The sequence below is a fragment of the Agrobacterium sp. 5Ca39 genome, assembly GCF_055382365.1.
The window spans coordinates 1,121,791-1,177,172 of record NZ_AP026436.1; the positions used below are offsets into that span (position 1 = coordinate 1,121,791).

General features: G+C 59.2%; 57 protein-coding genes and 3 tRNA genes (1 of these 60 running past the window's edge). 27 read left to right on the forward strand and 33 right to left on the reverse strand.

Annotation, left to right across the window (positions count from 1 at the left end):
- Positions 1-123 precede the first annotated feature (123 nt).
- Positions 124-927, forward strand: coding sequence for an endonuclease/exonuclease/phosphatase family protein (locus ACZ47E_RS05490; RefSeq protein WP_278067516.1), 804 nt, complete (start codon positions 124-126; stop codon positions 925-927).
- Between the two features lie 28 nt (positions 928-955).
- On the opposite strand, the gene ACZ47E_RS05495 is transcribed toward ACZ47E_RS05490, so the two are convergent.
- A complete protein-coding gene (locus tag ACZ47E_RS05495; protein ID WP_004441826.1) occupies positions 956-1,459 on the reverse strand; it encodes a hypothetical protein in 504 nt (167 codons plus the stop codon).
- Between the two features lie 192 nt (positions 1,460-1,651).
- Here ACZ47E_RS05495 and ACZ47E_RS05500 point away from each other — a divergent pair, with 192 nt between their 5' ends.
- A complete protein-coding gene (locus ACZ47E_RS05500) occupies positions 1,652-2,938 on the forward strand; it encodes an MFS transporter (RefSeq protein ID WP_077986329.1) in 1,287 nt (428 codons plus the stop codon).
- A 58-nt stretch (positions 2,939-2,996) separates the two neighbouring features.
- Here ACZ47E_RS05500 and ACZ47E_RS05505 read toward each other — a convergent pair whose 3' ends face one another.
- From ACZ47E_RS05505 to cysG, 5 genes are all read right to left on the reverse strand, one after another.
- Positions 2,997-3,809 (reverse strand): ferredoxin--NADP reductase, encoded by an 813-nt coding sequence (locus ACZ47E_RS05505; RefSeq protein WP_022556175.1) that lies wholly within the window; start codon positions 3,807-3,809, stop codon positions 2,997-2,999.
- Between the two features lie 126 nt (positions 3,810-3,935).
- Complete coding sequence (locus ACZ47E_RS05510) at positions 3,936-4,454, reverse strand: DUF934 domain-containing protein (protein ID WP_464016909.1); 519 nt, start codon at positions 4,452-4,454, stop codon at positions 3,936-3,938.
- Between the two features lie 10 nt (positions 4,455-4,464).
- The gene (locus ACZ47E_RS05515; RefSeq protein ID WP_006697436.1) at positions 4,465-6,135 is read right to left on the reverse strand and encodes a nitrite/sulfite reductase; all 1,671 of its coding nucleotides are present in this window, start codon (positions 6,133-6,135) and stop codon (positions 4,465-4,467) included.
- Between the two features lie 8 nt (positions 6,136-6,143).
- Positions 6,144-6,458: a DUF2849 domain-containing protein gene (locus tag ACZ47E_RS05520; protein WP_004441838.1), complete on the reverse strand. Its 315-nt coding sequence runs from the start codon at positions 6,456-6,458 to the stop codon at positions 6,144-6,146.
- Positions 6,451-7,914, reverse strand: coding sequence for a siroheme synthase CysG (cysG, locus tag ACZ47E_RS05525; RefSeq protein WP_464016910.1), 1,464 nt, complete (start codon positions 7,912-7,914; stop codon positions 6,451-6,453). Before cysG ends, ACZ47E_RS05520 begins: the two co-directional genes overlap by 8 nt.
- On the opposite strand from cysG, the gene ACZ47E_RS05530 reads away from it, so the two are divergent.
- From ACZ47E_RS05530 to mazG, 3 genes are read left to right on the forward strand one after another with little or no spacing between them, the layout of a single operon-like run.
- Positions 7,900-8,208: a hypothetical protein gene (locus ACZ47E_RS05530; RefSeq protein WP_278066765.1), complete on the forward strand. Its 309-nt coding sequence runs from the start codon at positions 7,900-7,902 to the stop codon at positions 8,206-8,208. The two genes, cysG and ACZ47E_RS05530, sit on opposite strands and share 15 nt — an antisense overlap.
- Positions 8,174-8,761 carry a deaminase gene (locus ACZ47E_RS05535; protein ID WP_006697434.1) on the forward strand — a complete coding sequence of 196 codons (588 nt, stop codon included), beginning with the start codon at positions 8,174-8,176 and terminating at the stop codon, positions 8,759-8,761. The genes ACZ47E_RS05530 and ACZ47E_RS05535 overlap by 35 nt, the downstream gene beginning before the upstream one ends.
- 52 nt (positions 8,762-8,813) lie before the next feature.
- On the forward strand, positions 8,814-9,659 hold the full coding sequence (mazG, locus tag ACZ47E_RS05540) for a nucleoside triphosphate pyrophosphohydrolase (protein WP_278066766.1): 846 nt from the start codon (positions 8,814-8,816) through the stop codon (positions 9,657-9,659).
- Positions 9,660-9,782: 123 nt separating this feature from the next.
- Here mazG and ccoP read toward each other — a convergent pair whose 3' ends face one another.
- The 5 genes from ccoP to cobU all read right to left on the reverse strand — a co-directional run bounded on the left by ccoP (position 9,783) and on the right by cobU (position 13,936).
- Positions 9,783-10,646, reverse strand: coding sequence for a cytochrome-c oxidase, cbb3-type subunit III (ccoP, locus tag ACZ47E_RS05545; RefSeq protein WP_006697432.1), 864 nt, complete (start codon positions 10,644-10,646; stop codon positions 9,783-9,785).
- 2 nt (positions 10,647-10,648) lie between these two features.
- Positions 10,649-10,801, reverse strand: coding sequence for a CcoQ/FixQ family Cbb3-type cytochrome c oxidase assembly chaperone (locus tag ACZ47E_RS05550; RefSeq protein ID WP_004441852.1), 153 nt, complete (start codon positions 10,799-10,801; stop codon positions 10,649-10,651).
- Between the two features lie 12 nt (positions 10,802-10,813).
- On the reverse strand, positions 10,814-11,545 hold the full coding sequence (gene ccoO / locus ACZ47E_RS05555) for a cytochrome-c oxidase, cbb3-type subunit II (RefSeq protein WP_003495954.1): 732 nt from the start codon (positions 11,543-11,545) through the stop codon (positions 10,814-10,816).
- Positions 11,546-11,554: 9 nt separating this feature from the next.
- Positions 11,555-13,177 (reverse strand): cytochrome-c oxidase, cbb3-type subunit I, encoded by a 1,623-nt coding sequence (gene ccoN, locus ACZ47E_RS05560; protein WP_035208797.1) that lies wholly within the window; start codon positions 13,175-13,177, stop codon positions 11,555-11,557.
- 237 nt (positions 13,178-13,414) lie between these two features.
- Positions 13,415-13,936 carry a bifunctional adenosylcobinamide kinase/adenosylcobinamide-phosphate guanylyltransferase gene (cobU, locus tag ACZ47E_RS05565; RefSeq protein WP_004441859.1) on the reverse strand — a complete coding sequence of 174 codons (522 nt, stop codon included), beginning with the start codon at positions 13,934-13,936 and terminating at the stop codon, positions 13,415-13,417.
- A 501-nt stretch (positions 13,937-14,437) separates the two neighbouring features.
- Here cobU and ACZ47E_RS05570 point away from each other — a divergent pair.
- Together ACZ47E_RS05570 and ACZ47E_RS05575 are read left to right on the forward strand one after the other, a co-directional pair.
- Entirely contained in the window at positions 14,438-15,130 is a 693-nt protein-coding gene (locus tag ACZ47E_RS05570) for a DUF599 domain-containing protein (RefSeq protein ID WP_006697428.1), read from the forward strand.
- Positions 15,131-15,198: 68 nt separating this feature from the next.
- A complete protein-coding gene (locus tag ACZ47E_RS05575; RefSeq protein WP_278066767.1) occupies positions 15,199-16,164 on the forward strand; it encodes a heparan-alpha-glucosaminide N-acetyltransferase in 966 nt (321 codons plus the stop codon).
- Positions 16,165-16,415: 251 nt separating this feature from the next.
- Here ACZ47E_RS05575 and ACZ47E_RS05580 read toward each other — a convergent pair whose 3' ends face one another.
- Together ACZ47E_RS05580 and mgtE are read right to left on the reverse strand one after the other, a co-directional pair.
- On the reverse strand, positions 16,416-16,802 hold the full coding sequence (locus ACZ47E_RS05580) for a MerR family transcriptional regulator (RefSeq protein WP_004441868.1): 387 nt from the start codon (positions 16,800-16,802) through the stop codon (positions 16,416-16,418).
- Between the two features lie 74 nt (positions 16,803-16,876).
- Positions 16,877-18,304 carry a magnesium transporter gene (gene mgtE, locus ACZ47E_RS05585; protein WP_004441871.1) on the reverse strand — a complete coding sequence of 476 codons (1,428 nt, stop codon included), beginning with the start codon at positions 18,302-18,304 and terminating at the stop codon, positions 16,877-16,879.
- A gap of 393 nt (positions 18,305-18,697) precedes the next feature.
- On the opposite strand from mgtE, the gene ACZ47E_RS05590 reads away from it, so the two are divergent.
- Genes ACZ47E_RS05590 through ACZ47E_RS05600 form a run of 3 tightly spaced genes read left to right on the forward strand, consistent with a single transcriptional unit; the run spans position 18,698 to position 21,810 of the window.
- Positions 18,698-20,998 carry an FdhF/YdeP family oxidoreductase gene (locus ACZ47E_RS05590; protein WP_464016911.1) on the forward strand — a complete coding sequence of 767 codons (2,301 nt, stop codon included), beginning with the start codon at positions 18,698-18,700 and terminating at the stop codon, positions 20,996-20,998.
- Entirely contained in the window at positions 20,998-21,297 is a 300-nt protein-coding gene (locus ACZ47E_RS05595; protein ID WP_278066769.1) for a hypothetical protein, read from the forward strand. Before ACZ47E_RS05590 ends, ACZ47E_RS05595 begins: the two co-directional genes overlap by 1 nt.
- An 18-nt stretch (positions 21,298-21,315) precedes the next feature.
- Entirely contained in the window at positions 21,316-21,810 is a 495-nt protein-coding gene (locus ACZ47E_RS05600; protein ID WP_278066770.1) for a peptide deformylase, read from the forward strand.
- A 3-nt stretch (positions 21,811-21,813) separates the two neighbouring features.
- Here ACZ47E_RS05600 and ACZ47E_RS05605 read toward each other — a convergent pair whose 3' ends face one another.
- Complete coding sequence (locus ACZ47E_RS05605; RefSeq protein ID WP_004441881.1) at positions 21,814-22,242, reverse strand: OsmC family protein; 429 nt, start codon at positions 22,240-22,242, stop codon at positions 21,814-21,816.
- Between the two features lie 124 nt (positions 22,243-22,366).
- On the opposite strand from ACZ47E_RS05605, the gene ACZ47E_RS05610 reads away from it, so the two are divergent.
- Positions 22,367-22,534: a Thivi_2564 family membrane protein gene (locus ACZ47E_RS05610; protein ID WP_003502827.1), complete on the forward strand. Its 168-nt coding sequence runs from the start codon at positions 22,367-22,369 to the stop codon at positions 22,532-22,534.
- Between the two features lie 58 nt (positions 22,535-22,592).
- On the opposite strand, the gene ACZ47E_RS05615 is transcribed toward ACZ47E_RS05610, so the two are convergent.
- Both ACZ47E_RS05615 and ACZ47E_RS05620 read right to left on the reverse strand, forming a co-directional pair.
- Positions 22,593-22,979 (reverse strand): PAS domain-containing protein, encoded by a 387-nt coding sequence (locus tag ACZ47E_RS05615; RefSeq protein WP_022556187.1) that lies wholly within the window; start codon positions 22,977-22,979, stop codon positions 22,593-22,595.
- A gap of 577 nt (positions 22,980-23,556) precedes the next feature.
- Positions 23,557-23,641: transfer RNA gene (locus ACZ47E_RS05620), tRNA-Leu, on the reverse strand.
- A gap of 189 nt (positions 23,642-23,830) precedes the next feature.
- On the opposite strand from ACZ47E_RS05620, the gene lipB reads away from it, so the two are divergent.
- From lipB to ACZ47E_RS05635, 3 genes are all read left to right on the forward strand, one after another.
- Positions 23,831-24,562: a lipoyl(octanoyl) transferase LipB gene (lipB, locus tag ACZ47E_RS05625; protein WP_022556188.1), complete on the forward strand. Its 732-nt coding sequence runs from the start codon at positions 23,831-23,833 to the stop codon at positions 24,560-24,562.
- Positions 24,563-24,626: 64 nt separating this feature from the next.
- Entirely contained in the window at positions 24,627-25,694 is a 1,068-nt protein-coding gene (locus ACZ47E_RS05630) for an NAD(P)-dependent alcohol dehydrogenase (RefSeq protein WP_278066771.1), read from the forward strand.
- A gap of 73 nt (positions 25,695-25,767) precedes the next feature.
- Positions 25,768-26,706, forward strand: a complete 939-nt coding sequence (locus ACZ47E_RS05635; protein WP_004441900.1) for a DMT family transporter — start codon at positions 25,768-25,770, stop codon at positions 26,704-26,706.
- Positions 26,707-26,724: 18 nt separating this feature from the next.
- On the opposite strand, the gene ACZ47E_RS05640 is transcribed toward ACZ47E_RS05635, so the two are convergent.
- From ACZ47E_RS05640 to yajC, 5 genes are all read right to left on the reverse strand, one after another.
- Positions 26,725-27,183, reverse strand: coding sequence for a hypothetical protein (locus ACZ47E_RS05640; protein WP_004441904.1), 459 nt, complete (start codon positions 27,181-27,183; stop codon positions 26,725-26,727).
- Positions 27,184-27,309: 126 nt separating this feature from the next.
- Entirely contained in the window at positions 27,310-28,155 is an 846-nt protein-coding gene (locus ACZ47E_RS05645; RefSeq protein WP_004441906.1) for a phytoene/squalene synthase family protein, read from the reverse strand.
- Between the two features lie 23 nt (positions 28,156-28,178).
- On the reverse strand, positions 28,179-28,571 hold the full coding sequence (locus ACZ47E_RS05650; RefSeq protein WP_004441908.1) for an Mth938-like domain-containing protein: 393 nt from the start codon (positions 28,569-28,571) through the stop codon (positions 28,179-28,181).
- Positions 28,571-31,135 carry a protein translocase subunit SecDF gene (secDF, locus tag ACZ47E_RS05655; protein WP_004441909.1) on the reverse strand — a complete coding sequence of 855 codons (2,565 nt, stop codon included), beginning with the start codon at positions 31,133-31,135 and terminating at the stop codon, positions 28,571-28,573. Before secDF ends, ACZ47E_RS05650 begins: the two co-directional genes overlap by 1 nt.
- A gap of 80 nt (positions 31,136-31,215) precedes the next feature.
- Complete coding sequence (gene yajC, locus ACZ47E_RS05660) at positions 31,216-31,563, reverse strand: preprotein translocase subunit YajC (protein ID WP_004441911.1); 348 nt, start codon at positions 31,561-31,563, stop codon at positions 31,216-31,218.
- Between the two features lie 207 nt (positions 31,564-31,770).
- On the opposite strand from yajC, the gene ACZ47E_RS05665 reads away from it, so the two are divergent.
- Positions 31,771-32,643: an ATP-binding protein gene (locus ACZ47E_RS05665; protein ID WP_006697417.1), complete on the forward strand. Its 873-nt coding sequence runs from the start codon at positions 31,771-31,773 to the stop codon at positions 32,641-32,643.
- 160 nt (positions 32,644-32,803) lie between these two features.
- On the forward strand, positions 32,804-33,994 hold the full coding sequence (gene fdhA / locus ACZ47E_RS05670) for a formaldehyde dehydrogenase, glutathione-independent (protein WP_004441915.1): 1,191 nt from the start codon (positions 32,804-32,806) through the stop codon (positions 33,992-33,994).
- 86 nt (positions 33,995-34,080) lie between these two features.
- On the opposite strand, the gene ACZ47E_RS05675 is transcribed toward fdhA, so the two are convergent.
- Positions 34,081-34,737, reverse strand: coding sequence for a TetR/AcrR family transcriptional regulator (locus tag ACZ47E_RS05675; RefSeq protein WP_278066772.1), 657 nt, complete (start codon positions 34,735-34,737; stop codon positions 34,081-34,083).
- A 111-nt stretch (positions 34,738-34,848) separates the two neighbouring features.
- Here ACZ47E_RS05675 and ACZ47E_RS05680 point away from each other — a divergent pair, with 111 nt between their 5' ends.
- On the forward strand, positions 34,849-36,243 hold the full coding sequence (locus ACZ47E_RS05680; protein ID WP_278066773.1) for a cytochrome P450: 1,395 nt from the start codon (positions 34,849-34,851) through the stop codon (positions 36,241-36,243).
- Positions 36,244-36,293: 50 nt separating this feature from the next.
- Here ACZ47E_RS05680 and ACZ47E_RS05685 read toward each other — a convergent pair whose 3' ends face one another.
- On the reverse strand, positions 36,294-36,497 hold the full coding sequence (locus ACZ47E_RS05685; protein ID WP_003524869.1) for a DUF3126 family protein: 204 nt from the start codon (positions 36,495-36,497) through the stop codon (positions 36,294-36,296).
- A gap of 140 nt (positions 36,498-36,637) precedes the next feature.
- Positions 36,638-37,462, reverse strand: a complete 825-nt coding sequence (gene cysE / locus ACZ47E_RS05690) for a serine O-acetyltransferase (protein ID WP_004441918.1) — start codon at positions 37,460-37,462, stop codon at positions 36,638-36,640.
- Positions 37,463-37,531: 69 nt separating this feature from the next.
- Between cysE and ACZ47E_RS05695 the strand changes: the two genes are divergently transcribed.
- Positions 37,532-37,678, forward strand: a complete 147-nt coding sequence (locus ACZ47E_RS05695; RefSeq protein ID WP_004441921.1) for a hypothetical protein — start codon at positions 37,532-37,534, stop codon at positions 37,676-37,678.
- Here ACZ47E_RS05695 and ACZ47E_RS05700 read toward each other — a convergent pair.
- On the reverse strand, positions 37,663-38,439 hold the full coding sequence (locus ACZ47E_RS05700; protein ID WP_004441923.1) for an alpha/beta fold hydrolase: 777 nt from the start codon (positions 38,437-38,439) through the stop codon (positions 37,663-37,665). The two genes, ACZ47E_RS05695 and ACZ47E_RS05700, sit on opposite strands and share 16 nt — an antisense overlap.
- A gap of 170 nt (positions 38,440-38,609) precedes the next feature.
- Between ACZ47E_RS05700 and ACZ47E_RS05705 the strand changes: the two genes are divergently transcribed.
- Together ACZ47E_RS05705 and ACZ47E_RS05710 are read left to right on the forward strand one after the other, a co-directional pair.
- On the forward strand, positions 38,610-38,855 hold the full coding sequence (locus ACZ47E_RS05705) for a zinc-finger domain-containing protein (protein WP_004441925.1): 246 nt from the start codon (positions 38,610-38,612) through the stop codon (positions 38,853-38,855).
- Between the two features lie 28 nt (positions 38,856-38,883).
- Entirely contained in the window at positions 38,884-40,065 is a 1,182-nt protein-coding gene (locus ACZ47E_RS05710; RefSeq protein WP_174150937.1) for an FAD-dependent monooxygenase, read from the forward strand.
- 2 nt (positions 40,066-40,067) lie between these two features.
- Here ACZ47E_RS05710 and ACZ47E_RS05715 read toward each other — a convergent pair whose 3' ends face one another.
- Positions 40,068-41,255 (reverse strand): cystathionine beta-lyase, encoded by a 1,188-nt coding sequence (locus ACZ47E_RS05715; protein ID WP_006697412.1) that lies wholly within the window; start codon positions 41,253-41,255, stop codon positions 40,068-40,070.
- Between the two features lie 376 nt (positions 41,256-41,631).
- On the opposite strand from ACZ47E_RS05715, the gene ACZ47E_RS05720 reads away from it, so the two are divergent.
- The 6 genes from ACZ47E_RS05720 (at position 41,632) to ACZ47E_RS05745 (ending at position 46,842) form a co-directional block, all read left to right on the forward strand.
- Positions 41,632-42,654, forward strand: a complete 1,023-nt coding sequence (locus tag ACZ47E_RS05720) for an amino acid ABC transporter substrate-binding protein (protein ID WP_004441929.1) — start codon at positions 41,632-41,634, stop codon at positions 42,652-42,654.
- 106 nt (positions 42,655-42,760) lie between these two features.
- The gene (locus ACZ47E_RS05725) at positions 42,761-43,957 is read left to right on the forward strand and encodes an amino acid ABC transporter permease (protein ID WP_004441931.1); all 1,197 of its coding nucleotides are present in this window, start codon (positions 42,761-42,763) and stop codon (positions 43,955-43,957) included.
- A gap of 2 nt (positions 43,958-43,959) precedes the next feature.
- On the forward strand, positions 43,960-45,117 hold the full coding sequence (locus tag ACZ47E_RS05730) for an amino acid ABC transporter permease (protein ID WP_004441933.1): 1,158 nt from the start codon (positions 43,960-43,962) through the stop codon (positions 45,115-45,117).
- A gap of 12 nt (positions 45,118-45,129) precedes the next feature.
- Positions 45,130-45,903 carry an amino acid ABC transporter ATP-binding protein gene (locus tag ACZ47E_RS05735; protein ID WP_004441935.1) on the forward strand — a complete coding sequence of 258 codons (774 nt, stop codon included), beginning with the start codon at positions 45,130-45,132 and terminating at the stop codon, positions 45,901-45,903.
- A 342-nt stretch (positions 45,904-46,245) separates the two neighbouring features.
- Positions 46,246-46,320 (forward strand) — tRNA-Glu (locus tag ACZ47E_RS05740).
- Between the two features lie 447 nt (positions 46,321-46,767).
- Positions 46,768-46,842: transfer RNA gene (locus ACZ47E_RS05745), tRNA-Glu, on the forward strand.
- A 128-nt stretch (positions 46,843-46,970) separates the two neighbouring features.
- Here ACZ47E_RS05745 and recJ read toward each other — a convergent pair.
- The 5 genes from recJ to ACZ47E_RS05770 all read right to left on the reverse strand — a co-directional run bounded on the left by recJ (position 46,971) and on the right by ACZ47E_RS05770 (position 53,148).
- On the reverse strand, positions 46,971-48,779 hold the full coding sequence (recJ, locus tag ACZ47E_RS05750; RefSeq protein WP_278067457.1) for a single-stranded-DNA-specific exonuclease RecJ: 1,809 nt from the start codon (positions 48,777-48,779) through the stop codon (positions 46,971-46,973).
- 103 nt (positions 48,780-48,882) lie between these two features.
- Entirely contained in the window at positions 48,883-49,107 is a 225-nt protein-coding gene (locus ACZ47E_RS05755; RefSeq protein WP_022556200.1) for a hypothetical protein, read from the reverse strand.
- A 187-nt stretch (positions 49,108-49,294) separates the two neighbouring features.
- Entirely contained in the window at positions 49,295-50,605 is a 1,311-nt protein-coding gene (locus ACZ47E_RS05760) for a homoserine dehydrogenase (protein ID WP_004441941.1), read from the reverse strand.
- A 60-nt stretch (positions 50,606-50,665) separates the two neighbouring features.
- Complete coding sequence (locus ACZ47E_RS05765) at positions 50,666-51,886, reverse strand: LL-diaminopimelate aminotransferase (protein ID WP_004441943.1); 1,221 nt, start codon at positions 51,884-51,886, stop codon at positions 50,666-50,668.
- Between the two features lie 302 nt (positions 51,887-52,188).
- Positions 52,189-53,148 carry a nucleoside hydrolase gene (locus tag ACZ47E_RS05770; protein ID WP_077986268.1) on the reverse strand — a complete coding sequence of 320 codons (960 nt, stop codon included), beginning with the start codon at positions 53,146-53,148 and terminating at the stop codon, positions 52,189-52,191.
- A gap of 181 nt (positions 53,149-53,329) precedes the next feature.
- Here ACZ47E_RS05770 and ACZ47E_RS05775 point away from each other — a divergent pair, with 181 nt between their 5' ends.
- On the forward strand, positions 53,330-54,133 hold the full coding sequence (locus ACZ47E_RS05775; protein ID WP_004441947.1) for a TSUP family transporter: 804 nt from the start codon (positions 53,330-53,332) through the stop codon (positions 54,131-54,133).
- A 53-nt stretch (positions 54,134-54,186) separates the two neighbouring features.
- Here ACZ47E_RS05775 and ACZ47E_RS05780 read toward each other — a convergent pair whose 3' ends face one another.
- Together ACZ47E_RS05780 and ACZ47E_RS05785 are read right to left on the reverse strand one after the other, a co-directional pair.
- Positions 54,187-54,882 carry a nitrogen regulation protein NR(II) gene (locus ACZ47E_RS05780; RefSeq protein WP_006697409.1) on the reverse strand — a complete coding sequence of 232 codons (696 nt, stop codon included), beginning with the start codon at positions 54,880-54,882 and terminating at the stop codon, positions 54,187-54,189.
- A gap of 279 nt (positions 54,883-55,161) precedes the next feature.
- A protein-coding gene (locus tag ACZ47E_RS05785) for a lipid A biosynthesis lauroyl acyltransferase (RefSeq protein WP_427832836.1) crosses the window boundary here: on the reverse strand, positions 55,162-55,382 show its end. It continues 709 nt past the right edge of the window; only the last 221 of its 930 coding nucleotides appear in the window; its start codon lies beyond the right edge, outside the window; it ends in the stop codon at positions 55,162-55,164.

Here is a 55,382-nt window from a genome sequence, read left to right on the forward strand (position 1 = left end):
GAAGCAATTCGGGCCTTCCTCATTCAGGTGGGCGTAATCCCGACCGTGAAAAAGAACGGGGTGTGATTGATCTTCATCGCTTCCATGCTAAATCGGATCACACAATCAAGCGATGGAGTGTGCATGCGCCTTATCTGCCTGAACGGTTGGGGCGGAAAGCTCCACGACGAACTCGTCCCTTATATCTCCCTGTCCGACCCGGATATCTTGTGCCTGCAGGAAGTGGTGCATACGCCCGCTGCCCTAGAGGATTGGTTGACCTATCGTGATCACGGCATCGAGCTTCCGCAGAGAGCGAATTTCCTCCGCGATGTCGCCGATGCCCTGCCAGATCATGTCGCGATATTCTGCCCCGCGGCGCAGGGTGATCTCTGGCACGGTACGACTAGATATTTTTCCCAATGGGGACTGGCCACATTCGTTCGCAAGTCCATCGCCATCGTTGCCCAGGCACAGGGCTTCGTCCATGGGACCTTTTCTGCGGACGGATATGGCGATCATCCACGGTCACGCACCGGTCACGCCATCAGGGTTTTCGACTTTGCCACCGGAAAGCCGGCTGTCATTGCCCATATGCACGGGTTACGCGACCTCGACGGCAAACACGATACCGACGCCCGCCTGGCGCAGGCAAAACGACTTGTGAACCTCGTCAAGAACATTGCCGAGAATGGCGACCGGGTGATCGTTTGCGGCGATTTTAATGTCCTGCCCGACAGCGAAACCTTTACCGTGTTGAATGAACTCAATCTTGTCGAGCTCGTCACGACCCGCGGTTTCACAGATACCAGAACCTCACATTACGCCAAGCAGAACAGATATGCCGACTACCTGCTGGTCAATCCGGCTGTGAAAGTTGATCATTTCGACGTCGTTAGGCAGCCCGAAGTCTCGGATCATTGCCCGTTGCTGCTTGAATTCAGCTGAAGAAGTGGAGATGCTATGCCTAAGCTCTTCAACGCACCAGCTGGATGTCGCTCGTCACCACTGTCTTGCCGGTCCTGCCGTCCTTATCGGTTGTGCGCAGCCGCAAGCCGTTGGCTCCGACCTTTTCGATGGTCATGGCGGCAACGCGGTCGCCGTTGATATCGCGGTTCCATCGCACCGTCAGATTGATGGCGTTTCCTTTTCTTGTGCCCGATAGTGCGGACGGCCGACCGGAAGGGCCCGTATAGGCGCCGCTATAGCGCCCGCCCTTCTCCGAGAGATCGGCTGCGATCGCGCGCCTTACCACCAGAAGACCGCGGCAAGTGCCGGACATGTTGAGTGACGATGATCCCGCGTTGGAATTCAGCGTGCAGCTGACGTTAATGGGCGGTGTGCCGATCCGGGTAATTACGGTTCCCTTTCCCGCCCACGTGCCCTTCAGCGAGGAGAGAAATGCGCCCTCGTCCGCGTAAGCAGGCTGGGTTGCGAGCAATCCGACCGAAAATAAAACTGCAAGAGCCTTGATCTTCATGGCGATTATCCGTTTTTCCACGAAGCCTAACTCACAAATGCCGTTAAACGTTCCTCCAGCTAATCCCGCAACGGGCAAAAATATCGGAACATCCCTGCTGATGTCGTGCCAATGCAATCAAATGCGGGCACAGATGTTTCCGCCAGCCTCGATCAATTTTTCGATTCCCTGCATATTTATCGGAGTATTTTCATGACGACTGTAGGCGTTGCGGCACCACACGGCCGCCTTCCTTCCGGCGGCCTGCCGCATAGCGGTGGCATCTCGGATCGCACGCTTTTTGCCCTTGCTGCACTGAATTTCTTTCTCGCCGACGCCCGCGACGGTCTCGGGCCGTTTCTGGATGCATTTCTGGCGACACGGGGCTGGTCTTCGCTCTCGCTGGGCATGATCGCCACGGTCGGCGGCCTTGTGGGTCTGCTCGCCACGCCGCTTTGTGGCGCCCTGGTAGATGGAACGACGTGGAAAAGGACGCTGATTGCCATACCCGTCGTCCTCGTGACCATCGGCGCGCTGATCACCTTGATCTTTCCCGATGTTTGGATCGTCTGGACCGGCCAGATCATGACGGCCGTCGTCGGCGCCGTGGTCGGCCCGGCGCTTGCCGGCCTCACGCTCGGCCTTGTCGGCGAGCGCCTGTTTTCCCATCAGATTTCGCGCAACGAGTTCTGGAACCACGGCGGCAATTTCGCATCGCTCTTCGCGACTTATGTCGTCGTCACTTTCTTCGGCATGGACGGCATCATCGGCCTGATGCTGCTGACCGCTGCGGGTGCTCTGGTCGCGACGGCGGCCATCGACCCCGAACGCATCGACCACAAGGTGGCGCGCGGCCTTGGCGAAGACAGGGGCGAACCCGGTCCATCCGGCATCGCGGTCTTGCTGCAGGAACGCGGACTTATCTTTCTGGCCATCATCCTGCTCGTCTTCCACTTCGGCAACGCGCCGATGGGCCGGTTGATCGCGCAGGATTTCGCCATCGAACTTCAGACACCCTTCCGCACCACTGCGATCATTACCGGCGTCGCGCAATTTGCGATGATTTTCGTCGCCGCCATGGCGCCTTGGCTGATACGACGTTTCGGTCTCTCAACCGTCTTTATCATCGCGCTCGTCGCACTGCCGATCCGCGGCGTTCTCGCTTCCGCCTTTACGGACTTCTGGGTCATTTTCCCCGTCCAGTTTCTGGACGGTGTCGGAGCGGGTCTGCTCGGCATAGTCACGCCGGTTGCGGTGGAGAGAATTTTGAAGGGCACGGGCCGCTTTAATGTCGGTCTTGCCAGCGTCATGATGGTTCAAGGCATCGGCGCGTCATTCAGCAATGTCGTCGCAGGTTGGCTGGTGACGAAGGGCGGTTATTCACTGTCGCACCTTGTCGGCGGCGGCATTGCGGCAATCGCCATCGGGCTTTTCCTGCTCTATCGCAACGAGATAGCGCCTAAACAGAATAATGATGGCCTGTCTCAAGGAAGGCAGTAACGGCGCAAACAGAAAAGGAGGCCATCTGGCCTCCTTATATGTCGTAGACCGTGTTCCGTCAGCCGACGAAAGCGCGTTCGATCACGAATTCGGCAGGCTTGTTGTTGGCGCCTTCGGTAAGACCGGCATTCTCAAGCAGTTCCTTGGTATCCTTGAGCATCGCCGAGGAACCGCAGATCATGCCGCGGTCAATGGCCGGATCGAGCGCGGGTACGCCGAGATCGGAAAACAGCTTGCCGTTTTCGATCAGCGTGGTGATGCGGCCCTTGAAGGGATAATCTTCGCGGGTCACCGTGGCATAATGCTTGAGCTTGTCGCCGACAATCTCGCTGAGGAACTCGTGGTTCTTGATTTCCTCGACCAGATCGAAACCGTATTTCAGTTCGGCCACATCGCGGCAGGTATGGGTGAGGATGACCTCTTCGAACTTCTCATAGGTCTCGGGATCGCGGATCAGGCTCGCGAAAGGCGCAATGCCGGTGCCGGTGGAGAACATGTAAAGCCGTCTGCCGGGCGTTAGCGCATCGAGAACCAGCGTGCCTGTCGGCTTCTTGCGCATCAAAACGGTATCGCCAGGCTTTATCGCCTGAAGATGGGAGGTCAGCGGGCCATCCGGGACCTTGATCGAGAAAAATTCCAACTCCTCGTCCCAGGCGGGGCTGGCGATGGAATAGGCGCGATAGATCGGCTTGTCGCCGACCATCAGGCCGATCATGGCGAATTCGCCGGAACGAAAACGGAAGCCGGCCGGACGCGTCATGCGGAAACGGAACAGATGATCCGTATAATGTTCCACCGACAAAACCGTCTCGGCATAAACACCATCGGGTATCTTGATCGCGAAATCTTCCGTCTTGGCTGGCGCGTTCATTTAGGTTCCGTCCATTCTATTCGATGAGCGACATTCTCCGACCGGGCAATTATACCATTTCTGCTCCGGTTTGAAGGCATGAGAATGTCAATACTGCCATTTGCGTAGGAAATATGTATCAGAAACTCATATTTCCGTGCACAGAGACGCACGCCGACGCCAGCTATAAGCCTCGCCGTCGCTCGCAGGCCTGGCCGTCGGCTGGTAATAGACCGGAATTTCCGGCAGGCGATTTTCGGACAGGCGGCGGATCGCCGTACCATTCGTCACCGCAAAGCTTGTGAAGCCGGTACGCAGCATGAGCGGCACCTGATCGATCAGCACGTCGCCAATCGCCCTCACCTCGCCTGTGAAACCGAGGCGGCTGCGCAGCAGCGACGCGTGGCTAAAACCACGGCCGTCATTGAAAGCCGGGAAACTCACCGCGACAAGCTCGATACGGTCGAGATAAGGTTCCAGCCGGGTCACATCATCGGCAGGCGCAATCAGCACCCCGAGACCGATATCGTTGCTTTCGGCCGCACGAACCAGAAAATCGGCAAGCGGCAGCACGGGCTTCTGCTCGGCCACCGCTTTTAATTCTTCCGTTTCGATCACCCAGGGATCGTTCTCCACGAAGCCGTCGCGGGTCCAGATTTTCGTCATGACATTCTCCTCAGGCGGCTTCGGCGGCGGAACCGTAGAGCGCATCCTTGAACGGTTGCGGCCCGACGCGGCGATAGGCTTCAAGGAAATTCTCTTCCTTTGAAAGACGAAGCCCGAGATAGGTGTCGACGATGGTCTCAACCGCGTCGGTCACCTTTTCCGGTTCGAAGCCGCGACCGATGATCTCACCGATCGAGGTGTTTTCGTCACCCGATCCGCCAAGCGTGATCTGGTAGAGTTCCGCACCCTTCTTTTCCACGCCCAGCAGCCCGATATGACCGACATGGTGGTGGCCGCAGGCATTGATACAGCCGGAAATCTTGATCTTCAGCTCACCAATTTCCGCCTGACGCTCCGGCGAACCGAAGCGGGTGGAAATTTCCTGCGCCACCGGAATGGAGCGCGCATTGGCAAGCGCGCAATAATCCAGCCCGGGACAGGCAATGATATCGGTGATGAGCCCGGCATTGGCGGTCGCAAGACCCGCGCCTGCAAGTGCACGATAGACCGGCTCGAGGTCAGCCAGCGCCACATGCGGCAGGATGATGTTCTGCTCGTGGCTGATGCGGATTTCGTCGAAGGCATATTCCGCGGCAATATCGGCGACCAGCTCCATCTGCTCATCCGTCGCGTCGCCCGGAATGCCACCGATCGGCTTCAGCGAGATCGTTACCATGCCGTAGTCCGGATGCTTGTGCGGGGCGACGTTCTGCTCGACAAAACGGGCAAAGCCCTCGTCGGCCCGCTTCCAGCGCGCCAGGCTTTCCCAGCCTTCCGGCCGGTCCTTCAGCGCCGGCGGCGCGAAATAGGCGGTGATGGCGGCGATATCGGCATCCGGCAGCTTCAATTCGGAGTTCTTGAGTTCCGCAAATTCGACCTCGACCTGACGGGCCAGTTCTTCCGCACCCGTCTCATGCACGAGGATCTTGATGCGCGCCTTGTATTTGTTGTCACGACGACCATGAAGGTTATAAACCCGCATCACGGCCGTGGTATAGGACAGGAGATCTTCTTCCGGCAGGAAGTCGCGGATCTTCTTGGCGATCATCGGCGTGCGCCCCTGTCCACCACCGACATAAACGGCAAAGCCGATCTCGCCCTTGTCGTTCTTTTTCAGATGCAGGCCGATATCGTGAACCTGAATGGCCGCACGATCGCGTTCGGCACCCGTCACTGCAATCTTGAACTTGCGCGGCAGGAACGAGAATTCCGGATGCACGGAAGACCATTGGCGCAGGATCTCGGCATAAGGACGCGGATCAGCAACCTCGTCGGCCGCAGCGCCAGCGAAATGATCCGCCGTGACGTTGCGAATGCAGTTGCCAGAGGTCTGCAGCGCGTGCATTTCCACGCTTGCCAGTTCGGAGAGGATATCCGGGGTATCAGAGAGGCGCGGCCAGTTATACTGGATGTTCTGACGGGTGGTGAAATGGCCGTAACCCCGGTCGTATTTACGGGCAATATGCGCCAGCATCCGCATCTGCTTGGAATTCAGCGTACCGTAGGGGATGGCGACGCGCAGCATATAGGCGTGCAGCTGAAGATAGACACCATTCATCAGGCGCAATGGCTTGAATGCGTCCTCGGCCAGCTCACCGGATAGCCGGCGCTCAACCTGATCGCGAAACTGCGCCACGCGGCCTTCAACAAATGCGTGATCGAACTCGTCGTAACGGTACATATTCTTCCTCAGACTGCGATAAATGCTGCATCGGCCGGCTTGTAGCCGGTCGCATAGTGCACGGTCGGGCCGGCGGCGCGAATGCGCTCGCGCAGGCGCGTCGGCCAGAGCTTGCCGTTCTCTTCCACAACGTCGACGATATTAACGTCAACGACCTTGTTGGCGGAAAAATCCCGCTTGCCGATCTCCTCGAACGAGGCGACCGCTTCCGCATGGCGGGCGACGATTGCGCCCTGCAGGTTTTCCGTCCATTCGCCGTTGGCGTCGAGCCAGACGGCAATGCCATCGCTCAGGCGGTTGGCGGTCAAAACCTTGTCAGCCATTTACATACTCCCGTTTGAGGTCCGCCGGCCTTCCGGCAAGCGCAAGCGCCTCGGACCTGTCGAAATTGGCGCCCGCCACCGCATCGCCGATGATGACCATGACAGGACCGGTCAGTTCATCGCGATGTTCAAGGTCGGGCAGATCGTTTAATGTTCCGTGCAGCAGGCGGCGATCCGCGCGGCTGGCGTTTTCGATAACGGCAACGGTGGTTTCCACACCGAGCCCCGCTTCGACAAGCCTTGTGGCCACCGAGGCAGCGACGCTGCGGCCCATATAGACGGCAATGGTCGCACCGGAAACGGCAAGCCGGGCCCAGTCGGGCAGAACATCGCCTGTCAGATCGTGACCGGTGGTGAAAATCAGCGACGAGGCGACACCACGCAGCGTCAGCGGCAGTTCGAAATCCGCAGCGGCGGCGAAGGCCGACGTGATGCCAGGCACGATCTCGTAAGCGATGCCGGCATCGCGCAGCGCTGACATCTCCTCGCCCGCACGGCCATAAACCAGGGGATCGCCGGATTTGAGGCGTACGACGCGCTTGCCGTCCTTGCCGAGACGCACCAGCAGGCGGTTGATCTCGTCCTGCGACTTGCTATGGCAGCCCTTGCGCTTGCCGACCGAGAGCCTCTCGGCGTCGCGACGACCCATATCGATGATAGCCTGCGGCACCAGCGCATCGTAAACGATGACGTCGGCTTCCATCAGAACGCGCTGCGCGCGCAGTGTCAGAAGATCTTCCGCACCGGGCCCTGCGCCGACAAGCCATACGCGGCCTTCGCTGCGTTCGGGCGACCGCAGAAGACGGTCGACAGCCTCATGGGCGGCCGGGGCGTCGCCGACGGCGACGGCATCCGCAACTGCCCCGGAGAAAAATCGCCGCCAGAAATTGCGCCGCAACGCGCCCTTCGGTACGGTTTGTTCCGCTGCACCGCGATACTGCACGGCGAGATGTGCGAGCTTGCCAAGTGAAGGCGGCAGCATCTGGTCTATGCGCGCGCGGATCATCTGCGCGAGCACCGGCCCTGCCCCTTCGGTGCCGATAGCCACCGCGACGGGTGCCCGGGACACAAGCGCCGGCGTGAAGAAATCGCAGAATTCCGGCTGGTCCACCGCATTGGCGGGGATTTTCCGGGAACGCGCGGCAGCAACGATGTCCCTGTCCAGAACAGCCTCGCCAGTTGCAGCAAAAACCAGGGTCGCACCGTCGATCAGATGGCTGGCAAAAGCAAGAGGCCGATGATCGATGCCGTGTTCGCGGAGATAAACTGCGTAATCAGCCTCCGGCTCGTCGGCATAGGCAACGATATGCGCATTGGTATTGGCAAGAAGCCTGACCTTTGCGAAGGCCTCATCGCCATTTCCGAAGACGGCAACCTGCCTGCCCTCGACCCGGAAGAATGCGGGGAAGGTTGAAAGGCGATCGCCGGCAGCGGAAAAATCATGTTCGTTGTGCATTGGACATATATCCCGCATCGCGGCGCAAGATTGAAGAAACAGAAATTCAAGCCTTTCCGGCACCTGGATTTTTATTTCTCGAACACCCCGGTTTTGGAGGAAAACAAACCGGCCTCTGTTTCCCGCACGCCTGGAGGCTTCCAAGCGCAGCGCGAATCCCTTGACAAACCCGGCCCCCGCGCCGAACAAGGGAAGACAATTTGCCATCTGTTTTCCATGCGAAGACCGCTTTATACAAGCGACAAGAAGGACCGCCCCCTTGACCAGCCAGCCACTTTCCGCCCGCCTTCTTGATGTCATCGAACACGATATCCTGCCATTGACGGCGCGCGGTGTCAGCCTTGGCAACAAGGTTTTTGGCGCGGCAATCCTGCGTAAGTCCGACCTGTCGCTGGTGGTTGCGGAAACCAACAACGAGCTGGAAAATCCGCTCTGGCACGGCGAGGTGCATACGCTGAAGCGGTTTTACGAACTGGGCGAAAAGCCGAATACGAAGGACCTGATTTTCCTCTCCACCCACGAACCCTGCACCATGTGCATGTCCGCCATCACCTGGGCCGGTTTCGACAATTTCTACTCCTTCTTCAGCCACGAGGATTCGCGCGACGCTTTCGCGATCCCGCATGATCTGAAAATTCTGAAGGAAGTCTTCGGGTTGGAGCCGGGCGGCTATCGCCGCAACAACGCTTTCTGGAACTCGTATTTCATCACCGATCTGGTGGAAGCCGAGGAGGATCCGCTGAAGAGCACGTTGAAGGCGCAGACCGCCCGCATCAAGGCGGCCTATGACGATCTGTCCACCAGCTATCAGTCGTCGAAGGGCGGCAACGATATTCCTCTGAATTAAGCGCGGAACTGGACGGCCGGACCGGCATAAACACAAGCGAAGGTTTGAGCATATGGAAGCCTCGAAGGACATTTCCCGCCTGATCGAGATCATGGAAGCCCTGCGCCAGCCGGAAACCGGTTGCCCGTGGGATGTCGTCCAGACCTTCGAGACGATCAAGCCCTATACGATTGAAGAGGCTTATGAAGTCGCCGACGCCATCGAGCGCAGGGACATGGACGATCTTTGCGAAGAACTGGGCGATCTTCTGTTGCAGGTCGTCTTTCATTCACGTATCGCCGAGGAGCGCGGTGAGTTTGCCTTCGGCGATGTGGTGCATGCCGTCACCTCGAAAATGATCCGCCGACACCCGCATGTCTTTGCCGCCTCCGAGGCCGATACGCCCGACAGCGTCAAGCTGCAGTGGGACCGGATCAAGGCCGAGGAAAAACGCGAGCGCGCAGCGCGCCGTGCGCGCCGGGGCATCACGGAGGATTTCAAGGCCGGCTTTCTCGGCGGAGTGCAACGCAGCCAGCCGGCGCTGACCGAAGCGCTCAAACTGCAGGAACAGGCGGCGCGCGTCGGTTTCGACTGGTCGGACCCCGCCCCCATTCTCGACAAGATCGAAGAAGAAATCGCCGAACTGCGCGAAGCGCTGGAGGAAGGAAGGCCTGAAAAGGTCTCAGACGAACTGGGCGACCTGATCTTCGCCCTCGTCAATATCGGCCGTCACGTCAAGGCCGATCCGGAAAACGCGCTGCGCGGCACCAACACGAAATTTCGCAGGCGCTTCAACCACATCGAAAAGTCGCTCGGCGAAAATGGCGAGACGCTGGAGGAAGCAAGCCTCGAGAGGATGGAAGACCTCTGGCAAGCGGCAAAGCGCATCGAACGCTCGCTCGATAAGGTCACGTCCTGAGCGGCAGGACGCCTCGCGGCTCGAGCGCCGGTTTTCTCCGCCCGCAGCCGAGCTGCATCATCGAAGAAGAATGGAAACAGTCGAGGGCCGCATGATGCGGCCCCTGCTTTTGCTCAGACGCTCTTATTCGCCGCCGCCCAGCGAGTGCACGAAGATCGCAAGCTGCTTGACCGTCGTGTCACCGAGGCGCTCACCCCAGGCGGGCATGACGCCATGCTTGGGAGAGCGTATCTGCGAAACGATCCCCTCTTCGCCATGAGATTTCAGCCAGATGGCGTCGGCAAGATTGGGTGCACCGAATTCGCGGTTGCCCTTGGCATCTTCCCCATGGCAAGACGCACAATTGTCGGCAAACAGCTGCCTTCCGGGTTCCACCAGCACCGGGTTGGAAGGCGTTCCCGTGAGGCTGAACACATAAGCGGCAACCTGACGAATTTCATCCGGCTGCAGTATATCGCCAAAGGCCGGCATTTCCGAAGCACGTGTGTCTGGATCATCCTGAAAGCGGATGCCGTGCTTCACCGTCGTATAGATGTCATCGACGCTGCCGCCCCACATCCAGTCGTCGTCATTGAGGTTGGGATAACCCTGCCCGCCCTCCGCGCCAGAACCGTGACACTGAATGCAATTGACCTTGAAAGCGGCAGCACCGCCCGAAAGGGCAAATTGCATCAGCGTCGGGTCCGCCTGGATGTCGGCAAGCGACGAATTGGCGATCTTGTCGACATAGATGCTCTGAGACTGTCTGGCATCCGCCAGGTCCGCGGCGATTTCGGCACGGCTGTTCCAGCCGAGGACGCCCTGGGTTGCACCTGAAATCAGCGGCCATGCCGGAAAAGCGATGGTGTAGCCGATGGCCCAGACAATCGTGGCGTAGAATGTCCACACCCACCAGCGAGGCATGGGGTTGTTCAATTCGCGAATACCGTCCCACTCGTGGCCGGTGGTTTCGACGCCACTGATTTTATCGATGTGTTTTTCGGACATGTTCAGTCCTCCCTGAGCGGAATGCTGGCCGCATCGTCCGCGGCCCTTTTCGAGCCTGGGCGAAGCGTGAAGATGACGACGCCGGCGAAGAACAGGGTCATGGCAAGCAGGCCCCAGCTATCGGCGAAGTGGCGCATGGCCGTGTAGGTTTCCATCGTTCCGCCTCCTCACCGGTAACCGGCGGCATCGTCATAGGTCGAGAAATCGACCAGCGTGCCGAGCATCTGGAGATAAGCGACCAGCGCATCCATTTCCGTGAGCTTTGCCGGATCGCCGTCGAAATCGCCGACCTTGGCCTTGGGATAGCGCGCCAGCAGTTCCGACGAATCCGCATTCGGGTCCGCCTGGGCGGCGAGATCGGCCGCGGATTTCTCGATCATCTCGTCGCTATAGGGCACACCGACAGCACGGTTGGCCTTCAGCTCCATGGAGATGTCAGTGATCTTGAGCGGCGTTGTCTTGAGGAAGGCATAGGACGGCATGATCGATTCCGGCACCACCGAGCGTGGATCAGCCAGATGCTGCACGTGCCACTCGTTCGAATAACGGTCACCCACGCGCGCCAGGTCAGGCCCGGTGCGCTTCGAACCCCACTGGAACGGATGGTCGTACATGGATTCCGCCGCCAGGCTGTAATGCCCGTAACGTTCCACCTCGTCGCGGAACGGACGGATCATCTGGCTGTGGCAGACATAACATCCCTCGCGAATGTAGATGTTGCGCCCGGCCAGTTCCAGCGGCGTGTAGGGCCGCATGCCTTCCACCTTCTCGATGGTGTTTTCGAGGTAGAAGAGCGGTGCGATTTCAACGATACCGCCGATCGAGACCACCAGCAGCGAGCCGACCAGAAGCAGGGTGGCGTTACGTTCGATGACGCCGTGTTTGTCGAGTATGGACATCGGCCCCTCCTATTCAGCGGGCTGCAGCGAAGGAGCCGCGCCTTTGCTGGCGCCCTCCTCGCGTTGATGACCGAGGATGGTCATGGTGACGTTGTAGGCCATGATCAGCGCGCCGCTGAGGAACATCAGGCCGCCCAGTGCACGCATCACATAATAGGGGAACAGCGCTGCCACCGATTCCGCGAAGGAATAGACAAGGAAGCCCTGGCTATCATATTCGCGCCACATCAGCGCCTGCTGGATGCCGGCCACCCACATGACGGCGGCGTAGATGACGATGCCGAGCGTGGCGAGCCAGAAGTGCCAGTTCACGAGTTGCAGGCTGTAAAGACGGTCCCTGCCCCACAGCTTGGGCGTCAGATAATAGATCGCGCCGAAGGTGATCATGCCGTTCCAGCCGAGCGCGCCCGAATGCACATGGCCGATGGTCCAGTCGGTATAGTGGCTGAGCGAGTTGACGGCCTTGATCGACATCATCGGGCCCTCGAAGGTGGCCATGCCATAGAAGGCAACCGCCATCACCATCATGCGCACGATGGGATCGGTACGGATCTTGTCCCAGGCGCCCGAAAGCGTCATCAGGCCGTTGATCATGCCGCCCCACGATGGCATCCACAGCATGATCGAGAACACCATGCCAAGCGTCTGCGCCCAGTCCGGAAGTGCCGTGTAATGCAGGTGGTGCGGGCCTGCCCAGATATACATGAAGATCAGCGCCCAGAAGTGGATGATCGACAGGCGGTAGGAATAAACCGGGCGGTTCACCTGCTTCGGAATGAAGTAATACATCATGCCGAGGAAGCCGGCCGTCAGGAAGAAGCCGACGGCGTTATGGCCATACCACCATTGCGTCAGCGCATCCTGCACGCCCGAAAAGGCGGAGTAGCTCTTGACGCCGAGAAAAGAGACGGGAATGGCGAGGTTGTTGACGATGTGCAGCATGGCAATCGTCACGATGAAGCTCAGGTAGAACCAGTTCGCCACATAGATATGCGGCTCCTTGCGTGTCAGGATCGTGCCGAGGAACGTGATGAGATAGGCAACCCAGACGATCGTCAGCCAGATATCGACATACCATTCCGGCTCCGCATATTCGCGTCCCTGCGTTATGCCGAGCAGATAGCCGGTGGCGGCCATGACGATGAAGAGGTTGTAGCCCCAGAACACGAACCAGCCGAGATCGCCGCCGAACAGGCGTGCCCGACAGGTTCTCTGCACCACGTAGAATGAGGTGGCGATCAGCGCATTTCCCCCGAAAGCGAAGATCACCGCCGACGTGTGCAGCGGCCTTACACGGCCGAAATTGAAATAGGGTGCGATGTTGAGATCCGGAAAAGCAAGCTGCAGCGCCACCACGACGCCGACCAGGAAGCCGACGACGCCCCAGAAGACGGTGGCGATGACACCGTATCGTACGACTCCGTCGAAATATTCCGACTTGCGCCGGGCCCGCGCGGCCGGATCGACGGGCGCAAAGGAGACACGGCGCAACAGAAGCACCGTGCTGACCAGCAGCGTAAAGAACAGCACCCACATATGGGCGGCGAAAAGACTGTCATGGGCGAATGCCGCCCCGAGCAACGCGAGAAAGGCCCCAAGGGCCACGATCGCGGTTTCCAGTGTGTAGTTCATTGTTGGTTTCCCCCAACGTGCAAGCCGACCGACGAAAGGCACTGCATGCGCCTGGGAGAGCGGACGTGCGCCTTTGCGTCGGTTGGAGCATTGCCACCGGGAATGGGAAGCGACCTTGATCCAGATCAAGAAAGCAAAGCTGCCGCAGCCTCGCCAAAATGCGGCTCGCATTTACAAGGGAAATTTGCCTCTAAGCTGGAGTGCGGCGATGTCGACCGCGCTTTCGCGGGTGCCGCTTCAGCCCTTCATTTTCAGGGGCAACCCGGCGGCGACGAAAAAGACCTCACCGGCAATGGCGGCGATTCGCTGATGCAGCCGCCCCGCATGATCCCGGAATTCCCGCGCCATGCGATTTTCCGGCACGATGCCGAGACCGACTTCATTGGAAACGAAAATCAGCTTCGCCCGAGCCGACAGGATCGCCGCCTCAAGTGCCGCGAAGGCAGCATCGAAATCCGCATTTTCCATCATCAGATTGGTAAGCCACAAAGTGAGGCAATCGACGAGAACGACATTGTCCGGCCGGTCCAGCCGCTCCAGCATGGCGGCGATATCGACGGGCGCTTCATGGGTGGTCCATTCGCCGCCACGCCGCGCCTGATGATGGGCGATCCGGTCACGCATCTCGTCATCCCAAGCCCGGCCGGTGGCCAGATAATGCAGGTTTCCGCCCGCCTTTATGGCAAGTTCTTCCGCAAAACGCGATTTGCCGGAGCGCGCGCCGCCAAGAATGAAAACGGAGCGGTTATTATCTGTCATGGGAAACCTGAAGGAAGAGAATAAACGGACCGGCATCTTCGCCGGGTCGCGAGCCAGTGACAGGCGGACATGAAGGGAACGATTCGTAGAAAAGGCGTCCCCCGGTTGCTCACGCCGGACTGCCGCTGATACCGGGCCGGAAAAAACAAGACCTGCCTGCAGGATGCGGGGCATATCAGTCTTGATGCTCCGGATACCGGAAACACCGGTCCGGAAGAAAAGCTAGGTGCGAACGTCCATCCTGTCAATCCGTCCCTGCCGTTGGTGAAAAACCAGGCGGAACCGGTACGCAAAACCTTAACCCGGAACCGGCAGACCTGTCGTCCGCGACAGGACTGATAAAGCGACTTGGTTACCGGAAAGTTAGCGTTAAACCGAATGATGAAACCGCAACGCCAAAAGAGAATATGGGAGTGACGTCAGCCGCCGCCATTGCCTTGCCATGGCCTTCAAATCAATATGGTTTCGAAGATTCGCAAACAGCAAGGTGGCCTGCCCGTAATGACCGTCATCGACTATATCGCGATTGTCGTTTTCATCCTTCTATGGGCCGCCTACACCCATGTGACGACGGGAACGAGGCTGTTTTCGCGCGCCAGCCTCAACCAGGCCATGGCCGAGCGCCGTCGCGACTGGATCATGAATTCGCTGAAGCGCGACCTGAAGATGATCGACACGCAGATCATGGCCGGCCTGCAGAACGGAACCGCCTTTTTCGCTTCCACCTCCATCTTCGCCATCGGCGGATGTTTTGCCCTTCTGGGGGCGACCGAGCAGGTCGAGTCGGTGTTTCGCGACATGCCTTTCGTGCATTATGCCGGTCGCACGGCTTTTGAACTGAAGGTCATCGGGCTCACCTGTCTCTTCGGTTACTCCTTCTTCAAATTCGGCTGGTCCTACCGGCTGTTCAACTACTGCACCATCCTCTTCGGCGCCATTCCCATGGTGCACGACGTCGGCGCCGACCGCGAGGCGGCGGAACGCGCGGCCGAGAACGTCATCAAGATGAACATCATCGCCGCCAAGAACTTCAATGACGGCCTGCGGACCATCTTTCTGTCCATCGGTTATCTCGGCTGGTTCATCAGCCCCTATGTCTTCATCGCCAGCACGGTCATCATCATTGTCGCGCTCTTGCGCCGCCAGTTCTTTTCCGAGGCGCGACGCGCCATCATGGAAGAAAACAGGCCTTGAAATAGCCGCACTTCAAGGGCCAAGCCGAGCCAGGCACCGGCCTTACCGAAAGCTGAAACACGGAAACCATGGACACAAACACAGTCGCCAACGAAAACCGCCGTAAAGGCCGCATAGGCGTCCTCGACACGCTCCGCGGGCTGGCCCTCATCGCCATGGCGTCCTACCACTTCACGTGGAATCTGGAATATTTCGGTTATCTCGAACCAGGCACGGCAACCACGGGCCTCTGGAAGCTTTACGCACGCGGCATCGCCACGTCATTTCTGTTCCTTGCGGGTTTCAGCCTGTTTCTCGCCCACGGCAAGGGCGTGAACTGGCCATCCTTCGGCAAGCGTTTCGCCATGGTGGCCGGTTCGGCGCTGCTCATCACCATCGCCACCTATTTTGCCTTTCCGGACAGCTTCATCTTCTTCGGCATACTGCATAATATTGCCGCCGCAAGCCTCGTGGGACTGTTGTTCCTCAGGGCACCCGCAGCCGTGACACTGCTTTTCGCTGTGATTGCTTTTATACTGCCGCAATATCTGCAATCCGAACTGTTCAATGCAAAATGGCTGGCCTGGATCGGCTTTTCCACCCAGCCACCCCGTTCGAATGATTATGTCCCGCTGCTGCCCTGGCTTGCGCCGTTCCTCGCCGGGCTTGCGGTCTCGCAATTCGTCACGCCGCGCGGCTGGCTCGACCGCTTTCGAAGCCCGAGTTCACCTCGCAACCTTCTTGCAAGCGCCGGCCGTCACAGCCTTGCCTTCTATCTCATCCACCAGCCAGTATTAATCGGGCTTGTTTACACCCTGTCGCTCGTCGCCCCACCCCCGCCTGTCGATCAGGTCGAACTATACAAATCAAGCTGCGAAAAAAGCTGCGTCGAACAGGCGAACGGGCTGGAGCTGTGCCAGCGCTTCTGCGGCTGCACGCTGGAGAAGCTCCAGGCGGAAAGCCTTTTTGACATCATGATGGAAGGCAAGCTGACCGCGGATCAGCAGACGAAGGTCAGCGAAGTGGCACAGCAGTGCACTGTTGAGGCGCAGTAGCGCAGGCAGCCAGAGCGTCAGCGGTCGCCGTCTTTCCTCTCCCTTTCCGGGAAGAAGGTGGCCCGAAGGGTCGGATCAGGGGGCGAACGTCGGTGATAAATCGAGATCATGTCCCACATCCCGCTGCCGCGACATTCTCGTCGGCGGGGCAAGCCGAACCCGCTCGTTTCATATGAAGTAAAGCGGAGAGTCTTGGAGCCGTTCACGACAGTTACGTCAACGGAATATCCGATACCACTAAAAAGCAGTGCTCAGGTCCCAACGCCGATTTCGGCAAGACGCGTCAGACAGGCTTCTTCGACATTGTCGAGCTCCGCCAGCGTCTCCTCGATATCCTTGCGCTTCTGCCGAAGATCGGCGCGCTTTTCATCGACCTTCTTCATCAGGAGCACAAGCTGGCCCGATTCCCCCGGCGGCTCCTTGTAGACCTGAATGATCTCGCGGATTTCGGCTATCGTGAAACCGATACGGCGACCGCGCAGGATTTCCTGAATGAGGCGGCGGTCCGCTGCACGGAAAAGCCTGGTGCGCCCGCGCCGCTCAGGATGGATCAACCCTTCATCCTCATAAAATCTGAGTGTGCGGGTGGAAACACCGAATTCTCGGGTCAGTTCGGTTATGCTATAATATTTGTTCACGGGCCTATCCGATTCCTAACCGGATCATTATTATTTGACCTTCACGTAAAAGTCAATTTTATGGCCGCCCTCGCCTATCCCGAAATTCCGTACCACCAGGTCGCTATTCCCAGGAAGGCAAAAAACCCGACAATGTCCGTTACCGCCGTTACGAAGACGGCGGATGAGACGGCAGGGTCAGCTCCGAACTTGTCAAGGACGAGCGGAATGAGAATTCCCGCCAGGGCCGCCGCGAGCATGTTGAGACACATGGCCGTGGCGATGATGCCGCCAATATGGATGTCCTGAAACCATAGCGCCGCGACAACACCGATGGCGCAGCCGAACAGCATGCCGTTCAGAATGCCCACCCCCGCCTCGCGCCGGATGATGCGGGCGGCATTGTTGATATCGAGGCTTTTGGTGGCGAGCGCGCGCACCGATACCGTCATGGTCTGCGATCCGGCGTTGCCGCCCATGCCGGCAACCGCAGGCATCAGGATCGCCAGCGCGACGATCTGCTGGATTGTCGCATCGAACAGGCTGATGACGGAAGCGGACAGAAAGGCGGTGATGAGATTAACGGCGAGCCACGGAACGCGGGAACGCGACGTGCTGGCTATGGAGTCCGACAGCTCTTCGTCACCCACACCGCCAAGACGCAGAAGGTCTTCCTCGGCCTCTTCCTGGATGACGTCGACCACGTCATCGATGGTCAGCACGCCGACCAGCCGGCCGTTATTGTCCACCACGGCGGCGGACAGAAGGTCGTATTGCTCGAAGAGCTGCGCTGCCTCTTCCTGATCCATTTCGGCTGGAATGGAATGGTTTGTCTCATGCATGATCGTTTCGATCTTCACCTGGCGCTTGGCCCGCAGCACCTTGTCGAGATCGAGCGCGCCGACCAGCTTGAAAGTGGGATCGATGACAAAAATCTGGGTGAAGGAATCCGGGAGTTCCTCCTCCTCTCGCAGATAATCAATAGTCTGCCCGACAGTCCAGAATGGCGGCACGGCGACGAATTCCGTCTGCATGCGCCGACCGGCCGAGCTCTCAGGATAGTCCAGCGCCCGCATCAACCGCACGCGTTCGGTGAAGGGCAGCTGCGAGAGAATGTCCTTACGATCCTCGTCGTCGAGGTCTTCAAGAATGTAGACGGCGTCGTCGGAATCGAGCTCGCCGATACCGGCAGCGATCTGCTCGTTCGACATCTGATCGACGATATCGAGGCGGATACCTTCATCCACCTCGGTCAGCGCCGTCATATCAAAATCGGAACCGAGCAGCCGCACAAGCGCGTGGCGCTGTTCCGGGAGAATGGATTCAAGCAGGTCTCCGAGTTCGGATTCATGCAGTCGCGCCACATTCTTGCGCAGGAACAAGAGGTCGCGATCGGCGATTGCCGCACCCACCATCGTCAGAAAATCGGAACGCACCGAGCCATCTTCGGCATAAATATCCGACGGGGCATCCAACGGCTTCAATTCATCGGGCGCGACAGCGTCGTCGTCACGGTCTGTCATCTGGCGTCCCCCTGTATTCAAATGCCGCAATGCTCGGATTCGAAGGCAGAATGGCGTTAAAAAGCATATTGTCAACAACCGGATAGCTGCAAATACCTAAGCTTCGCGCGTGTCGCGAAAATTCCATTCGTCATTCCTCTTCGCCTCTCCGGCAGGACCGGGCGGAGTGCGGCTTATAAGCATGAATAGCCGATCCGTGCCGCTTGTTTTACGACAACGCCCGCACCCTTTACGCCGTTCCGCAGCCAAGGTTGATAGCCATGACGCTGGTTTTACCGCAACGCACAACAAAGGCGTTGACAGCCGATGCGGATGGGCGCTTCTGAAGATGTTATTGACAAAGGACAAGCCGCGCCGACCGGACGCGGAAAGTCAGTTTCGGGGTGGCAAACCATGAGCAAGACGGGTTTCATCGGCAAGGCATCGTCCGCCGCAGGCGGTTGGGGCGCACTTAAAAGCGTCGGCAAGCGCCTTCTGGAATCCGGGGCACCGATCTCGGGCGTCCGCACCCTGTTGAAGACCAATCAGCCGGATGGTTTTGACTGTCCCGGTTGCGCCTGGGGCGATCCGGAACACGGCTCCTCTTTCGAGTTCTGTGAAAACGGCGTCAAGGCGGTATCCTGGGAAGCGACCGAAGCCCGCGTGCCGCAGGAGTTCTTCGCCAGCCACACCGTCTCCGAACTGCGCGGCTGGTCCGATTACGAGTTGGAAAAACAGGGGCGTCTCACCCATCCCATGCGCTATGACCGGATGAGCGACAAATACCTGCCCGTATCGTGGGACGAGGCCTTTACCGAAATCGGCAGCATCCTCAACGGTCTCGACAACCCGAACCGGGCTGAATTCTATACGTCCGGCCGCGCTTCCAACGAGGCGGCTTTCCTTTATCAGCTGATGGTGCGGCTTTACGGCACCAATAATTTCCCCGACTGCTCCAATATGTGCCACGAGGCAAGCGGTGTCGGATTGAACGCATCGATCGGTGTCGGCAAAGGAACGGTGCTGCTCGAGGACTTTGAAAAGGCCGACGCGATTTTCGTGATCGGGCAAAACCCTGGCACCAATCATCCGCGCATGCTGGGCGACCTGCGCCGCGCCGCCCTGCGCGGCGCCCGGATCGCCGTCTTCAATCCCATTCGCGAAAAGGGGCTGGAGCGCTTTGCAGACCCGCAGGACAAGATCGAGATGATCAGTGGCGGCAGCACGAAGATTGCCACCAATTATTACCAGCCGCGCCAGGGCGGCGACATGGCGGCGGTGCGCGGCATGAGCAAGGCGGTCTTCGCCGCTGACGACGCCGCAAGGGCGGCGGGCGAACCCGCCATCATCGACTACGACTTCATCGCCGAACATGCAGCGGAGTTCGAGGCCTACCGTGCCGCCGTCGAAGCGACGAGCTGGGAGACCATTCTCGACCAGTCCGGCCTCACCCGCGAGGAGATCGAAGAAGCCGCCCACATCTACATGAAGGCCGGCTCCGTCATCGCGACATGGGCCATGGGCGTCACTCAGCATCGTCACTCGGTCGTCATCGTGCGCGAGATCACGAATTTCATGTTGCTGCGCGGCAATGTCGGTCGTCCCGGTGCGGGCCTTTGCCCCGTGCGCGGTCATTCCAACGTTCAGGGCGACCGCACCGTCGGCATCGATGAAAAAGCACCGCCCGCACTTCTCGATGCGCTGGAAAAGGAACTCGGCGTTACCATGCCGCGCAAGCCCGGCCACAATACGGTGGAGGCTTTGGCGGCCATGCTTGAGGGCAAGGCGCAAGCCTTCATTGCGCTCGGGGGTAATTTCCTGCGCGCCACGCCCGATAGCCCGCTTATTATCAAGGCATTCGAAAATCAGAAGCTCACCGTCAACATCGCCACCAAGCTCAATCATTCGCATCTCGTGCCGGGCGAAACCTCGTTCGTGCTGCCTTGCCTGGGGCGAACCGAGATCGACCGCAATTCGGCAGGCCGGGCGCAGATCGTCACGGTCGAGGATTCCATGAGCATGGTGCACGGCTCCGGCGGCATCAATCCACCGGCGTCGGACGAGCTGCGCTCGGAAGTCGCCATCATCGCCGGCATCGCAGAAGCGACGCTGGGCAGCGGGCCTGTGAACTGGAAAGCGCTCGCTGATGATTACGATCTTATCCGCGACATGATCGAGCGGGTCATACCCGGATTCGAGAATTTCAACGAACGCGTTCGCGTGCCGCGCGGCTTCCGTCTGCCAAATAGGGCTGCGGAACGGCAATGGAACACACCGGCGAAAAAGGCGATCTTTTTCAGCGGCCCCCTGCCCGAACAGACCGAACACCAGCAGGCGCTCACGCGCGAGAACCTTTTCGTCCTGCAGACCTTCCGCAGCCACGATCAATACAACACCACGATCTACGGCATGGACGACCGCTATCGTGGCGTTTATGGCGAACGCCACGTCATCTTCATGAACCCGGCGGATATGCAAGCGCTCGGCGCCCATTCCCGCCAGCGTGTCGATGTCGTTGGCGAATATGGCGATGGGATCGAACGCATCGCACAGAATTTCCGGCTGGTGCCCTACAATATTCCGCGGGGCAGCATCGGCGGTTATTATCCGGAACTGAATGTGCTGGTGCCGCTGTCGAGCTATGGCAAAGACAGTTTTACACCGACGTCTAAATCCGTGCTCGTGTCCGTCCGCCTGCGCCCGGATGCCTCCTGATGAATGAGGAACAGTCCGCTGATGCCTTCATGGCTGCGGTGGCACGGGTTCAAGAGCGATCGCAGCCCTTGCTGACATCCACCGGCGCGGCGATACTGATTGCGGTCGACTTCAATATAGCCACAGACAGCCGCGGCATTGCCAACAGGCTGGGTCTTGCACATGCCCTCATTCTGCGCGAAATCGCCGGTCTGTCACCGCGCTTCGTGCAGGTAACGAGACGCGATGCCCGCACCCAGCGCAGCTTCCTGGAAGCGACAGCGGAGGGAAAGGCGCTCGCTGCCGCCGCCCGGATTTGAAACGAACGGAGCATTTCCTTGCCAATCAGGCCTATCCTGCCCTATCCGCATCCCGGCTTGTCGGAAATCTGCGAGCCGGTCACGGGGTTTGACGGGCAATTGCAGGATCTTGTCGGCGACTTGATCGACACGATGCGCGCCGCCCCGGGTGTCGGCATCACCGCCGCCCATATCGGCGTGAAGCAGCGTGTTTTTGTGCTGGAACTGACGCCGGGGACCGTCCTTACCTACGTTAATCCCGAAATCATCGGCCGCGCCACGCAGACCATGCGACATGTGGAGGGCAGCGTCTCGATGCCGGGCTTCACGGACGAAGTGGAGCGGCCATCCAAGATCGAAGTGAGGTTTCAGGACATCGACGGCACGGAGCACCGTCAGGCCGTCGAGGGATTTCACGCCATTTGCATCCAGCACGAGATTGACCAGCTTGACGGCATTTTCTGGGTGAAGCGGCTTTCGAAGCTGAAACGCGACCGGCTGGTGAAGAAATGGGAAAAGTCGAGGAAGCCGTAACCGTCAGCTGGTAATCGACAGCACAAATTCCGCATCGCCTTTCAGCGTGTTGCTGACGGTGCAGATATCCTCCGCCCTGTGCGCAAGCGCCAGTCGCTCCGCCGCGTTGAAGTTTCCGGCGATCTCCATCCGAATGTCGAAGCGGATGATGCGATAGGGCTCATCGGCCGATTTCTCGCCGGAGACATCAACACGAACACCCTCGAACAGATCGAGCAGTCCCAAGCTGCTGGCTGCGATGCGGACGCTGAGCGCCAGGCAGGCGGCCAGCGAGGAGTATAAAAGATCGATTGGGTTAAACCCTGGCTCCGAAATCCCCGTGACGATGTCCAGAGCGCCACCGGTGACCGACGACACATGAGGACGGCCAAGCCGCCCCACGCTGACGGAAGCGCCGACCGGCCTCGATTTCATCCTCACGCTCTCGGTCATTCAGAAAATCCTAATTTAATCGCGCGCAATCGACCACATGGAACAAAATACCGGCTGGCGCCTTTTTACTCACGCAACGGTGAACCATCGTTGAATATCGAATTTCAATAGGGAGCTGGGACATATGGTTACATCTACGCTCGTCAGCATTCTGATCACCTTCCTGGTGATTGTGCTTGTCTTGTGGCTCATCGCGCGACTGCCGGTCGGCGGCGGCGCCAAACAGATCGCACAGGTGATCGTCATTATTATCGGCATTATTTCGCTGTTGAAATATCTCGCCGTGTTCTGATGTCCCGGCAAGGCGCAGACGAAAAAAGGCGGCGAAAGCCGCCTCTTTTTTGTTGTCGTTACTGGCGTGGTTCAAACTGGTAAGGTTTTTTCAGCGTGATATCCCGGACGCTGCCTATACCGAGAAAAGGCGTGCCCTCCGGATCGAAGATCGCCCTGCCCTTTGCCGCGATCCATCGGCTAGAGCCGTCAGGCAGGTTGACCTTGTAACGCTGATCGAAAAAGACGCCCGTGGTGATGCTGTCGAAAATGGCCTGTGCCACCCGATCGCGCATCTCAATATCGATCCTTTCCAGAATCTCCTCGATCGTTACCCCGCGTGATGCAACCGGTTCGGAAAATCCATGGCATTCCGCGGTAATCGCATCCATGATCAGCCTGTTGTCGGAAATGCTCCACATGTAATAACCGAGCGCATTGTCTGAATCCGTCTTGTCCCCCTGCACGAAAACCCCCGGATATTATTTCCTGACAAAAGCTAACATCAGACCTCTCATATTCCACCCCTCGTTTTGTGGGGGGAGCAAACGAGCTACCAAAGCGTGCATCAATATCCACCGGAATTTTCCGGCAATCCAAATTGTTGCGCCGTTCTAAAACGGACGACAAATTCCGACGAGGTATCGCAAAAATGCGGGCGTGCGCCTACATGGCTGGGATGACATTTCGAGGAGTTCAAGATGATGCGAGCCGCCCTTACTTTCGGATTGCTGACCGCAACCGTCTTTCTGGCCGGATGCCAGACGTGGCATAGCCCATATCGTGGAAACGAGTGGCGAATGGATCAGGTAATGGATGGGGACCCCTACCGTGTCGGGGACGGACAGCGTTACCGACGCTAGTTCAGTCCGGCCATTCAATTCGGGCGGCGTCGGGTCAATGATTTGCCGCCCGTAATTTTTATAATGCTGACGGCAAGATAAAACACAGTAGCCGAATTGGCTCAGAGGCAGCCCGGCGTCTTGTGGGGTCAGGGCTAACCGATTGGCTAAAAAAGAAAAAACCCGCCGAAGCGGGTTTCTTTGGTGCGGTCGAGAAGACTCGAACTTCCACGGGTTGCCCCACAGCGACCTCAACGCTGCGCGTCTACCAATTCCGCCACGACCGCATCGTGGTAGGCGTCGACTTGCGCCGACGGGGGTGCATGTAGCAAAAGGATTTTGGGTGCACAAGAGCGTCGTGACAGTTTTTTGAAATTAAAAATCGCACTGCACCATCCTATATGCAGGAAGCCCGGAAATGCTGGGGTTGCGGCCGTGACGCCATTTTGCGAGAAGGCTGTGGAAAGGACTTTTTCATGCTCACACGCACGGATATCGAGACAAAAATGCTCCCCGCCGCCGGTTCGCCGCCCGTTCGCTGGCGAATCTCCGATGGCCTCGTGCCTTACGAGCAGGCGGTAGAGGAAATGGAGCGCGAGGTTAGCGCCATCGCATCTGGCGAGGCGGACGAACTCGTCTGGCTTCTGGAGCATCCGCCGCTTTATACGGCCGGCACCAGCGCCGATGTGGCCGATCTGATCGAACCGGATCGTTTCCCGGTCTTCGCCACGGGGCGCGGCGGCGAATATACCTATCACGGCCCCGGCCAGCGGGTCGCTTACGTCATGCTTGATCTCAAACGCCGCCGCCAGGATGTCCGCGCCTATGTGGCGGCACTCGAGGATGTCATCATCCGCACGCTTGATAAGATGAACGTGCGTGGCGAGCGGCGGGAAGATCGCGTCGGCGTCTGGGTCAGGCGCCCCGAAAAACCTCTCCTGCCGGATGGCGGCATGGCAGAAGACAAGATTGCCGCACTGGGTATCCGTCTGCGCAAATGGGTGAGTTTTCACGGGCTCGCGATCAATGTCGATCCCGATCTCTCGCACTTCACCGGCATCGTTCCCTGCGGCATCAGCGCCTATGGCGTTACCAGCCTTGTCGATCTTGGATTGCCGGTTATGATCGGTGATGTCGACGTCCTGCTGCGCGAGGCCTTCGAGGAGGTTTTTGGCCCGGCAGTCCCCGAAACCGGCGCTGGCGGCTGACCGCCGCAACCCTTGCCGCAGGCCGGTGTTTGATGCATCGATCACCACAAGAGGAGGAACGACCATGTTCACAACATCCGCTTACGCCTGCGACGACGGTTCTTCACCGATGAAGTTCGCGACCATCAAGCGTCGCGATCCCGGCCCGCGCGATGTCGAAATCGAAATAGAATTCTGTGGCGTCTGCCACTCCGATATCCACACGGCCCGCAGCGAATGGCCGGGCTCTCTTTACCCCTGCGTTCCCGGCCACGAAATCATCGGCCGTGTCGGCCGCGTGGGTTCGGATGTCACCAGGTTCAAGACGGGTGACCGCGTCGGCGTCGGCTGCATCGTGGATAGCTGCCGGCAATGCGCAAGCTGCGCCGAGGGGCTGGAGCAATATTGCGAAAACGGCATGACCGGCACCTATAATTCGCCTGACAAGGCGATGGGCGGCGGCGCCCATACGCTTGGCGGTTACTCCGCTCATGTGGTGGTCGATGACCGTTACGTTCTCAGCATACCCGAAGGTCTCGATCCGGCCGCCGCCGCACCCCTGCTCTGCGCGGGCATTACAACCTACTCCCCGCTGCGCCACTGGAATGCAGGCCCCGGCAAGCGGGTCGGCGTTGTCGGTCTCGGTGGCCTTGGTCATATGGCGGTGAAGCTCGCCAATGCCATGGGCGCGACGGTGGTGATGATCACGACGTCGCCCGGCAAGGCTGAAGATGCAAAAAAACTCGGCGCCCATGAGGTGATCGTCTCCCGCGATGCGGATCAGATGAAAAAGGCCGCTTCGAGCCTCGACCTCATCATCGATGCCGTCGCCGCCGACCATGACATCAACGCTTATCTTGCCCTGCTGAAGCGAGACGGCGCGCTGGTACAGGTGGGTGCGCCGGAAAAGCCGCTGTCGGTAATGGCGTTCAGTCTCATTCCGGGCCGCAAGACCTTTGCCGGCTCGATGATCGGCGGCATTCCCGAGACCCAGGAAATGCTGGATTTCTGCGCCGAAAAAGGCATCGCCGCCGAAATCGAGATGATCGATATCGATCAGATCAACGATGCTTATGAACGCATGATAAAAAGCGATGTGCGTTATCGTTTCGTCATTGATATGAAGAGCCTGCCGCGCCAGAAGGCCGCCTGACCTGCGAAGGGGGGGCAGCCTTTAGCGCCCCCTTCTCTCAATGGACCTTCCGGTCGAAAGCGCTATTCGAACCATGACCAGCCAGACCGGTTTCAGCGATGTCGCCAAGGGCATGACGATCATGGCGACCTGCATGTTCGTGCTGCCCGTCATGGACGCAATAGCCAAATACATGGCCGTGGTCGGCGGCATGTCACCGGCGCAGGTAACCTTCTATCGCTTCTTCTTCCAGGTGGTCTGCACCCTGCCGCTGCTGCTCATGGTCTCACCCAGCGCGCTTTTCAGCGCGAAGCGTCCGTGGATGAACTGCCTGCGCGGCGTATTGCACGCTTCCGCCAGCCTGATGTTCTTCGCCGCAGTCAAATACATGCCGCTTGCCGATGTGTTCGCGATCTATTTCGTAGAACCGTTCATGCTGACGATGATGTCGGCTCTGTTTCTCGGCGACAGGGTCGGCTGGAAGCGGTGGACGGCGATCGTGGTAGGCTTCGGCGGCGCGATGATCGTCATTCAGCCGAGCTTCGAAATCTTCGGCTGGACGTCGCTGCTGCCGGTGGCCTGCGCATTCCTCTACACGCTCTACCTCTTCCTGAACCGAGCCATCGGCGACGCCGACAGCCCGCTTGTGATGCAGACCATGTCGGGCATTGCCGGCACGGTATTCATGGGAGCGGCCCTTCTTGCCGGCGATGCGCTCGGCGACAAGGATTTCGCCGTCTCGCTGCCGCAATCGGGATTGGCCCTGGCTCTGCTCGTGCTGCTAGGATCGATATCCGGCTACATGCATCTGCTGATCGTCAGGGCTTTCAGGCTGGCCCCGCTCTCGCTGCTGGCGCCGTTCCAGTATTTCGAGATCATCTCCGCGACGATCCTCGGTTATGCGCTGTTCTCGGATTTTCCGACGCCGTCGAAATGGCTCGGTATTTTCATCATCGTCGCATCCGGCCTGTTCATCATCTGGCGCGAACGCCAGCAGGCGGGGGCCAATCGGCCGCCGCTCGACGGGCAGTGACGGGCCATGCGATAGCCATCAGGTGCCGGAAGGCAGCGGCCCTTCATCGTGATGATCCTGCGCCTCGACGAGACTGCCGAGCAGCCAGAGAGAGACTTCGGCCGCCTCTCCTGCCGATTTGAAGCGGTATGAACCGCTATATTTCGGCATGTCGAAGAAGGTAACGACGAAACCGTCTCCGCTTTCCAGGCTCTCCACCCGGATCCGCTCGGGATCGATCATCACGCAAACGTAATGAGAACCCATGTTGCGCATGAAACCGGCCTTGTTGTCGTGCAGCCGCACGAAGGCAGCGCCTCCATCTGCCGTCATGTGCAGGCTTCTGATCGCCTCATTGGGAAAGGCGCGGGCGAAATCCATGATCGCCTGCCCGACATCATGGCTGTTGTCCTCATCCGTCGCCCGCGACATGCGCCAGGCATAAACGGCAAAGACCAAAAGCAGCACGAAAACGATAATCCAGATCGCCATATTCATCCGGAACGCTCCCTCAGCAACCAAACATCATGGGTCGCGAATCGAAACGAAGCGAACCCGGTTCGCTTTGATAGGAAACGAGGCTTGCGCGAAGTATGGCTCCCGCATCGGCGCCAGGAGTGACGATCAGAAGCGCTTGAGGAAAGAGGCTTTTGCCAACAGCCATTGCCGACGAAGCTGCGATAATTGCACTTCGCCTTCAAACACGCCCGCGCCAGCCTTTCTCGCGGCCGTTATGACCGGTCCGGAAATGGCGACGGGCAAATAGGCCGCAAAGACGTTGCCCGAAATGCGAGCGCGTCTTGCCTTCTCGATATGATCCAGCGCATGGGCCGCGAACAGTTCGATAGCAATGCCGATCCGCTGTCGGTCCGTGCCTTCCAGGAACGTCTCCCGGTCAAGCCCGGCGGCCGAGAGCATGTCGGCTGGAATATACACCTGACCACGGCGACGGTGCAGTGGCATGAGCAGCATCATGCCGGCCATGGCCTGCGCCACACCCGCATGTCCGGCCGCTTCCGCGCTTGCCGCGGCCTCTTCCGGAGACAGAACGAGGCTGGCAAGCTGGATCAGCGCCGAAGCCGTTTCCCCTGCATAGCCTTCAAGCGCGTTGCGATCCTCGAAAGGATCATCATAGAGATCGAAGATGCGCGCCTCGATCATGTTGGAAAGCACCGATCGTGGCAGCCTGTAACGCTCGATCGTTTCCAGAAGCGCCGACGCGACGGGGTGCGACTGGCTGTCCCCATGGGGACTTCCCTCGAGCAGATCGCGCCACCATTGCATGCGCACCTCACCTGGCAGCGCTTCACGCACGGAATCGCGAATACGCGCAATCTCGGCGTTAAAGGCATAAAGCGCTGCAAGAGCGTTGCGCCTGTCCGCGGGAGACAGAAGACAGGCGAGATAGCGGTCACGATCCGTATCGCGCAGCGTCGCAAGGCAGACGTCGAGATTTTCTGTGGGTGCCATGGTTCCCCGCGCGGAGCGTTACGTCAGCCTTCGACGGCAATCAACGCCGCAGCCACGGCGCGCGATTCCGAAAGCATGATATTGTAGGTGCGTACGGCGGCACCCGTGCTCATCGGATCAATGGAAATGCCCGCTTCCTTGAAAGCCGCGCGCAGCTCCTTCGGCAGAACCCGCATACCATCTCCCGTGCCGATCAGCAGCACTTCGATATCCTGCGCTTCCGCCAGAACCTTTTCGAAATGCCCGACGCTCAGTTGTTTGGCGTCAACGGGCTCCCACCCGTAAATGCCCGAAGGCAGGAGCAGAAGCGAGCCTCGATGCGACATGTCGGCAAAGCGGAAGCCGCCATTGCCATAAGCATCTATGGGCGCCCGGCCGGGAAAATGGGCCGGGCGTATTTCGATCCCGCCGGCCATCAGACGGCAGGCTTGCCGCCGATGGCGTTGCCGGACTTTTCATCCTTCTCGTCTTCCGCATCCTTGCTATCAGGACGAAGCTTGAAGGCGATCAGCACCGGAGCGGCAATGTAGAGCGACGAGAACACGCCGATACCGACACCGAAGAGCATGGCGAAGGTGAAGGAGCGGATGACCTCGCCACCGAAGAGGTAGAGCGCGAGCAGCGCCAGAAGCACGGTCAAGCCGGTGAGGATGGTGCGCGACAGCGTCTGGTTCAGCGACACGTCGATAATCATCGACAGCGGCATCTTCTTATAGCGCCTCAGGTTTTCGCGGATACGGTCATAGATGACGACGGTGTCATTCAGCGAATAACCGATAATCGTCAGGATCGCCGCGATACTGGTGAGGTTGAACTCTATCCCCAGGAACACGAAGAGGCCGATTGTGAAGACCACGTCGTGCACCATCGAAATGACGGCGCCGAGCGCAAACTGCCATTCGAAGCGAACCCAGATGTAGATCATGATCGCCGTCATGGCGAGGAGGATGCCGATCGTGGAGGTGAAGGTGAGGTCACCGGAAACGGCGGGGCCGACAACTTCAACGCGGCGGAAGTCATATTTGTCCTCAAGCTCGCCGCGCACCATGGTGATGGCGGATTGCTCGGCATTTTCGCCGCCTTCCTGCGCCTGAATGCGGATGAGAACATCCTGCGGCGTACCGAAATTCTGAGCCTGGATTTCACCCAGGTTGAGCTGGTTCAGACGATCTCGGATATCGGCCAGATCGGCCTCACCCTGCTTGGCACGGACTTCGATGACGGAGCCGCCCTGGAAGTCGATACCGAGGTTCAGGCCCTTGGCGATGAAACCGCCAACGCAGGCAAGCATGATGACGCCGGTGATCATGAACACCACGCGACGGTAGCGCATGAACGGGATGTCGCGACCATCGAACATGGCGGTACGAACGCCCTTCGGCAGATGCTTCGGACGGCTGCGGCGAACCCAGTAACCGAACATCCACGCTGTCAGCGTATAGGCCGTGAAGACGGTCGTGATGATACCGACGGCCAGCGTAACCGCAAAGCCCTTGACCGGGCCCGTGCCCATGTAGAAAAGCACGCTCGCCACGATCAGCGTCGTCAGGTTGGCGTCAATGATGGTCGCAAAGGCGCGGGTAAAGCCATTATCCAGTGACTGGATCAGTGGTTTGCCGCTTTTCACCTCTTCGCGTATTCGCTCATAGATCAGAACGTTGGAATCGACAGCCATGCCGATGGTCAGGACGATACCGGCGATACCCGGTAGCGTCAGCGTCGATCCGATCACGCTGAGGACGGCCAGCAGCATGATGACGTTGACCACAAGAGCGATATTCGCCAGCAGGCCGAAGAAGCCATAGAACACGAACATGAAGATGAGGACGCCCACCGCGCCAATGGCGCTTGCCGTCAGACCCGCGGTAATGGAGTCGTTACCGAGGCTCGGACCGACGGTACGCTCTTCAACCACCGTCAGCGTCGCTGGCAGCGCACCGGCGCGCAGCAGCACAGCAAGGTCGTTCGCGCCCTGCACCGAGAAATTACCTGAAATCTGGCCCGAACCGCCAATGATCGGTTCACGGATGACAGGCGCGGAAATGACCTGGTTATCGAGGACGATGGCGAAAGGCTTGCCGACATTCTGCTGCGTCGCCTGCGCAAACCGCTGCGCGCCGCGGCTGTCGAAGCGGAAGGTGACGACGGGTTCATTGGTCTGCTGGTTGAAGCTTGCCTGCGCGTCGACGAGATTGTCGCCGGAAACGAGCGCACGGCGCTCCACAAGATAGGGAACCGGCGGATCGTCCTGCGAATAGAGAACCTCGGACGTTGCTGGCGGACGGCCGTTCATGGCTTCCTGCACCGGCATGGTGGTGTCAACCATGCGGAAGGAGAGCTTTGCCGTCTGGTTGAGAAGTGACTTCAGGCGCTGCGGATCCTGAAGACCAGGCACCTGCACGATGATGCGGTCGGAACCCTGACGCTGGATGAGCGGCTCGGTCGTGCCGACTTCGTCAACGCGGCGGCGCACGACTTCGATGGACTGCGAAACGGCTGATGACAGGCGGTAATCGATGCCCTCATCCGTGAGATTGAGACGCAGCAGATTGTCGCCACCATCATTCATCGTCACTTCGGTAATGGAGCCGCCGACCAGCGTACCGGCGGATACCGGCTGCGTCAGGTCGCGAAGTGCGTTCTTGGCGGCTTCCAGCTGCGCCGGATCGCTGATGCGGACCTGAATCTGCTGGCCGTTGCCGGTCAAGCCCGAATAACGGATGTTGGCATCGCGAAGCTGCGTTCGCACATCGCCCACGATGGTTTCGAGCCGTTCCTTGACGATGTCGGAACGCTCGATCTTGAGCATGATGTGGGAACCGCCCTGAAGGTCGAGACCGAGCGTTACCTTGTTGTCCTTGTACCAGGCAGGCATGCCCTCCAGCTGTTTGTCCGTAAACAGATTGGGAGAGGCGATGACGACGCTTGCCAGCACAAGCAGCCAGATGAAGACTGTTTTCCAACGGGAAAAATGAAGCATTTCGATCTCGGTCAGGGTTGGGGTCGCGCTCTGCGCAACCCGTCAAAATTCGCAATCGGGCATTCGGTTGTCCGGCAGGATCAGGAAGCGGCTTCCGTCTTGACCACTTCGCCCTTCACGCGCACTTCGGCAATGTAAGCACGGGCAGCGCGGATTTTCACGCCTTCGGCGATTTCGACTTCGAGTTCACTGTCATCGATGACCTTGGTCACCTTGCCGACGATGCCGCCGCCGAGAACGACCTGATCACCGCGGCGAATATTGGTCAGCGTTTCCTGGCGCTTCTTCATCTGTGCGCGCTGCGGACGGATGAGGAAAAAATACCAGACCACCATGAGCGGCGCAAACAGGAAAAGCATTTCAAGGCCGGAACCCAGCGCCGACGTGCCGCCCGCTGCGTCCTGGGCAAAAGCTTGACTAATGAACATATAAAACTCCTCAACGATTACGGCACGACCTCGTATGCCGCCCCAGCTTTCAAGCCGCCGGAATATAGTGGGGAACGCCGGGATTGCAACAGATGCAGGGCCCTCGCCGTACCGATTCCGGACCTCTTAACCTTTATGGGCGCCAAACACCATGCTAGGCCGGGCGCAAAACAGAGTTTTGAACATCAGACAAGCGGAAGAAACACCATGATTCGAGAAGAAACGGCCTCCCTGCTTCTTTCAGAACTGCGCCGGCTCACCGATGCCGTCGAACGGCTGGCGGGCCCGGCGCCCGCCGTAAACGACTGGAATGCGGCGGATTGTTTTGTCTGGGCGCCGCTGAACTCTTTCCTGCAGCCTGTTGCCCGCCCCAACCGCATCGCGTTGAAACTCATCCGCGGCGTCGATCATGTCCGCGACATTCTCCACGAAAACACGCTGCGTTTCGCGGAAGGTTTCGCCGCCAACAACGTGCTGCTGTGGGGTGCGCGCGGCATGGGCAAGTCTTCGCTGGTGAAGGCCGTTCACGAAGATGTGCGTGCGGCAAGCGGTGTTTCGCTCAAGCTGGTGGAAGTGCACCGCGAGGACATCCACACCCTGCCCGCCCTGCTCGACATCCTCAAGGCCTCCGGCCAGCGCGTCATCGTTTTCTGCGACGACCTCTCCTTCGACCATGACGACACCGCCTATAAATCGCTGAAGGCAGCGCTAGACGGCGGCATCGAGGGACGTCCTGACAATGTGCTGTTTTATGCGACCTCCAACCGTCGCCATCTTCTGCCGCGTCACATGATGGAAAACGAGCAGTCCACCGCCATCAACCCATCCGAAGCGGTTGAGGAAAAGGTGTCGCTCTCCGATCGCTTCGGCCTCTGGCTCGGTTTCCACAAATGCGGTCAGGAAGATTATCTGACGATGATCGACAGCTATGCCACGCATTTCGATCTGGGTCTCGACCGCGACACACTGCATCACGAGGCGTTGGAATGGGCAACCACCCGCGGCGGCCGCTCAGGCCGTGTCGCCTGGCAATATATTCAGGACGCCGCCGGCCGCCTCAGGAAACCGCTCGACAGATAACACCACCGTGACATCGGGCGAAACGCGGTGTCGTTACGACCACACCGCGTGTCGTATTCCCGAACGCCACATCTCCCCTCTCATGGTTTGCTGCACCCATGAAGTCATCTGCCCGCGGAGGAGCGGACAGGTACGGTATTCAACCATGGAGGAGATGGATATGAGCAGGAACAGAGGCGTCGTCTACATGCGGCCGGGTCAGGTCGAAGTCCGCGACATCGACGACCCGAAGCTTGAGGCGCCGGATGGCCGCCGCATCGAGCACGGTGTCATTCTCAAGGTGATTTCCACCAATATCTGCGGCTCCGACCAGCACATGGTGCGCGGCCGCACCACGGCGATGCCGGGCCTCGTTCTCGGTCATGAAATCACCGGCGAAGTCATCGAGAAGGGCATCGACGTTGAGATGCTGCAGGTTGGCGACATCGTTTCCGTGCCGTTCAACGTCGCCTGCGGCCGCTGCCGCTGCTGCAAGTCGCAGGATACCGGCGTGTGCCTCACGGTGAACCCGTCCCGCGCCGGCGGCGCTTATGGCTACGTTGACATGGGCGGCTGGATCGGTGGTCAGGCGAAATATGTCACCATCCCCTATGCCGATTTCAACCTGCTGAAATTCCCGGATCGTGACAAGGCGATGTCGAAGATCCGCGACCTCACCATGCTCTCCGATATTCTGCCAACCGGCTTCCACGGCGCAGTGAAGGCCGGTGTCGGCGTCGGCTCCACTGTTTATGTCGCCGGTGCCGGCCCGGTCGGCCTCGCGGCTGCCGCCTCCGCCCGCATTCTGGGTGCTGCGGTCGTCATGATCGGCGATTTCAACAAGGATCGTCTTGCCCACGCTGCGAAAGTCGGCTTCGAACCCGTCGATCTCTCGAAGGGCGACCGGCTGGGCGACATGATCGCCGAGATTGTCGGCACCAACGAGGTGGACAGCGCCATCGATGCGGTCGGCTTTGAAGCGCGCGGCCACGCAGGTGGCGAACAGCCGGCGATCGTTCTCAACCAGATGATGGAAATCACCCGCGCCGCCGGCTCGATCGGCATTCCAGGCCTTTATGTCACCGAAGATCCGGGCGCGGTGGATGATGCTGCCAAACAGGGCAGCCTGTCACTGCGTTTCGGCCTCGGTTGGGCGAAGGCGCAATCCTTCCACACCGGCCAGACACCGGTGCTGAAATATAACCGCCAGCTCATGCAGGCGATCCTGCACGACCGCCTGCCCATTGCCGACATCGTCAACGCCAGAATCATTGCGCTCGACGATGCCGTACAGGGCTATGAGAGCTTCGATCAGGGCGCAGCCACCAAGTTCGTGCTCGATCCGCATGGCGACCTGCTCAAGGCGGCCTGACGCCTGCACCGGAAAACCGGTGTAATGAAACCGCCCGCTATAAACGGGCGGTTTTCCATTGGCGCAAATGTCCCCTGTCGGAGACACTATTTCTCGCCTTCTCCCAGTGACTCCAGCTCGGCCATTGCCTCGGAAGAAAGATAAGGCCTGAACAGACTGGATACCTGCCGCAGCCCCCACTCCAGTTGCTGCGACCCGAATTCGCTGACACCTTCCTGCAGATTAAGATAGGACGCCCAATAGGTCGAGACGATCCACAAATTCGTCAAAACCGCCTCGCGCTCCGCTTCGGGAATGTCCACCAGCTCCGCATTCTGCATCCGCGTGACGATGTGGCCGACCGCCAGACGCATGGCGGCGCTTATGGTTCGGACGGGCTCCACCAGCCCCGGTGCCAACGCCACCAGACCGACAAGATCGCGAAAAAGGAAGCGGTAGTTCCAGACGAGAGAGAACCACTGCCGCAAAAAGCCGGCATAAGTCGCCGCAGCCGCCTCGTCCGCTCCGTCAACAGTCGCGACGAGCGCCAGCGCATCGTTTTCGAAGCGGGCGAACAGGGCAAGGACCAGCGATTCCTTGGTGCGGAAATGATAATAGAGATTGCCCTCGTTGATTTTCACATCGCCGGCGATTTCGGCCGTTGTCACACGGTCCGGGCCACGTTCGTTGAAGAGACCGAGCGTAACATCTAGAATTTTTTCACGTGTCAGGGATCGCCCCGGCCGTTTCGCGCCGTTCATCATAGAAATTTCACCCCACCATTGAAAATTAAGGCGTACACCTTAAATTACCGGTATAAGGTAAAAACCTTAACAGCATGTTGCCATTGTTCAACGCGCATAAAGGACCCGCAGATGACCGACACCGGCCTTCGCAACCCCTCGCCCGAGGCGATCGGGACACAAACCGTATCGAAGCTCGCCACCGCGCGTCTCGCTCTCTCCATTATCCGCAATCCGTTGAAGGCGTTGCCGCCGGAAATCTTTCATGAACCGGCGGTTTTCACTCGCCTCGGCGATACGATGCGCGTGCATCTCGCCGATCCCGTTTTGATCCACGAGGCTCTGGTCAAGAACGCCCATCTGCTCGGCAAGGGTGAAGATGTGCGGCGCGTCCTCGGCCCGGCCCTCGGTCAGGGACTTCTGACCGCCGACGGAGACCATTGGAAATGGCAACGGCAATCCGTCGCGGGCGCTTTCCGCCACGAAAAGCTGTTGGATCTGCTTCCGGTCATGATCGAGACGGCACGACGCACGGAAGCGCGCTGGCGCTCTCCTTCCATTGGTGACATCGACGTGGGCCACGAAATGATGCGAACCACGTTCGACATCATCGTCGAAACGATGATGTCCGGTGGATACGGAATTGATGTTGCGCGGGTCGAACAGAGCATTACCGATTATCTGAAACCGACAGGCTGGACCTTTGCGCTCACCATGCTGGGGGCGCCGGAATGGCTACCTCATCCCGGCCGGCGCAAGGCCCGGATCGCCGTCGGTTATCTGCGCGAAAGCCTTGCGAAGGTGATTGCCGGACGGCGGAAAAATGCATCCGAAAGGAACGACCTCGTCTCGATGCTGCTGGAGGCCAGGGATCCTGAAACCGGACGCATGATGACCGACACGGAAATCGTCGACAATCTCCTGACATTCATCACCGCCGGCCACGAAACGACGGCGCTCGGTCTCGCATGGACGTTTCACCTTCTGTCGAAGAACCGGGAGACGGAGAGAAAAATTCTCGAGGAAATCGACACCGTCACCGCCGGTGAACCGGTCGCGGCGGAACATATCGCCGGCCTGACCTACACCCGACAGGTGTTCTCGGAAGCGATGCGGCTTTACCCGCCAGCTCCGGTCATTACACGCACGGCGCTTGAAGACTTCAGGCTCGGCGGGCATGATATTCCGGCGGGCACCGTTCTTTACGTGCCCATCTATGCCGTGCACCGCCACTCCGCCTTGTGGGACGAGCCCGAGCGCTTCGATCCGTCGCGCTTCGAACCGGAAAAGGCGAAGGCGCGCCACCGCTATGCCTATATACCATTCGGGGCGGGACCCCGCATCTGCATCGGCAATGCTTTTGCGATGATGGAAGCCGTCGCGATTCTGGCCGTTCTTCTGCAAGGCCTTCATCTGGAAAACAGGTCAACGGCAACTGCGGCACCGCTGATGCGGGTAACATTGCGGCCGGAAAGTCGCCTGACGATGCGGATCGTGCAACGGAAAAACAAATCGCCCGCGGCGTGAACCACCGCGGGCGATGAATGGAGGCCCCCTGGGTCACCGAACGGTGACGATCACAGGTCGACGTCGAGGATCGCCATCGAGAAATTGTAGGAACGGTCGCCGTCTTCGTCATCGATGTAAACGACGCCGAGAAACTCTTCGCCAAGATACACTTCGGCGGAATCGTCCTTGCGCGGACGCGCCTTGACCACCATCGTCGGGTTGAAGGTACGCTTGAAGTAGGCGTCGAGTTTTTTGATTTCGTCGGCTTTCACCACTATTCTCCTGTGCGGTTCGCGTTGGCCCGCTTTTGGCATGGGACAAAGGCCAAAGTAAAGTGAAAGCGGCAGGTCATCCGTGTCTTCCACACGGACGACGGCAAAAACCCGGCCACCTGTCAACGCGACAGTGCCGCTCAGATATCGGCTCCGATGAGCTGGTCCATCAGGCGCGAGGGTTCAGAACACCCTGCTTCTCCCACCACCCGCGCCGGCACGCCGGCAACCGTGGTCTTCGGCGGAACCGGCTTCAGCACTACAGATCCTGCGGCGATGCGCGAGCAGCTGCCGATTTCGATATTGCCGAGGATTTTCGCCCCCGCGCCGATCATCACACCGTTGGCGATCTTCGGGTGACGGTCCGCCCCTTCCTTGCCGGTGCCGCCGAGGGTGACGCCATGCAGGATGGAGACGTTATCGCCGATGACTGCCGTTTCGCCGACCACCAGCCCGGTGGCGTGGTCGAGGAAGATGCCCTTGCCGATGCGTGCTGCGGGGTTGATATCGGTCTGGAAAATGCTCGAAGACCGGCTCTGCAGATAAAGCGCGAAATCCTTGCGGCCTTTCTGCAGCAGCCAGTGGGCAAGCCTATGGGTCTGGATGGCCTGGAAACCCTTGAAATAAAGCAGCGGTTCCATGAAGCGCGTGCAGGCCGGATCGCGATCGTAAACGGCCTGGATGTCGACACGGAGAACGCTTCCCCATTCCGGCCAGTCATCCAGCATGTCCTGGAAGGTCTGACGCAACAGCACGGCCTGTATGTCCGGATGGTCGAGAAGTTCGCAGATACGGTAGATCACACATTCTTCGAGAGACCGGTGGTTGAGGATCGTCGAATAAAGAAAGGCTGAAAGCAGCGGATCCTGTGCAGCGGCGCTGCGCGCTTCATGCAGCAGGCTGCCCCAGATCGGGTCGACGATCGCCAGCTGTTCAGGCTGACGGGCCTCGGTACGTGCGACCATGAACGGTCTCCTCGTTTGCAGTGGTCGTTCTTTATACAGAAAAAGACGTGCATTAGAAATGGGATTCGAATGACGACTTTAAAGGCGGCACGGCTTCAGTTTTTCTTCATGCAGCTTGAAAAACCGTTTCTTGCCGAACTGCGCTTTGCCGCGCTTCTGCGCGGAAAGCCTGCACCGTTTTTCCTCGAAAATGCGTCAACTCAGAACGAACGGTAGAAATCCAGCACCGCCGCCTTGAACACGCGGTCGCCGACGGCCAGCATGTGGTCGCGGCCGGGAATGTCGATCGCCCGCGCGTGCGGCATGATGGCAGCGAGCTCTTCACCGGAGCCGGCAATATCGTCCTTCGTTCCGACCGCGATCAGCGTCGGCGCATCTATCTTTGCCGCCTGGTCGCGTGTGACGAGAACCCGCGATGTCTCGATGCAGGCGGCAAGCGCCAGGCGGTCGCTTTTCGTCTGATCGGCAAAGGCTCGGAACATGCGGCCGCGCTCATGGGTCACGACATCGAGCGAAGGCGCGAGAAGCGCCTCTGCGATCGGGTCCCAGTCGCCCACACCTTCGACCATGCCGATACCGAGCCCGCCGAAGACCAGAGAACGCACGCGCTCGGGATGCGCCATGGCCAGGAAGGCGGAAATGCGCGCACCCATGGAGTAACCCATCACATGCGTCTCTGCGATGCCGAGATGGTTGAGCAGCGCCACCGCATCTTCGGCCATGACGGACGGATAATAGGCCTCCGTATCATGCGGCTTGTCGCTTGCGCCATGGCCGCGATTATCGATGGCGATCACCCGGTAGCCGGCATCTCCCAGCGTCTTCAGCCAGCCGGGATGGACCCAGTTGACGTTGGCGCTGGATGCAAAGCCATGGATCAGCAAAACCGGGTCGCCCGCCGGATCGCCTTCGTCAAAATAAGCGAGGCGAAGGCCGTCATGGAAAAAATCGGAAAACTGCGGCGTGTTGAGATTCATCAAGGACATCCTTTTTGCCGGACCATATGGCAGGAATTAGCAATGTTGAACATGTTTTGCTGACGATTTTTATGGAGATGCAATGCGTTTGAGGCTACATATCCGCAACGACGAGCCGGCATGCGAAGACGGATTGCGGCTCTACAACGATATTGCATTTGGAGACGAACATGGCCGGGCATACCATTCCCCACTTCCAGAACGATGGCGGACACCGCATGATCGAGATCGGCGTCAAGGAATTCATGTGCACCGGCGCTTCCGTTCCTTACGATCATCCGCATATCTTCATCGATATGGGCGACGACAATGAGAAGGTCTGTTCCTACTGCTCCACCCTTTATCGCTACAACCCGTCGCTGAAGGCCGAGCAGACCAATCCTCCGGGCTGCGTTTTCCACGTGAAGGCTGCCTGACCTCCACTTTTCCTGATCGGGGCGCATCATGCCCATAAAATCCGTAGCCATTATCGGTGCCGGCATTGCCGGTCTCACCGCTGCCCTTTCTTTTGCCCGGCACGGTATAGACTGCGACATCATCGAACAGGCCGGCGAACTGACGGAAGTGGGCGCCGGCCTGCAGATTTCGCCCAATGCCGCCCGCATTCTCGCCACGCTTGGCGTGCTGCCTGCCATCGAGGCGCGCTGGACCGAGCCCGTCAGTGTCGAACTCGCCTCCGGAAAATCGCTCGCAACGCTGCTCTCCCTGCCTGTGGGCGCGGTGGCGCGTACGCGCTGGGGCGCACCCTATGGCGTGCTGCACCGCTCCACCCTGCAAAGCGCACTTCTCCACGCGGTGACAGACAATCCGCTATGCCGGTTGCATCTCGGCAAACGCATCGAGAACGCGACGGCCGATGTGATTGCCGCAACCACATTCCGCGACCATGATCTGATTGTCGGCGCGGACGGTGTCTGGTCGGCAGCCCGCTTTGCCGTTCCTGCCGCTCCCACCGCCACCTTCTCCGGCAATGTCGCCTGGCGCTTCACCGTTGCCGCCAATGCCGTGCCGTCGGCCATCAACAAAAGCGCCGTCACGGCCTATCTCGGCTCGGGTGGCCATATCGTCGCCTATCCGCTGAAAGAAGTCGGCGGTTTCAACATCGTCGCCATCGCGCTGGGCGCCGATCCCGGCGCGACGTGGCGGGCGGAATCGAGCGGGCGGCAGAAAGCCCTGCTTCTTGAACAGTTTCGCGGCTTCAGCCCTGACATCGTCCGGTTGCTCGATTCGTCCGAAAACCCGACCTTCTGGCCGCTTTATCAGGCCGGCCCCGGCCGCTGGCACAATGGCCGGGACACGGTGCTGATCGGCGACGCAGCGCATGCCATGATGCCGTTCGCCGCCCAGGGGGCAGCCATGGCGATCGAGGATGCGTTTGAACTCGCGGGAACCATGGTGGGCAGCGATGCTTCAGCCACCCTGCCCGCGCCGCAGGCTCTTGCCGCCTTCGAGGCCCTGCGCCTGCCGCGCATAGAAAAGGCCCGCAAGCGGGCCTCTCTCAATCGTTTTGCCTATCACGCCACAGGCCCGGTGCGTATCGCGCGGGACTTCGTGTTTTCCACGCGTCCCACCGACGCCTTCCTGAAGGACTTCGACTGGCTCTACGGCTATCGCGCCAAGGGCTGAGATCAAACCGCGGCCGCGGCTGCAAAGCCGGCCTCGAGGTCCTTCTTGAGATCGGCGACATCCTCAAGCCCGATCTGCAGGCGGATGACCGGTCCCTCCGAGGGACCTTTGGCGATGGTCCTGTCGACAAGCGAGACCGAAACGGCAAGCGATTCGTAGCCGCCCCAGGAGTAACCGAGCCCGAAAAAGGTCAGCGCATTCAGGAACGCGGCCGCCGTCTGCTTGTATCTGCCTTCTTCAGCCTTCAGCACGAAGGAGAAGACGCCGCTTGCACCCTTGAAATCGCGCTTCCAGAGATCGTGCCCTGCAAAGCTCGGCAGCGCCGGATGCAGCACGCGCACGACGTCGTCCCGGCTCTCCAGCCATGTGGCGATGTCGAGCGCGCTTTTCTGATGGTGCGCCAGCCTGATCCCCATCGTGCGCATGCCGCGCAGGATCTGATAGGCATCGTCCGAAGTGACGCAGATGCCGAGATTGGTATTGGCCTGATAAAGCGCCTTCCAGTGCTTTTCATTGGCCGAGACGAAGCCCATCAGCACATCCGAATGGCCCGAGGGGTATTTGGTGGCAGCGTGGATGGAAACATCGACGCCAAAATCCAAAGGTTTGAAATAAAGCGGCGTCGCCCAGGTATTGTCCATCGTCACAACGCAATCATGCCGATGAGCGATATCGGTGATCAGCCTGACATCCTGAATTTCGAAGGTGTTGGAACCCGGCGCTTCCAGATGCACCAGCTTCGTGTTCGGCCGGATGAGAGCCTCTATGCCCTCCCCGATGGCCGGATCGTAATATTCCACTTCGACACCCAGCTTCTTCAGCATCGTATTGCAGAAGCGACGTGTCGGAAAATAAACGGAATCGACGATCAGCGCGTGGTCGCCAGCGCCGAGATAGGCAAGGAACGGGACCGTGATAGCCGCAAGGCCCGAAGGCACGAGAATGGTTCCGGCAGACCCTTCCAGCTCATTGACAAGATTGCAGAGCGCATCGGTCGTCGGCGTGCCGTGGGTGCCATAGGTATATTTCTGGTTTTCGGTCGAAAGCGTCTCCGCATCGGGAAAAAGCACCGTCGAGCCGCGCACGATTGGCGGATTGACGAAACCGAAACAGTCCGCGGGATCATTGCCGCCATGGGTGAGGCGCGTATTCACACCTGCGGCGGAAAGCAGGTCATTTGTCTTGGTCATTTCAGATCAGCTTTCGAAGGAACATTGACGCGTGCGACAATGCTGAGAGCGAACCGCAAGGTCAAGTCCCGCTGGGACGCAACAACCGCCGGGATTGATCCATCGCCAGCCAGAATACAACAAGTATACAAATACTGTGCAAGTGCAAATTTCCGCAAAAATATGCTTATATTTTCACCCTTTGCACACTTCACGACCAAATTTTGGAAAATTCCGTTTTATAGGCACAATTATTGCCCGCACGTCTTGACCCCGCTGCCAATTGCGATTGTGATAGAAAAAGCGGATCGAAAAGATCTCGCTGAAGGGGGAGCTGGGGCAGAACAAACATGCCGGTCCTCTTCCAAGTGACGATAACAAACAAAGGTTGGGAAAAATGAAAAAGGCAATTCTGTCGGCCGCCATCGGCGCAGCAGTTTTGGGAGGAGCCTCGGTCGCTTCGGCTGCGACGCTTCAGGATGTGAAGGGCAAGGGTTTCGTCACCTGCGGCGTCAGCGCCGGCATTCCGGGATTCTCCAATCCCGATGACAAGGGCGAGTGGTCCGGTATCGACGTGGACTATTGCCGTGGTATTGCCACAGCGGTTTTCGGCGATCCTTCGAAGGCCAAGTTCGTCGCACTTTCGAGCAAGGACCGATTCCCGGCTCTCCAGTCCGGTGAAGTCGACGTTCTGACCCGTAACACCACCTGGACGATCAGCCGCGACACGTCGCTGGGCTTCAACTTCCGTACCGTCAACTACTACGACGGCCAGGGCTTCATCGCCAAGAAGAGCCTCAACGTGAAGTCCGCTCTCGAGCTTTCCGGCGCCGCCGTCTGCGTACAGACCGGCACGACCACGGAGCTCAACCTCGCCGACTACTTCAAGACCAACAATCTGCAGTACAACCCGGTGGTTTTCGAAAAGGAAGCCGACGCGACCTCTGCTTATGATGCCGGCCGTTGCGACGTCTACACCACTGACCAGTCGGGCCTTTACGCGATCCGCCTGAAGCTGAAGAACCCGGAAGAAAACATCGTTCTGCCTGAAGTCATCTCCAAGGAGCCGCTTGGTCCGGCCGTTCGCCAGGGTGACGACCAGTGGTTCGACATCGTCAGCTGGGTTCATTACGCCATGGTCAATGCCGAAGAACTTGGCATCACCTCCAAGAACGTCGACGAGCAGAAGAACAGCGCAAATCCGGACGTGAAGCGCCTGCTCGGCACGGAAGAAGGCACCAAGATCGGTACCGATCTCGGCGTGACCAATGACTGGGCCTACAACATCATCAAGCTGGTGGGCAACTACGGCGAAGTCTTCGACCGCAACGTCGGCGCCGGCTCGCCGCTGAAGATCGAGCGCGGCCAGAACGCGCTCTGGACCAAGGGCGGCCTGCAATACGCACCGCCGGTCCGTTGATCGGCCCCATCATCGGCTAGATCATAAGGAGGCTGGGCAACACCCGGCCTCCGCTTCAAATTATATAAATAAGCTCGCAAAGAGCATATAAAAGGGAAAGGTGCCTATGGCAGGCAACGCGGTCAGTTCGCAACGATCGCGCGCGCAAAGCGCGTCGTCACTTATCTACGATCCACGCATACGCGGCATTTTTTACCAGGTCCTGACGGTCGTCATCCTGGCCGCCTTCGTCTGGGTCATCGTGACGAATACGATCACCAATCTTCAACGTTCAAACATTTCATCCGGCTTCGGGTTCCTCAACGGACGCGCCGGCTTCGACATCGGCCAGTCGCTGATCGCTTATACCAGCGATGCGACCTATGGCCGGGCGCTGCTCGTCGGCATTCTCAACACGATCCAGGTTGCGTTTTTTGGCATCATCGCCGCCTCGATCATCGGCTTCATCGTCGGTATCGCCCGGTTGTCCAACAACTGGCTGATCTCGAAGCTCGCGCAGGCCTATGTGGAAATCTTCCGCAACATCCCGCCGCTGCTCGTGATCTTCTTCTGGTACAAGGGCGTCATCTCGGTCCTGCCGCAGGCACGCGAATCGCTCGAGCTGCCGCTCGGCACCTACCTCAACAATCGTGGCTTCTTCTTTCCGAAACCGCTCTGGGGGGACGGAATCTGGCTCGTGCCGCTGGCCTTTCTTGTCGCCGTCGTCGTCAGCGTGCTTGTTTACCGCTGGGCGAAAGCCAGACAGGAAAAAACCGGACAGCAATTCCGCACCGGAATAACGATAACGCTGCTCGTCATCGGATTGCCGCTCGCCACGTTCCTCGCAATCGGCGCGCCGCTGACATTCGATTACCCCATCGCCGGACGCTTCAACCTTTCGGGCGGCGCCGTCGTCGCGCCTGAATTCATGTCGCTGTTCCTGGCGCTGTCCTTCTACACTGCCTCCTTCATCGCCGAGATCGTTCGCGGCGGCATCAAGGCCGTGGCGAAGGGGCAGACGGAAGCTGCCGACGCGCTTGGGCTTCGCTCCAGCACCACGACACGTCTCATCGTCGTGCCGCAGGCCATGCGCATCATCATTCCGCCGCTGACAAGTCAGTTCCTCAACCTCACCAAGAACTCGTCGCTTGCGGTCGCCGTCGGCTTTGCCGACATCGTCTCCGTTGGCGGTACGATCCTGAACCAGACGGGTCAGGCGGTTGAAGTCGTTGCCATCTGGCTGGTCATTTACCTCTCGCTGTCCCTGCTCACGGCCGTGGTCATGAACTGGTTCAACGCGAAAATGGCTCTGGTGGAGAGATGACGATGACGATCAGCAACCACGCCTTCGTGCGCCAGACCATTGAGGAAGCCCGACCCGCGCCATCGAGCGCGGTGGGCGTAACGCACTGGCTGCGCACCAAGCTCTTCGCCACGCCCAAGGATACGGTGCTCACCGTCCTTGCTATTGCCCTCCTCGTCTATATCGTGCCGCCGATCATCGAGTGGCTGTTTATCGACGCGGTTTGGACCGGCAGCGACCGTATTGCGTGTCTCACCGCTTCACAGGGCGGCGCGCTTCCGGACGGACAGTCCGGCGCCTGCTGGGCCTTTGTCTCGGCCAAGCTCGGACAATTCGTCTTCGGCCGTTACCCCATTGACGAGCGCTGGCGTCCCATCCTCGTGATGGTGACGTTCGCGATCCTGTTGGTCCCGATGCTCATACCGAAGGCGCCGTTCAAGCGTCTCAATGCACTGGCGCTCTTTATCATCCTGCCCTTCATTGCGTTCTTCCTGCTCATCGGCGGCGTCTTCGGCCTGCCAAAGGTGGAAACGCAGCTCTGGGGCGGCCTGATGGTCACGCTCATCCTGTCCTTCTTCGGGATAACGGTGTCGCTGCCCTTCGGCATTCTTCTGGCTCTCGGCAGACGCTCGAACCTGCCGGTCATCAAGATGCTCTGCGTCCTCTTCATCGAGGTCATCAGGGGCATCCCGCTGATCACCGTCCTGTTCTTCGCCAGCATCATGCTGCCGCTGTTCCTGCCCGACGGCTGGACTTTCGACAAGTTCCTGCGTGCGCTGGTCGGCGTGTCGCTGTTCTCCTCCGCCTATATGGCGGAAGTGATCCGCGGCGGCCTGCAGGCCATTCCGAAGGGACAATATGAAGGTGCGGACTCGCTCGGCCTGAATTACTGGCAGAAGACGAGGCTGATCGTGCTGCCGCAGGCGCTGAAGCTCGTCATTCCGGGCATCGTCAACACCTTCATCGGGCTTTTCAAGGACACGTCGCTGGTCTCGATCATCGGCATGTTCGACCTGCTCGGTATTGTCACACTCAACCAATCGGATGCGAACTGGGCCACGCCCGTCACCGCCATGACTGGCTATATTTTCGCAGGCTTCGTATTCTGGATATTCTGCTTCGGCATGTCGCGATATTCGCTGTTCATGGAACGGCACCTCGACACCGGGCATAAACGATAAGGGACGCTCAAAATGGCAGAAACCCAGGCAAAAAAACTGACCGTCTCGGCGACGGACGTCGCAATCGAAATCACCGGCATGAACAAATGGTACGGCGATTTCCATGTGCTGCGTGATATCAACCTGAAGGTCATGAAGGGCGAGCGCATTGTCATCGCCGGTCCTTCCGGGTCGGGCAAATCGACCATGATCCGCTGCATCAACCGTCTGGAAGAGCACCAGTCGGGCAGCATCGTCGTTGATGGCATCGAGCTTACCAACGACCTCAAGAAGATCGACGAGGTGCGCCGCGAAGTTGGCATGGTGTTCCAGCACTTCAACCTCTTCCCGCATCTGACGATCCTCGAAAACTGCACGCTGGCGCCGATCTGGGTTCGCAAGATGCCCAAGAAGGAAGCCGAAGAAGTGGCGATGCACTATCTGAAGCGCGTGAAGATTCCGGAGCAGGCGCATAAATATCCGGGCCAGCTTTCCGGCGGTCAGCAGCAGCGTGTGGCGATTGCCCGCTCGCTCTGCATGAAGCCGAAGATCATGCTCTTCGATGAGCCGACCTCGGCGCTCGACCCGGAAATGGTCAAGGAAGTGCTTGATACCATGGTCAGCCTCGCAGAAGACGGCATGACCATGCTGTGCGTGACCCACGAAATGGGCTTTGCGCGTCAGGTCGCAAACCGCGTTATCTTCATGGACCAGGGCCAGATCGTCGAACAGAACTCGCCCGCCGAATTCTTCGACAATCCGCAGCACGAGCGTACCCGCCTGTTCCTCAGCCAGATACTGCATTGAGACCAAGCATCATCGGACGGGGCCTTTAGGCCCCGTTTTTTTATGACGACAACCCAGCTCCAGATCTGGCGTGATCTTTGGGCTTCTCATGACGCTGCGCTTCTCACGTCCCGGAGCCACTTGAGTGAATCACTGCCCACCAACGCGTTCCCCCACATCATTCTCTTCCGTTAGAAGCGCAAAACCGCGGGACCCAGCACGCTTTAACCTTTTGTTACGAAACAAGAATCCTTGTTTTTCAGGGCTTCTGGCCACCCATGTCATTTTTTTGTCAAATCATGCGTTTTTCCGCTTGCGGAGCAACCGGAGCCTGACTATAAGGGCGCCACACCACAAGCGCACGCGCCCTTCGTCTATCGGTTAGGACGTCAGATTTTCATTCTGAAAAGAGGGGTTCGACTCCCCTAGGGCGTGCCACTTGCTTCCCTGGTTACCTCCCACACGGCAAAATCATTCGATAAAATCGCAATAATTCCAGCATCTCATCATTGCTGCGGAACCGATTTGCCGTCGGCACGTTAGATGCCTGTCCCCCCGATGGAAGGCAAGCCGGACGAAATGCCGCCGCGCAACTCACCCGGCTTGCCTTTCCCCTCTCCCAGATCATCAGGAAGTCCCGAGCTTCGGCAGAGCGTTGCCAGCTCAACATCCAAGATGCTGGGCTTCGCCCACTTGCACCGCATCGTCGCGTCCCGTGCTGCGCGAGATTGGAGCGATAATTCAAGGATTTGGGCCGGTCCGACCGAGTTTTCCACAGCCCGTTCCGCCCTGCCAAAAAAACTCGCCGCAAAGCGAAAAAAATCAGTTTTTCCGCTTGCGGAGCAACGGGAGCCTGACTATAAGGGCGCCACACCACAAGCGCACGCGCCCTTCGTCTATCGGTTAGGACGTCAGATTTTCATTCTGAAAAGAGGGGTTCGACTCCCCTAGGGCGTGCCACTTGCTTATTCCTTAAAATCAGCAGCATAAACAAAAATCTTCACGCATCGCGTAAAGATATTCTGTTGTAGTGCTAGGTCAGCGACAACCGTTGGCCGGTGACAGTCGAGATAGATTGGTGACCCCTCTCAGGGCGCGAAAGCGGCGTCCAGAACACGCAGTTGAACCCGCCTTTGCCCCTGCCAGAGATCGGCGCCAACAGTACCCGCGACGTGAATATTCCGTCCGCGGGCATTCATGAGCATCTGTCCCAGGGGCGCCTCGGCGGCGCGGAACGCGATTCCGTCCAGCCGTGAGCCATCCATGGCCTCCAGCGTGATCTTGACGTGGGATGTGCCCACCAGCCGCACATCACGCAGGCGATGCGCCGGAACGGCAAAGATCGGCTGAGAATGACCGGAACCATAGGGACCGGCCTGTTCCAGCTGGTCGACAAGCTGCAACGTAGCCCCCGAAGCGCCGATGGCGCCATCAATCTTCAATACGCTGCTCTCTACCAGCTCGTTTACGGTCTTTGCCGCGGCTTCTTCGAAAAAGGTCCTGAGCTTGCCGAGATTGGCGCGCTCAACCGTGAGGCCTGCCGCCATGGCGTGACCGCCGCCCTTGACCAGCAGGCCGGCCTCCACGGCAGCGCGCACCATCCGCCCCATGTCGAAGCCGGCGATCGAACGGCCGGAGCCGGTGCCCTTGCCGGAGGGATCGAAGGCAATGGCAAAAGCCGGGCGGCGGAAGCGATCCTTCAGGCGCGAGGCCAACAAGCCGACAATGCCGGGGTGCCAGTTTTCACGCGCGGTGACGATAACACCGGCACCCGAGCCGTCGCCATATTCGAACAGGGCCTCCGCTTCGGCCTCCGCCAGCATCGCCGCTTCCATCGCCTGTCGCTCGCGGTTCAGCTCGTCCAGCCGCTCGGCAATCACCTCGGCCTGCGAGGAATCATCGATCGTCAACAATCGGCTGCCGAGCGCAGCGTCGCCAATACGCCCCCCGGCGTTGATGCGGGGCCCGATCAGGAAACCGAAATGATAGGGTGTCACAGGTCCGCCCAGCCCCGCCTTCTTGAACAGCGCGGCAAGGCCGGCGTTTTTCATGTGGCGTGCGGCAATCAGGCCCTTCACCACATAGGCGCGGTTCAGCCCTTTCAGTGGAACCACATCGCAGACCGTTGCAAGCGCAACGATGTCGAGCAATGACAGCAGATCGAGCGTGAAGGCCTGGCGGTGCCGCCTGTCCTTGAGAACGCGAAGCGTGGCGACGAGCACGAGGAACACCACGCCGGCGGCACAGAGATGCCCCTGCCCCGACAGATCGTCCTCCCGATTGGGATTGACCAGCGCCACCGCCGGCGGCAGTTCCGTACCCACCTGATGGTGGTCGATGACCACAACGTCCGTTCCTGCCTCTTTTGCCGCCTCGAGCGATTCATGGCTGGTGGATCCGCAGTCCACCGTCACGATCAGCGTCGCGCCATTGGCGGCCAGCTGCTGCATCGCCGCCGGGTTAGGCCCGTAACCCTCGAAAATTCGGTCGGGAATGTAGATCTCGGGCGTCAGCCCGAAATGTGCAAGAAACCGGTACATCAACGCGGAGGAAGCAGCGCCGTCGACATCGTAATCACCGAAGATCGCCACCTCTTCACCCGCTTCAATGGCGCGCACAAGCCGCTCGGCGGCCTTCTCGCAATCGGTCAGCACATGCGGGTCGGGCATCAGGGAGCGAATGGTGGGATCAAGGAACGCCAGGGCATCATCCACCCCCACACCGCGCCCGGCGAGCACCCGGGCGATCAGTTCCGGAATACCGTGGACCTGGGACATGGCCAGCGCACGGTTCTGCCCGGCCTGATCCAGCCGAGACACCCACCGCTGTTCTGTTGCCGACCGCTCCACGCTTAAAAATGCGCGGGCCACGGTATCGGCCGGCTCCATCATTACCATCCTGTCCATTCGTCCTGTCATTCGCGCCAACAGGCGCTCTAATGGTTAGAACGGGCTAAATGGCGATGCTGCGTTTTTCAAGCAAAAACGCGCCTTGACGAAATCACGTCGAGAAAATCGAGAAAAAAGGGCTGACAATCGAGACGGCCGCGACAAGCAGCAGCAGCGAAAATACCGCGAGCGAACACCAGTTACGCTCATATTCGGCCATATCGAATTCCATGCTGCGAATATTGTCATTGGCATTGTGCGGCCGCGCCCGGTGATGGCTCGCCGGAGCGCCCTGGCGCTTGTTGTCCTTGAACAGGATGATCGATGTCACGGCCACGCCTCCCTCGCTTGGTGAACACGATTAACCATAAGGCCGAATCGCCCTGCTTTCCAGCGCTTCACGCACCGTCCCCTCAAATTTTGCGGCCGCCAGACCGCAGGAAGGCGCCGGTCCCCCAAGCAACAAAAAACCGCGTTTCCGGATGGAAACGCGGTTTTTGATCTCACGACAGTAGCGTCGCGCTTCAGGTCCGCTCGATGCGGATGACCTGGGGCTCGCTGACGAGATATTTCTCGTTCTTGATCGCTTTTACCGCCTTGCGGATCGCATCTTCCATTGTCGCGTGCGTAACAAGGATGATTGTCTGCGGCGCGCCTTCCACGTGCACGCGCTGGCGCTGCACGATGGATTCCAGCGAGATGTTATTGTCAGCCATGCGGCTGGCGATGGACGCGAACACGCCGGCCTGATCCTTCACCGTGAGGCGGATGAAATAACCGCCCTCGTGGCTCTTCATCTTGGCGCGGCGATAGTCCGTCAGCGATTTCGCCGGACGGCCGAGTACCGGCACACGCTGTGCACCGGGACGGCTCTTGGCGATATCGGCGATATCGCCGAGCACCGCGGATGCCGTGGCGTTGCCGCCGGCGCCTGGTCCGACCATCAGCAATTCACCGAGAATGTCGGATTCGATCGCCACGGCGTTGGTAACGCCATCGACCTGCGCGATGACGGAATCGAGCGGCACCATGGTGGGATGGACGCGCTGCTCGATACCGGATTCGGTGACCTGCGCCACGCCGAGAAGCTTGATGCGATAGCCTAGATCGGCAGCCGCCTGGATGTCCTCGATCGAAATATTGGTGATGCCTTCGAGATAAATGTCGTCGGCAGCGATCTTGTTGCCGAAGGCAAGCGTGGTCAGAATGGAAAGCTTGTGCGCGGTGTCGTTACCTTCGATATCGAAGGCGGGATCAGCCTCTGCATATCCCAGCCGCTGCGCTTCCTTCAGACAGGCCTCGAAGGACAGGCCTTCTTTCTCCATCTTTGTGAGGATGTAGTTGCAGGTGCCGTTCATGATGCCGTAGATGCGCGTCACGTGATTGCCGGTCAGCGATTCACGCAGGGCCTTGATGACGGGAATGCCGCCAGCGACCGCCGCCTCGAAGTTCAGAAGCGCGCCCTTGTCTTCGGCAATGGTCGCCAGTTCGACACCATGCTTGGCCAGCAGCGCCTTGTTGGCTGTCACCACATGGAGACCGCGCGACAGCGCTGCCCGCACCGCATTTTCGGCCTGTCCGGAAGCACCGCCAACCAGTTCGACAAACACATCGATGTCGGCTTCGCTCGCCATCTGTTCCGGCGTGTCGAACCAGGTAATACCCGTGAGATCAATGCCGCGGTCACGCGAACGATCACGCGCGCTTACCGCAATAATCTCAATTGCGCGTCCGCAGGTAATCGCAAGTTCGTTGCTTCTCTGCTGGAGGATGCGCACGAGCGAAGCGCCGACAGTGCCGAGCCCCGCTATGCCGATTCTCAATGAATCTGCCATGGGTATGTTCCTGATTGCTGGTGATGGTGGCGGCCGAGACCCGGCCGCCCTGGGTTGCCCTTATCTGTGGGCGTTGAGCGAAACGACGTTGTGCATCGTTTCGTCTGCGGTCGACAGGAAACGCTTCAGATTGCGCGCTGCCTGACGAATTCGATGCTCGTTTTCCACGAGCGCGAGACGGACGTAATCATCGCCCATCTCGCCGAAGCCGATGCCGGGAGCAACGGCGATATCGGCCTTCTCGACCAGGAGCTTGGAGAATTCCAGGCTGCCGAGATGGCGGAATTTTTCCGGGATCTTCGCCCAGGCGAACATGGTGGCCGCCGGCGGCGGTACTTCGAAGCCCGCCTTGCCGAAGGTGTCGACCATGACATCGCGACGGCGGCGATAGACATTGCGCACTTCGGCGATATCGGAGCCGTCACCGTTCAGTGCATGGGTCGCAGCAACCTGGATCGGTGTGAAGGCGCCGTAATCGAGATAAGACTTCACGCGGGTCAGCGCCGCGATCAGCCGCTCGTTGCCAACGGCAAAGCCCATGCGCCAGCCGGGCATGGAAAACGTCTTCGACATGGAAGTGAATTCCACCGCAACGTCGATCGCACCGGGAACCTCGAGAACGGAGGGCGGCGGATTGCTTTCGTCGAAATAGATTTCCGAATAGGCAAGGTCGGAAAGCACGATGATCTCGTGCTTCTTCGCAAAGGCGATGACGTCCTTGTAGAAATCGAGCGACGCGACATGCGCCGTCGGGTTCGAAGGATAATTGACGATCAGCGCCAGCGGCTTCGGAATGGAGTGGCGCACGGCGCGCTCCAGCGGCCCGAAGAAGCTGTCGTCAGGCTCGACATTCATCGAGCGGATAACGCCGCCCGCCATCAGGAAGCCGAAGGCATGGATCGGATAGGTCGGGTTCGGACACAGGATCACGTCACCCGGCGCGGTGATGGCCTGCGCCATATTGGCGAAACCTTCCTTGGAGCCGAGCGTGGCGACAACCTGCGTGTCGGGGTTCAGTTTAACGCCGAAGCGGCGGGCATAATAGGCCGCCTGCGCGCGGCGAAGACCGGGAATGCCCTTGGACGAGGAATAGCGATGGGTACGCGGGTCCTGAACGACCTCGCAAAGTTTGTCGACGATGGCCTTCGGGGTCGGAAGGTCGGGATTGCCCATGCCGAGATCGATGATATCGGCCCCGGCCGCTCGCGCGCTCGCTTTCAAACGGTTGACCTGTTCGAAGACGTATTGCGGCAGACGCCGGACCTTGTGAAACTCTTCCATCTCTTTCCTCATGGGAATGGACCGGTTCTTCCGGTCCATAACGAAGGTTCGTTTTTGTTGTTAAACGCCGCCGACACGAACCGACCCGGCAGGCGTTATTCATTGTAGCGCAAAGCACGGGAAAACCCACAAGGGTTTTCTCGGGCCAACGCCGCCTAGCGGTGATCCGCCCTTCCTACCGGCACCGCCTTTTCAAGCCCTCCGGCAAGGCGGATCGCGCACTATGATCAGGGAACTTGCATAACGCCAGATTCTGGGAAAATGCAAGGCAAGCCATGCTCAAGAACGGCCATTCCTGTCGTTCAGCCGCGCTCGCCCTTCACAATTGCCGCGCGGATGACCGAAAGCACGCGCTCCGGCTTGATATCCGTGCAGACCAGCTGGCTCGGATGCCCGTCCCAGTCGCCCGGCGGAAAGGCGCGTCCGTCCGGCTTCTGGATGGTCTGGCCGTCGGCAAGGCCGCCGCAGACGACGCGCACCGGGCCGCTGCGGGTGGTAAACAGTTCCGGCGCGACGAGATAAACACAGGCGCAGCTGTCGTGCACCACCATGCCGTCACCGGTGCGGGTCTTGTAGAAATCGATGTAGAATTGCGACAGGTCCGAAAGCAGCTGCACCGGCTTGCCGCCCGCCTCTGCCATCTCAGCCATGAAGGCGCTGGTCATCACGGTTTTTGTCGTGACATCGAGACCGACAACAACCACGCGCCACGGCGCGGTGAAGACAAGATCGGCCGCTTCCGGATCGCCATGAATATTGGCCTCGGCCGCCGGCGAGACATTGCCGTTGATGTCGAAGGCGCCGCCCATGACGATGACGTCCTTCACCAGCGCCGCGAAATCAGGTTCTTCGCGCAAAGCCAGCGCCAGATTGGTCATGCGGCCAACGGCAATAAGCGTCACTTCACCCGGATTGGCTTTGACCGTCTCGATGATGAAGCGATGCGCGGGCCGCGGGTCTAGCGGCAGGTCGATGGTGTCGGGGATATCGATGTCACCGAGGCCGTTTTCACCATGGATGAAGGTCGGCCAGTGGCCTTCCTTGCGGGCCGGATCGAAGGTTACGCCCGCCCCTTTCGCGACCGGCGCGGTCATCTGCCATTCCCGCTTGAGGAAAAGCGCATTGCGGGTGGTGATGTCGATGGGCGCATTGCCGAAAACGGTGGTGACGCCGATCAGATCGATATCGGGGTGGCGGTGCAGGAACAGAAGCGCCATGGCATCATCCACACCGGGGTCCGTATCGAATATCACTTTATGCATAATGTCCTCATCCACATGTGTCAGGCGCCATCCGTCGTTCCGGCGACGCGCCACGGAAACATAACGATAAGCGGCAGCACCGCAATCCCCCGGCGCCCCTCAGACCATACAGAAAAATATTGCGCGACCGCGTTTTCGGTGAAAGAAGGGGCCTCTCCTTCCGCCTGCCCGGACATGCCAAGTGCAAGACATCGCCCTCAACGTTTTCCTCGTCCTCTTCTGCGTCGCCATTTTCGCCGGCTTTATCGATTCCATTGCCGGCGGCGGTGGTCTCATCACCATTCCGGCAATGATGATCATGGGAATACCGCCACTCGATACGCTTGGCACGAACAAGCTGCAGGCACAGTTCGGTTCGGCCTCCGCCACTCTCGCTTACGCAAGACGTGGCCATGTCAATCTGAAAGAGCAATTGCCGATGGGGTTGATGGCGATGGCCGGCGGAATGCTGGGGGCGCTGACGGCCGCCTTCGTGCCTGCCGATCTTCTGCGCACCATCATGCCCTTCCTGCTGATCGCCATAGCGATCTATTTCGCCTTCAAGCCACAGCTCAGCGATGTAGACAGCCATCGCCGCATCACACCGCTGGTGTTCGGATTTACCGCCGCGCCGCTGATCGGCTTTTATGACGGCGTCTTCGGTCCGGGCGCCGGTTCCTTTTACATGCTCGCCTTCGTGGCACTTGCCGGTTTTGGCATGCTGAAGGCGACAGCCCATACCAAGCTTCTCAATCTGGGCTCCAATTTCGGCGGGTTCGTCGTCTTCGCGATGGGCGGCGCGGTTTTGTGGAAGCTTGGACTGGCAATGGGGTTCGGCCAATTCATCGGGGCGCAGATCGGGTCGCGTTTCGCCATGAAAAACGGCGCGAAGATCATCCGCCCGCTTCTGGTTCTGTCGTGTCTGGCCATGGCGACGAAGCTTCTGATTGACGCCTCGTCCGCCTGGTCCATCGCCACGATCTGGGAAACCGTCTTCCCGAAATAAGGGACTGATAGGGCGCGTTCAGCCCGTCCTTCGGATATCAGGGGAGCTTGGGGTCAACCCGCAGCGCGGCGCCTGCGATCGGCAATTTCGCGGATGACCACCATGGCACCCACGAGCTTGTAGGCGGAAGAATAACAAGGCGACATTTCGAGCGACTTGACGATTGTGCGACCGTTCTGGTCTTCCGCATAGGTATATTTCGACGTATCGCCCTTGAAGCAATTATCGAGCTTTTCCCTGAGTGCGTTCTGGAAACGGTGGACACCGACGAGTTCGGCGATGTGGCAGCCGACGAGCCCTTCCGGCGCATTACGCTGGAAGGCGTCGAGCGCATTGGCAAAGGACACGCGGTAACCGGGGGACACGATGACGACAGGCTCATCGAGATCGTTGAGCATATCTTCATCGAGGATCAGATGGCGGTGGTGCCATTCGAGGCTGTCTGCATCTTCGTCACCGATCACTTTCGCCTTGAGCGGCATGCCGACGTAACGGTCGACGAGCGTTCGCAGAAGTTCGGAATTGCGCTGCACGCAGCCAAGGTCTTCCGCCTCGTGGTTGAGGAGATCGATAGCAAAACGGAACTGCTCGCGAATGTCTTCGGAGCTTTCGGTCTTGCGTCCGACGACGCGCTCGAGAAGCTGCTCCAGTTCACGCTCCAGCACTGCGATCTTGTCGGCCTCGTTTTTACCAACAGCAGATTGCAGTTCCGTATAACGCAGCCAGAACAGCTCAATCAAATCTTTCAACCCAACTCTCCCTGAACGGGCAAACATCCCGATCCTAATCCGAAAGGATAGACCAATTATCCCTGATAATAGCGTCTCCGCGCTTAAAAATGACGTAACGAAGCACGAAAACACGGCGGGGATTGTTGTTCAAAATATCACAGCCGCTGCTATTTTTTCAATTTCGATAATCCATGAACGAAAAATGAGGTTCCACTACTATGGAAAAATTTCGAAAAGCACAGTTTCTGCGCCTGATTTTGTGAAAATTGCTCTGAAAGCACGAGCCAGCCGGCATCCTCAAATCTGGTGCTTAACGTCCCACCGGTCGTGATACCACAGCCATTGGCCGGGATATTCGCGCACCCAGCTCTCCACCTTGTCGTTCAGAAGCTGCGCCGTCGCCTGAATGTCGACATTGCCCTTTTCATCGCGCGGTATCTCAACCTTTGGTTCGATTTCCAGCCGGTAGCGATTATCGGGCAGGCGCACGCAACGGGCAGGATAGACATCGCAATTGA

What these genes read in the sequence shown, in the direction of transcription:
- ACZ47E_RS05490 (WP_278067516.1), top strand. Translation starts at nt 124, where the DNA reads ATGCGCCTTATCTGCCTGAACGGTTGGGGCGGAAAGCTCCACGACGAA.
- ACZ47E_RS05495 (WP_004441826.1), bottom strand. Translation starts at nt 1,459, where the DNA reads ATGAAGATCAAGGCTCTTGCAGTTTTATTTTCGGTCGGATTGCTCGCA.
- ACZ47E_RS05500 (WP_077986329.1), top strand. Translation starts at nt 1,652, where the DNA reads ATGACGACTGTAGGCGTTGCGGCACCACACGGCCGCCTTCCTTCCGGC.
- ACZ47E_RS05505 (WP_022556175.1), bottom strand. Translation starts at nt 3,809, where the DNA reads ATGAACGCGCCAGCCAAGACGGAAGATTTCGCGATCAAGATACCCGAT.
- ACZ47E_RS05510 (WP_464016909.1), bottom strand. Translation starts at nt 4,454, where the DNA reads ATGACGAAAATCTGGACCCGCGACGGCTTCGTGGAGAACGATCCCTGG.
- ACZ47E_RS05515 (WP_006697436.1), bottom strand. Translation starts at nt 6,135, where the DNA reads ATGTACCGTTACGACGAGTTCGATCACGCATTTGTTGAAGGCCGCGTG.
- ACZ47E_RS05520 (WP_004441838.1), bottom strand. Translation starts at nt 6,458, where the DNA reads ATGGCTGACAAGGTTTTGACCGCCAACCGCCTGAGCGATGGCATTGCC.
- ACZ47E_RS05530 (WP_278066765.1), top strand. Translation starts at nt 7,900, where the DNA reads ATGTTCGTTGTGCATTGGACATATATCCCGCATCGCGGCGCAAGATTG.
- cysG (WP_464016910.1), bottom strand. Translation starts at nt 7,914, where the DNA reads ATGCACAACGAACATGATTTTTCCGCTGCCGGCGATCGCCTTTCAACC.
- mazG (WP_278066766.1), top strand. Translation starts at nt 8,814, where the DNA reads ATGGAAGCCTCGAAGGACATTTCCCGCCTGATCGAGATCATGGAAGCC.
- ccoP (WP_006697432.1), bottom strand. Translation starts at nt 10,646, where the DNA reads ATGTCCGAAAAACACATCGATAAAATCAGTGGCGTCGAAACCACCGGC.
- ACZ47E_RS05550 (WP_004441852.1), bottom strand. Translation starts at nt 10,801, where the DNA reads ATGGAAACCTACACGGCCATGCGCCACTTCGCCGATAGCTGGGGCCTG.
- ccoO (WP_003495954.1), bottom strand. Translation starts at nt 11,545, where the DNA reads ATGTCCATACTCGACAAACACGGCGTCATCGAACGTAACGCCACCCTG.
- ccoN (WP_035208797.1), bottom strand. Translation starts at nt 13,177, where the DNA reads ATGAACTACACACTGGAAACCGCGATCGTGGCCCTTGGGGCCTTTCTC.
- cobU (WP_004441859.1), bottom strand. Translation starts at nt 13,936, where the DNA reads ATGACAGATAATAACCGCTCCGTTTTCATTCTTGGCGGCGCGCGCTCC.
- ACZ47E_RS05570 (WP_006697428.1), top strand. Translation starts at nt 14,438, where the DNA reads ATGACCGTCATCGACTATATCGCGATTGTCGTTTTCATCCTTCTATGG.
- ACZ47E_RS05575 (WP_278066767.1), top strand. Translation starts at nt 15,199, where the DNA reads ATGGACACAAACACAGTCGCCAACGAAAACCGCCGTAAAGGCCGCATA.
- mgtE (WP_004441871.1), bottom strand. Translation starts at nt 18,304, where the DNA reads ATGACAGACCGTGACGACGACGCTGTCGCGCCCGATGAATTGAAGCCG.
- ACZ47E_RS05590 (WP_464016911.1), top strand. Translation starts at nt 18,698, where the DNA reads ATGAGCAAGACGGGTTTCATCGGCAAGGCATCGTCCGCCGCAGGCGGT.
- ACZ47E_RS05595 (WP_278066769.1), top strand. Translation starts at nt 20,998, where the DNA reads ATGAATGAGGAACAGTCCGCTGATGCCTTCATGGCTGCGGTGGCACGG.
- ACZ47E_RS05605 (WP_004441881.1), bottom strand. Translation starts at nt 22,242, where the DNA reads ATGACCGAGAGCGTGAGGATGAAATCGAGGCCGGTCGGCGCTTCCGTC.
- ACZ47E_RS05610 (WP_003502827.1), top strand. Translation starts at nt 22,367, where the DNA reads ATGGTTACATCTACGCTCGTCAGCATTCTGATCACCTTCCTGGTGATT.
- lipB (WP_022556188.1), top strand. Translation starts at nt 23,831, where the DNA reads ATGCTCACACGCACGGATATCGAGACAAAAATGCTCCCCGCCGCCGGT.
- ACZ47E_RS05630 (WP_278066771.1), top strand. Translation starts at nt 24,627, where the DNA reads ATGTTCACAACATCCGCTTACGCCTGCGACGACGGTTCTTCACCGATG.
- ACZ47E_RS05635 (WP_004441900.1), top strand. Translation starts at nt 25,768, where the DNA reads ATGACCAGCCAGACCGGTTTCAGCGATGTCGCCAAGGGCATGACGATC.
- ACZ47E_RS05640 (WP_004441904.1), bottom strand. Translation starts at nt 27,183, where the DNA reads ATGAATATGGCGATCTGGATTATCGTTTTCGTGCTGCTTTTGGTCTTT.
- ACZ47E_RS05645 (WP_004441906.1), bottom strand. Translation starts at nt 28,155, where the DNA reads ATGGCACCCACAGAAAATCTCGACGTCTGCCTTGCGACGCTGCGCGAT.
- ACZ47E_RS05650 (WP_004441908.1), bottom strand. Translation starts at nt 28,571, where the DNA reads ATGGCCGGCGGGATCGAAATACGCCCGGCCCATTTTCCCGGCCGGGCG.
- secDF (WP_004441909.1), bottom strand. Translation starts at nt 31,135, where the DNA reads ATGCTTCATTTTTCCCGTTGGAAAACAGTCTTCATCTGGCTGCTTGTG.
- yajC (WP_004441911.1), bottom strand. Translation starts at nt 31,563, where the DNA reads ATGTTCATTAGTCAAGCTTTTGCCCAGGACGCAGCGGGCGGCACGTCG.
- ACZ47E_RS05665 (WP_006697417.1), top strand. Translation starts at nt 31,771, where the DNA reads ATGATTCGAGAAGAAACGGCCTCCCTGCTTCTTTCAGAACTGCGCCGG.
- fdhA (WP_004441915.1), top strand. Translation starts at nt 32,804, where the DNA reads ATGAGCAGGAACAGAGGCGTCGTCTACATGCGGCCGGGTCAGGTCGAA.
- ACZ47E_RS05675 (WP_278066772.1), bottom strand. Translation starts at nt 34,737, where the DNA reads ATGATGAACGGCGCGAAACGGCCGGGGCGATCCCTGACACGTGAAAAA.
- ACZ47E_RS05680 (WP_278066773.1), top strand. Translation starts at nt 34,849, where the DNA reads ATGACCGACACCGGCCTTCGCAACCCCTCGCCCGAGGCGATCGGGACA.
- cysE (WP_004441918.1), bottom strand. Translation starts at nt 37,462, where the DNA reads ATGGTCGCACGTACCGAGGCCCGTCAGCCTGAACAGCTGGCGATCGTC.
- ACZ47E_RS05695 (WP_004441921.1), top strand. Translation starts at nt 37,532, where the DNA reads ATGACGACTTTAAAGGCGGCACGGCTTCAGTTTTTCTTCATGCAGCTT.
- ACZ47E_RS05700 (WP_004441923.1), bottom strand. Translation starts at nt 38,439, where the DNA reads ATGAATCTCAACACGCCGCAGTTTTCCGATTTTTTCCATGACGGCCTT.
- ACZ47E_RS05705 (WP_004441925.1), top strand. Translation starts at nt 38,610, where the DNA reads ATGGCCGGGCATACCATTCCCCACTTCCAGAACGATGGCGGACACCGC.
- ACZ47E_RS05710 (WP_174150937.1), top strand. Translation starts at nt 38,884, where the DNA reads ATGCCCATAAAATCCGTAGCCATTATCGGTGCCGGCATTGCCGGTCTC.
- ACZ47E_RS05715 (WP_006697412.1), bottom strand. Translation starts at nt 41,255, where the DNA reads ATGACCAAGACAAATGACCTGCTTTCCGCCGCAGGTGTGAATACGCGC.
- ACZ47E_RS05720 (WP_004441929.1), top strand. Translation starts at nt 41,632, where the DNA reads ATGAAAAAGGCAATTCTGTCGGCCGCCATCGGCGCAGCAGTTTTGGGA.
- ACZ47E_RS05725 (WP_004441931.1), top strand. Translation starts at nt 42,761, where the DNA reads ATGGCAGGCAACGCGGTCAGTTCGCAACGATCGCGCGCGCAAAGCGCG.
- ACZ47E_RS05730 (WP_004441933.1), top strand. Translation starts at nt 43,960, where the DNA reads ATGACGATCAGCAACCACGCCTTCGTGCGCCAGACCATTGAGGAAGCC.
- ACZ47E_RS05735 (WP_004441935.1), top strand. Translation starts at nt 45,130, where the DNA reads ATGGCAGAAACCCAGGCAAAAAAACTGACCGTCTCGGCGACGGACGTC.
- recJ (WP_278067457.1), bottom strand. Translation starts at nt 48,779, where the DNA reads ATGGTAATGATGGAGCCGGCCGATACCGTGGCCCGCGCATTTTTAAGC.
- ACZ47E_RS05760 (WP_004441941.1), bottom strand. Translation starts at nt 50,605, where the DNA reads ATGGCAGATTCATTGAGAATCGGCATAGCGGGGCTCGGCACTGTCGGC.
- ACZ47E_RS05765 (WP_004441943.1), bottom strand. Translation starts at nt 51,886, where the DNA reads ATGGAAGAGTTTCACAAGGTCCGGCGTCTGCCGCAATACGTCTTCGAA.
- ACZ47E_RS05770 (WP_077986268.1), bottom strand. Translation starts at nt 53,148, where the DNA reads ATGCATAAAGTGATATTCGATACGGACCCCGGTGTGGATGATGCCATG.